48 protein-coding genes (1 of these 48 running past the window's edge) are annotated in these 52,624 nt (G+C 48.0%); 32 read left to right on the top strand and 16 right to left on the bottom strand.

Features of this window, described 5'->3' with window-relative positions; translation table 11 throughout:
* The 3 genes from proA to MAQ5080_RS12735 all read left to right on the top strand — a co-directional run.
* Nucleotides 1-1,241: the 3' portion of an anti-phage protein ProA gene (gene proA / locus MAQ5080_RS12725; protein ID WP_067211291.1), read on the top strand. 4,564 nt of this gene lie to the left of the window's left edge; 1,241 of the gene's 5,805 nt are visible here — the last part of the coding sequence; the start codon falls outside the window, past its left edge; the stop codon is at nt 1,239-1,241.
* Between the two features lie 11 nt (nt 1,242-1,252).
* Nucleotides 1,253-1,894 carry a hypothetical protein gene (locus MAQ5080_RS12730; RefSeq protein ID WP_067211288.1) on the top strand — a complete coding sequence of 214 codons (642 nt, stop codon included), beginning with the start codon at nt 1,253-1,255 and terminating at the stop codon, nt 1,892-1,894.
* Nucleotides 1,895-2,045: 151 nt separating this feature from the next.
* Nucleotides 2,046-2,915, top strand: coding sequence for an aldo/keto reductase (locus MAQ5080_RS12735; protein ID WP_067211285.1), 870 nt, complete (start codon nt 2,046-2,048; stop codon nt 2,913-2,915).
* Nucleotides 2,916-2,992: 77 nt separating this feature from the next.
* Here MAQ5080_RS12735 and MAQ5080_RS12740 read toward each other — a convergent pair whose 3' ends face one another.
* Complete coding sequence (locus tag MAQ5080_RS12740; RefSeq protein WP_067211283.1) at nt 2,993-3,385, bottom strand: hypothetical protein; 393 nt, start codon at nt 3,383-3,385, stop codon at nt 2,993-2,995.
* Nucleotides 3,386-3,586: 201 nt separating this feature from the next.
* Here MAQ5080_RS12740 and MAQ5080_RS12745 point away from each other — a divergent pair, with 201 nt between their 5' ends.
* From MAQ5080_RS12745 to MAQ5080_RS12755, 3 genes are all read left to right on the top strand, one after another.
* Entirely contained in the window at nt 3,587-4,522 is a 936-nt protein-coding gene (locus MAQ5080_RS12745; RefSeq protein ID WP_067211280.1) for an ADP-ribosylglycohydrolase family protein, read from the top strand.
* Nucleotides 4,523-4,611: 89 nt separating this feature from the next.
* A complete protein-coding gene (locus MAQ5080_RS12750; RefSeq protein WP_067211277.1) occupies nt 4,612-5,583 on the top strand; it encodes an acyltransferase family protein in 972 nt (323 codons plus the stop codon).
* Nucleotides 5,584-5,766: 183 nt separating this feature from the next.
* Nucleotides 5,767-6,726: an AraC family transcriptional regulator gene (locus MAQ5080_RS12755; RefSeq protein WP_067211273.1), complete on the top strand. Its 960-nt coding sequence runs from the start codon at nt 5,767-5,769 to the stop codon at nt 6,724-6,726.
* A gap of 89 nt (nt 6,727-6,815) precedes the next feature.
* Here the strand turns inward: MAQ5080_RS12755 and MAQ5080_RS12760 are convergent, their stop codons facing one another.
* Complete coding sequence (locus MAQ5080_RS12760) at nt 6,816-7,892, bottom strand: hypothetical protein (protein WP_067211270.1); 1,077 nt, start codon at nt 7,890-7,892, stop codon at nt 6,816-6,818.
* A gap of 349 nt (nt 7,893-8,241) precedes the next feature.
* Here MAQ5080_RS12760 and MAQ5080_RS12765 point away from each other — a divergent pair, with 349 nt between their 5' ends.
* On the top strand, nt 8,242-8,490 hold the full coding sequence (locus MAQ5080_RS12765; protein ID WP_067211267.1) for a hypothetical protein: 249 nt from the start codon (nt 8,242-8,244) through the stop codon (nt 8,488-8,490).
* Between the two features lie 30 nt (nt 8,491-8,520).
* On the opposite strand, the gene MAQ5080_RS12770 is transcribed toward MAQ5080_RS12765, so the two are convergent.
* Complete coding sequence (locus MAQ5080_RS12770) at nt 8,521-9,717, bottom strand: MFS transporter (RefSeq protein ID WP_067211264.1); 1,197 nt, start codon at nt 9,715-9,717, stop codon at nt 8,521-8,523.
* Nucleotides 9,718-9,977: 260 nt separating this feature from the next.
* On the opposite strand from MAQ5080_RS12770, the gene MAQ5080_RS12775 reads away from it, so the two are divergent.
* The 7 genes from MAQ5080_RS12775 (at nt 9,978) to MAQ5080_RS12805 (ending at nt 19,128) form a co-directional block, all read left to right on the top strand.
* A complete protein-coding gene (locus MAQ5080_RS12775) occupies nt 9,978-10,370 on the top strand; it encodes a hypothetical protein (protein WP_156496584.1) in 393 nt (130 codons plus the stop codon).
* A 77-nt stretch (nt 10,371-10,447) separates the two neighbouring features.
* Nucleotides 10,448-11,764, top strand: coding sequence for a TolC family protein (locus MAQ5080_RS12780; RefSeq protein WP_082861108.1), 1,317 nt, complete (start codon nt 10,448-10,450; stop codon nt 11,762-11,764).
* Nucleotides 11,761-13,266, top strand: coding sequence for an efflux RND transporter periplasmic adaptor subunit (locus MAQ5080_RS12785; RefSeq protein WP_067211255.1), 1,506 nt, complete (start codon nt 11,761-11,763; stop codon nt 13,264-13,266). Before MAQ5080_RS12780 ends, MAQ5080_RS12785 begins: the two co-directional genes overlap by 4 nt.
* A gap of 9 nt (nt 13,267-13,275) precedes the next feature.
* Complete coding sequence (locus MAQ5080_RS12790; RefSeq protein ID WP_067211253.1) at nt 13,276-16,401, top strand: efflux RND transporter permease subunit; 3,126 nt, start codon at nt 13,276-13,278, stop codon at nt 16,399-16,401.
* Nucleotides 16,402-16,472: 71 nt separating this feature from the next.
* Complete coding sequence (locus MAQ5080_RS17605) at nt 16,473-16,973, top strand: copper resistance CopC family protein (RefSeq protein ID WP_231870841.1); 501 nt, start codon at nt 16,473-16,475, stop codon at nt 16,971-16,973.
* Nucleotides 16,974-17,150: 177 nt separating this feature from the next.
* On the top strand, nt 17,151-17,777 hold the full coding sequence (gene upp / locus MAQ5080_RS12800; protein WP_067211249.1) for a uracil phosphoribosyltransferase: 627 nt from the start codon (nt 17,151-17,153) through the stop codon (nt 17,775-17,777).
* A gap of 37 nt (nt 17,778-17,814) precedes the next feature.
* A complete protein-coding gene (locus tag MAQ5080_RS12805) occupies nt 17,815-19,128 on the top strand; it encodes a uracil-xanthine permease family protein (protein WP_067211245.1) in 1,314 nt (437 codons plus the stop codon).
* Nucleotides 19,129-19,221: 93 nt separating this feature from the next.
* Here MAQ5080_RS12805 and yiaY read toward each other — a convergent pair whose 3' ends face one another.
* The 4 genes from yiaY to MAQ5080_RS12825 all read right to left on the bottom strand — a co-directional run bounded on the left by yiaY (nt 19,222) and on the right by MAQ5080_RS12825 (nt 22,235).
* The gene (yiaY, locus tag MAQ5080_RS12810; RefSeq protein ID WP_067211242.1) at nt 19,222-20,370 is read right to left on the bottom strand and encodes an L-threonine dehydrogenase; all 1,149 of its coding nucleotides are present in this window, start codon (nt 20,368-20,370) and stop codon (nt 19,222-19,224) included.
* A gap of 234 nt (nt 20,371-20,604) precedes the next feature.
* Nucleotides 20,605-21,267, bottom strand: coding sequence for an OmpA family protein (locus MAQ5080_RS12815; RefSeq protein WP_067211238.1), 663 nt, complete (start codon nt 21,265-21,267; stop codon nt 20,605-20,607).
* Nucleotides 21,268-21,403: 136 nt separating this feature from the next.
* Nucleotides 21,404-21,826, bottom strand: coding sequence for a VOC family protein (locus MAQ5080_RS12820; RefSeq protein ID WP_067211235.1), 423 nt, complete (start codon nt 21,824-21,826; stop codon nt 21,404-21,406).
* Between the two features lie 88 nt (nt 21,827-21,914).
* Nucleotides 21,915-22,235 (bottom strand): hypothetical protein, encoded by a 321-nt coding sequence (locus MAQ5080_RS12825; protein WP_067211232.1) that lies wholly within the window; start codon nt 22,233-22,235, stop codon nt 21,915-21,917.
* A 77-nt stretch (nt 22,236-22,312) separates the two neighbouring features.
* On the opposite strand from MAQ5080_RS12825, the gene MAQ5080_RS12830 reads away from it, so the two are divergent.
* Entirely contained in the window at nt 22,313-23,344 is a 1,032-nt protein-coding gene (locus MAQ5080_RS12830) for a nucleoid-associated protein (protein ID WP_067211228.1), read from the top strand.
* Here MAQ5080_RS12830 and MAQ5080_RS12835 read toward each other — a convergent pair.
* Together MAQ5080_RS12835 and MAQ5080_RS12840 are read right to left on the bottom strand one after the other, a co-directional pair.
* A complete protein-coding gene (locus MAQ5080_RS12835; RefSeq protein ID WP_067211225.1) occupies nt 23,327-23,974 on the bottom strand; it encodes an HAD family hydrolase in 648 nt (215 codons plus the stop codon). The two genes, MAQ5080_RS12830 and MAQ5080_RS12835, sit on opposite strands and share 18 nt — an antisense overlap.
* A 127-nt stretch (nt 23,975-24,101) precedes the next feature.
* Nucleotides 24,102-24,377, bottom strand: coding sequence for a hypothetical protein (locus tag MAQ5080_RS12840; protein WP_067211222.1), 276 nt, complete (start codon nt 24,375-24,377; stop codon nt 24,102-24,104).
* Between the two features lie 132 nt (nt 24,378-24,509).
* On the opposite strand from MAQ5080_RS12840, the gene MAQ5080_RS12845 reads away from it, so the two are divergent.
* Nucleotides 24,510-24,983, top strand: a complete 474-nt coding sequence (locus tag MAQ5080_RS12845; RefSeq protein ID WP_067211219.1) for a DUF2947 family protein — start codon at nt 24,510-24,512, stop codon at nt 24,981-24,983.
* A 23-nt stretch (nt 24,984-25,006) separates the two neighbouring features.
* Here the strand turns inward: MAQ5080_RS12845 and MAQ5080_RS12850 are convergent, their stop codons facing one another.
* Together MAQ5080_RS12850 and MAQ5080_RS12855 are read right to left on the bottom strand one after the other, a co-directional pair.
* Nucleotides 25,007-25,327, bottom strand: coding sequence for a hypothetical protein (locus MAQ5080_RS12850; RefSeq protein ID WP_067211216.1), 321 nt, complete (start codon nt 25,325-25,327; stop codon nt 25,007-25,009).
* 75 nt (nt 25,328-25,402) lie between these two features.
* Nucleotides 25,403-26,107: a tRNA-uridine aminocarboxypropyltransferase gene (locus MAQ5080_RS12855; RefSeq protein ID WP_067211212.1), complete on the bottom strand. Its 705-nt coding sequence runs from the start codon at nt 26,105-26,107 to the stop codon at nt 25,403-25,405.
* Nucleotides 26,108-26,317: 210 nt separating this feature from the next.
* Between MAQ5080_RS12855 and MAQ5080_RS12860 the strand changes: the two genes are divergently transcribed.
* Together MAQ5080_RS12860 and MAQ5080_RS12865 are read left to right on the top strand one after the other, a co-directional pair.
* Nucleotides 26,318-27,076 carry a DUF1499 domain-containing protein gene (locus tag MAQ5080_RS12860; RefSeq protein WP_067211209.1) on the top strand — a complete coding sequence of 253 codons (759 nt, stop codon included), beginning with the start codon at nt 26,318-26,320 and terminating at the stop codon, nt 27,074-27,076.
* 69 nt (nt 27,077-27,145) lie between these two features.
* A complete protein-coding gene (locus tag MAQ5080_RS12865; protein ID WP_067211207.1) occupies nt 27,146-27,730 on the top strand; it encodes a TetR/AcrR family transcriptional regulator in 585 nt (194 codons plus the stop codon).
* 14 nt (nt 27,731-27,744) lie between these two features.
* Here the strand turns inward: MAQ5080_RS12865 and radD are convergent, their stop codons facing one another.
* A complete protein-coding gene (gene radD, locus MAQ5080_RS12870; protein ID WP_082861114.1) occupies nt 27,745-29,490 on the bottom strand; it encodes a DNA repair helicase RadD in 1,746 nt (581 codons plus the stop codon).
* 88 nt (nt 29,491-29,578) lie between these two features.
* Here radD and MAQ5080_RS12875 point away from each other — a divergent pair, with 88 nt between their 5' ends.
* The 10 genes from MAQ5080_RS12875 (at nt 29,579) to MAQ5080_RS12920 (ending at nt 39,261) form a co-directional block, all read left to right on the top strand.
* Entirely contained in the window at nt 29,579-30,232 is a 654-nt protein-coding gene (locus MAQ5080_RS12875; RefSeq protein ID WP_067211200.1) for a 2OG-Fe(II) oxygenase, read from the top strand.
* Nucleotides 30,233-30,323: 91 nt separating this feature from the next.
* Nucleotides 30,324-31,316: an oxygen-dependent tRNA uridine(34) hydroxylase TrhO gene (gene trhO, locus MAQ5080_RS12880; protein WP_067211197.1), complete on the top strand. Its 993-nt coding sequence runs from the start codon at nt 30,324-30,326 to the stop codon at nt 31,314-31,316.
* 191 nt (nt 31,317-31,507) lie between these two features.
* The gene (gene dnaX / locus MAQ5080_RS12885) at nt 31,508-33,643 is read left to right on the top strand and encodes a DNA polymerase III subunit gamma/tau (RefSeq protein WP_067211193.1); all 2,136 of its coding nucleotides are present in this window, start codon (nt 31,508-31,510) and stop codon (nt 33,641-33,643) included.
* 19 nt (nt 33,644-33,662) lie between these two features.
* Nucleotides 33,663-33,989: a YbaB/EbfC family nucleoid-associated protein gene (locus MAQ5080_RS12890; RefSeq protein ID WP_067211190.1), complete on the top strand. Its 327-nt coding sequence runs from the start codon at nt 33,663-33,665 to the stop codon at nt 33,987-33,989.
* A 15-nt stretch (nt 33,990-34,004) separates the two neighbouring features.
* The gene (gene recR / locus MAQ5080_RS12895) at nt 34,005-34,598 is read left to right on the top strand and encodes a recombination mediator RecR (RefSeq protein WP_067211186.1); all 594 of its coding nucleotides are present in this window, start codon (nt 34,005-34,007) and stop codon (nt 34,596-34,598) included.
* A gap of 1 nt (nt 34,599) precedes the next feature.
* Nucleotides 34,600-35,739, top strand: coding sequence for a ribonuclease D (rnd, locus tag MAQ5080_RS12900; protein WP_067211183.1), 1,140 nt, complete (start codon nt 34,600-34,602; stop codon nt 35,737-35,739).
* A gap of 23 nt (nt 35,740-35,762) precedes the next feature.
* On the top strand, nt 35,763-36,053 hold the full coding sequence (locus tag MAQ5080_RS12905; protein ID WP_067211180.1) for a YcgL domain-containing protein: 291 nt from the start codon (nt 35,763-35,765) through the stop codon (nt 36,051-36,053).
* On the top strand, nt 36,053-36,538 hold the full coding sequence (locus MAQ5080_RS12910) for a YcgN family cysteine cluster protein (RefSeq protein WP_067211176.1): 486 nt from the start codon (nt 36,053-36,055) through the stop codon (nt 36,536-36,538). Before MAQ5080_RS12905 ends, MAQ5080_RS12910 begins: the two co-directional genes overlap by 1 nt.
* Nucleotides 36,539-36,581: 43 nt before the next feature.
* On the top strand, nt 36,582-38,471 hold the full coding sequence (locus MAQ5080_RS12915) for a VWA domain-containing protein (protein WP_067211173.1): 1,890 nt from the start codon (nt 36,582-36,584) through the stop codon (nt 38,469-38,471).
* On the top strand, nt 38,464-39,261 hold the full coding sequence (locus tag MAQ5080_RS12920) for a class II glutamine amidotransferase (RefSeq protein WP_067211170.1): 798 nt from the start codon (nt 38,464-38,466) through the stop codon (nt 39,259-39,261). The genes MAQ5080_RS12915 and MAQ5080_RS12920 overlap by 8 nt, the downstream gene beginning before the upstream one ends.
* A gap of 89 nt (nt 39,262-39,350) precedes the next feature.
* Here the strand turns inward: MAQ5080_RS12920 and cysK are convergent, their stop codons facing one another.
* Nucleotides 39,351-40,316 (bottom strand): cysteine synthase A, encoded by a 966-nt coding sequence (gene cysK / locus MAQ5080_RS12925; RefSeq protein ID WP_067211167.1) that lies wholly within the window; start codon nt 40,314-40,316, stop codon nt 39,351-39,353.
* 295 nt (nt 40,317-40,611) lie between these two features.
* Here cysK and hrpA point away from each other — a divergent pair, with 295 nt between their 5' ends.
* From hrpA to MAQ5080_RS12945, 4 genes are read left to right on the top strand one after another with little or no spacing between them, the layout of a single operon-like run.
* Entirely contained in the window at nt 40,612-44,469 is a 3,858-nt protein-coding gene (gene hrpA / locus MAQ5080_RS12930; RefSeq protein ID WP_438501671.1) for an ATP-dependent RNA helicase HrpA, read from the top strand.
* A gap of 18 nt (nt 44,470-44,487) precedes the next feature.
* Entirely contained in the window at nt 44,488-45,324 is an 837-nt protein-coding gene (locus tag MAQ5080_RS12935) for an MlaA family lipoprotein (RefSeq protein ID WP_067211161.1), read from the top strand.
* 38 nt (nt 45,325-45,362) lie between these two features.
* Nucleotides 45,363-46,409: a polyamine ABC transporter substrate-binding protein gene (locus tag MAQ5080_RS12940; RefSeq protein WP_067211158.1), complete on the top strand. Its 1,047-nt coding sequence runs from the start codon at nt 45,363-45,365 to the stop codon at nt 46,407-46,409.
* Nucleotides 46,396-48,720, top strand: coding sequence for a putative bifunctional diguanylate cyclase/phosphodiesterase (locus tag MAQ5080_RS12945; protein WP_067211154.1), 2,325 nt, complete (start codon nt 46,396-46,398; stop codon nt 48,718-48,720). Before MAQ5080_RS12940 ends, MAQ5080_RS12945 begins: the two co-directional genes overlap by 14 nt.
* A gap of 52 nt (nt 48,721-48,772) precedes the next feature.
* On the opposite strand, the gene MAQ5080_RS12950 is transcribed toward MAQ5080_RS12945, so the two are convergent.
* From MAQ5080_RS12950 to dusA, 3 genes are all read right to left on the bottom strand, one after another.
* Nucleotides 48,773-49,882 carry a PQQ-dependent sugar dehydrogenase gene (locus MAQ5080_RS12950; protein ID WP_082861113.1) on the bottom strand — a complete coding sequence of 370 codons (1,110 nt, stop codon included), beginning with the start codon at nt 49,880-49,882 and terminating at the stop codon, nt 48,773-48,775.
* A 182-nt stretch (nt 49,883-50,064) separates the two neighbouring features.
* On the bottom strand, nt 50,065-51,015 hold the full coding sequence (tal, locus tag MAQ5080_RS12955; protein WP_067211151.1) for a transaldolase: 951 nt from the start codon (nt 51,013-51,015) through the stop codon (nt 50,065-50,067).
* Between the two features lie 5 nt (nt 51,016-51,020).
* Nucleotides 51,021-52,067, bottom strand: coding sequence for a tRNA dihydrouridine(20/20a) synthase DusA (gene dusA, locus MAQ5080_RS12960; RefSeq protein WP_067211148.1), 1,047 nt, complete (start codon nt 52,065-52,067; stop codon nt 51,021-51,023).
* Nucleotides 52,068-52,624: the final 557 nt, after the last annotated feature.

Genomic DNA, 52,624 nt, shown 5'->3' on the forward strand with positions numbered 1-52,624 from the left:
TTGAAACTGTTCAAGGTGATGAACGGGATGTAATTCTATTTAGTATTACCTATGGCCCCGATGAGTCTGGGCATGTAGCTATGAACTTTGGTCCTCTTAATAGAACAGGTGGTGAGCGCCGGTTAAATGTTGCAATGACTCGTGCTCGCTCTGAAATGGTAGTCTTTTCAATTCTAAGTCCTGATCGTATTGATCTATCCAGAACTCAATCACGGGCTGTGGCTGATTTGAAACATTTTCTTGAGTATGCGGAACGCGGTCCTGTAGAACTGGGTTCACAAAGTAAAGGTTCTCAAGGTGACTTTGAATCACCATTTGAAATGGCTGTAGCAAAAGAATTAGAGGCTAAAGGATGGCAACTACATCCTCAAGTTGGTGTTTCGGCTTACCGTATTGATATGGGGATCGTTCATCCTGACTTGCCAGGACGTTACTTAGCTGGCATTGAATGTGATGGTGCTATGTATCATAGCTCAGCTTATGCGAGGGAGCGCGATAAGATTCGTCAATCCGTTCTTGAAAGTTTGGGATGGACAATTGTCCGAGTTTGGTCAACAGATTGGTGGGTTAATAAAACAGCATCATTAGATCAGTTACACCAACGGCTAGAGGAATTATTAGAGAATAGTCGTGCGGAGATAGAATTAGAGAAAGCAAAGGCTGAAGAAAAGGCGCGGGATAAGAAGGCTGTTGAAGCACTTGAAGAAAGAGAATCCACAGAAATAGACGAATCTAAGCAGCTTTATGCCCGCAAGCAAATGATTTCTTCGGATAATGAAAAACTTGAGGAGTATGTGGTTACTGATTTAAGAGATCTGGAAGCATCATCAGATCGCTTCTATGATGATGACTATCTGCCTACAGTAGAAAAAATGGTTAGTCGAGTGATTGAAGTTGAATCTCCGATACATCAAGACATTTTATGTAAGCGTATTGCAAGGCATCATGGTTTTAAGCGTACAGGTAATCAAATCAAAGAAAGAATATGCTCAGTAGCAGATAGATTCTTCACAACAGAAGAAGATGTCGGTGTTTTCTATTGGAAAGAGAATAATATGAAAATTCCTGTTCGAGCTTTCCATCGAGATACAGATATGAGCAAAGTGGAAAACATCTCTAGAGAAGAAATAATCGCCATTATGGAAGCCACTGGAGATTCAGGAGACTTTTCAGAGTTTGCTAGAGTTGTAGGGATTAGGCGAATTACACAACAGATTCGCGAAAGATTGATACTAATATAAGAGGAAATACTATGGACAGCTTGAATCCAAACTTCATTGATGCTCTTGAAGAAGATTTTGATTCTTTAATTGTAAGTGCGCTAATTTCGGCAATTAAAGTTAAATGCATAAATGAAGCAGTTGTATTGATTGAACAAGGCTTTGAAATTGATGAGTCAGATTGGTTCGGAAGCTCTGAGGTTGGGGATGTTGAGAATTCAAGAGAATTGTTCATTAGGGAGCTTTTTTTACTAAGTCATAATGAAAGTGTATTGATTGGGACTTTGGCGTCTAAATTTCCTGATGCTGCACTTAGATATTTTTATGAAAAGAGTTTTGATGAGTATGAAAATGGTTTTTACCGAATAAATTCAACGGTGGATCTTCTTCAAACTCTTTTGGGATTACTTAAAGGAAGTGAGGAAGACTATTTTATATTACTGCATCTGTCTAGTGTGATTACAGAAGTTTTAAATAAAAAAACTAAAGAAATATATGGGATGTATTGCTTCCTTGGATTTGATAGGTTTGAAAATGTCTCAATTGAAATTGCAGATGTTATTATTGAGTTATCTAAGAGGAAAGTTTCTTCAGGCTTAAGTGAAATTATTTGGGATATATACAAGTTAGCACTATCTGGTTTTATTTCTGTTATGTTTGAAGATGATAACTAAACTACGCGAATTCAACTCCGAAGTTCACACTACAATCCCATGGCTCCACTGATTCATGAATCTGCTGCACATACCTATTCTGTTTAGCCCTCTCAATAGCTGCTAGGCTTTGCTTTACAATGAAGTTCTTTACCGTGATGGAGGAATAGACGTGGAATATGCAGTACTAAGCAACAATCTTGAGATGCCGATGGCGGGTTTTGGGGTATTTCAGGTGACGGACAAGGAGGAGTGCAAGCACTCTGTCTTGAATGCGATTCGTGCGGGCTACCGTCTGATTGATACCGCTGCGGTGTATGGTAATGAAGATGCTGTGGGTGAGGCGGTTCGTGACGCCATCGCCGAGGGGCTGTGTACGCGCGAAGAGTTGTTTATCACCTCGAAGCTTTGGGTGCAGGATATGGAAAATTTTGCGACGGCTGAGGCGGGTATCGACGCATCCCTAGAAAAATCGGGTCTTGAATACTTCGATCTATACCTGTTGCACCAAGCGATGAAAGACTATTTTAGTGCTTGGCGTGCTATGGAAGCCGCTTATGAGGCGGGCAAGTTAAAAGCCATTGGTGTGTCGAACTTCTACGCCCACGTGCTGACAAATTTCTGCGAGACGGTGCGTATTAAGCCAATGGTCAACCAAATTGAGCTGCACCCTTACCACGCACAAACCGAAGCGTTGGCGACGATGAAACATTACAATGTTCAGCCAGAGGCTTGGGCGCCTCTAGGTGGTGGTCGTCATAAGCCTTTTACTGAAGCAACGCTGCGCCAGATTGCTGAGGCCCATGGGAAGTCGATTGCTCAGGTGGCACTGCGCTGGAATGTACAGCGTGGCGTGACTGTGATCCCGAAATCGGTGCACCCTGAACGTATTGCGGAAAACTATGCTATTTGGGATTTTGCTTTGACGGAGCAAGAAATGGAACAAATCAGCGCGCTGGACTTGGGTTATGTTGGCGATACCATCAAGCATTTCAATCCAGATTTCGTGCGCGGCTGCTTAGGCGTTAAAATTCACGACTAGCGCTGGGCAAAATGGGCTTTTTATTTCACTGTGAATTGGGAGCCCATCCTCTTCAATAGAGTCTTCGTTATCTGCTGCTAGCGTTTGACTTGCAAATGTATCACCGCCTCTTTGTTGATGGTTTCTGAGTCAATAAACTGACCATTTGAGGCGGTGATGCCACCGTTTAAAATACACTGTTGATATTCCCCAAGGCTCACGAAAAAGGGCTGTTGGTCCTCGTCTAACAGCTCAAAGCTGGTTTCAAATACGTTATAGGGTGGCATGGAAAGTCTTAATACTGCGACCAAGGCTGCAAAGCCTTTCTTATCAATCTGTTCTTCAATCTCGCATAGCGTGTAATAGTCAATATTGGGGTTTGATTTGACCAAAATGGCGATTTGCGTCCAAGTACTACCCTGTGGGTATAGGGTGTCGTCGATGAGCTGAGCGAGCCGTTTTTGTGTGAGTTTAATCTGAGTACTGTCCATAGTCTGAAATCCGTTGTTTATCATTAAAAATATAGTCCAGATAGTCAGGTTTTTAAGTATGTGTTCCGTTTAAAGCGTTACGTTACTGTTAAAAGTAGTCGATGTAAGGTGCTCATGGGGTGTTAAATGTAATGTTTTAATAACGCTCGGCAGGCCTTGTTTGCCTTCTATAAATTAAATTTATCGTTAAGAGGGAAGCTTATGCAGCAAGTATTTATGGAAGACCGTGTGGTCGGCGCTTTGGTGGGACTCGCCTGCGGTGATGCCTTGGGCACGACACTGGAGTTTAAAGTACCGGGTAGTTTCTCCCCTATCACTGATATGACCGGCGGTGGGCCATTTCGCTTGGCAAAAGGGGAGTGGACCGACGATACCTCGATGGCCTTGTGTTTGGGTTTTAGTTTGTTGGAGCGAAACGGCTTCGACGCTCAAGATCAGATGTCGCGCTATTTGCGTTGGCAGCAGGAAGGCTATTTAAGCAGTAATGGCAGCTGTTTTGATATCGGCATGACCGTATCCAACGCCTTGATGAATTACGAAGAAACCCTTGATCCATTTAGTGGTCAGGAAGATGAGAGTTACTCTGGTAATGGATCCATTATGCGTTTGGCTCCGGTGGCGATGTATTATGCCCACGATTTACCCAGCTGTATTAAGTTAGCAGGCGAGAGTTCCCGCACCACTCATGGCTCACCTTTGTGCATTGATGCCTGTAAGCTGTTGGCTGAGTTGCTGGTGCGTGCCTTTCAGGCTGAATCGAAATCCGAAATCTTTGCGGATTTAAGCAAACGGCCCTATCGAGAAGAGTTTGCACCGCTGCTGGATAAGTCCTTTAGCGCATTGGCATACGATCAGATTAAGGGGTCGGGGTTTGTGGTCGAGTCCTTGATCGCGGCCTTGTGGTGTTTCTATCAAGGCAAAAACTATCGTGAGGCCGTGTTATTAGCCGCCAACTTGGGGGACGATGCTGACACCACGGCGGCTATTTGTGGTCAGATCGCCGGTGCATTTTATGGCTTGGCGGGTATTCCAGAAGACTGGCATCGTGCGATTGCAATGGACTTTGAAATTAAGCATCTGGCGCGTCAATTGTACCGTCAAGGCGTACAGCGTATGACTGTCTCTGCAACGCCTTAATACTCATATTTCTGCAACGCCTTAATACTCATATTTCTGCAACCATAAACTGTTACAACCACTGATTAAATACATCAAGTGGAGGGTTTATGGCGCGCTCAGTATTGCTCGATTTACTTCGTATTATGGCCATCAGTCTGGTGTTTGTCGCGCACTTCGGACAAGTGCTCGACCACTGGACAGGCGAGTTCTTTGGTATCAAAAACTTCTACTATGTGAGTTTAGGGGGCGTTGGCGTCAGCATGTTTTTGGTGCTATCCGGTGTCTTAGCCGGTTTAACGGATTTGCCGAAAAACACTCCGTTTTTTCGCTATCTGGGCAAAAAAATCCTGCGTATCTACCCTCTGTATTGGCTGTCAATCCCAGTGGTCATAGTGGCTTATCTGCTGGAAGGCTTGATGATGGAAGGAGAGTGGCGCCAGGTTTTTCCTAATGGATTTGTGACCGATGTGCTTGGCAGTTTGACCGGTTTCTATGCTTGGTTTGGCCTATGGGGCGGGCCTTACAATCCGCCCAGTTGGTTTATTGCTTTAATTATTACGCTCTATGCTGTGTTTCCTCTGCTGGCCTTTAGTATGCGTCGCTGGCCCAATCCAACCTTAGTGGTCTTGTTGCTGATAAGTGTGCTCAGCCGTTGGTATGTGGGTCAATATGGTGTGCCCTTTGTTCCTAGCAACTGGCTAGACGATGTCGAAAGTTGGGCTTATCGCCTGTACGGCTTTATGCCTGGTCGACCTGGGGATTGGTTTATTTTGTGCCGAATTTTTGAGTTTGGCCTAGGTATTTGGCTAGCGCTTAAGCTTAGGACGACCTCATGGGCGGTGCTAAATGGCTTACCGAACTGGCTGAAACAGCCGATTGCCTTCCTGAGTGACTTGTCTTTTGCGCTGTTTTTAATTCACGTGCCATTTTTATTTTTGCTGACATGGTTGATGGAACTAGGGGTAAATGTGATGGTCGCCATTACCTTGGTGTTCGCGATCACGCTGGCTTTAGCATACCAACTGCAGCGATTGGATAGCAAAATGCCACGTAAACGTTGGTTTTATAAAGGCTCCTAGTCGCTTCAGTAGGGGCTAATATAGAGTGCCTATGCTAATAATTTATAGTTGTTTCACAAATTTGGATGACCTACTTTGGAAAACAAGCATTAGACTCTGATTGTTTAGTCTATAAACAAAGTGTCTAAGGGAATCACTCTCTATCCTTGGTTACATAACAATAATTATATGTTGGGGGTTGATATGACAATTTGTCTAACTGCTTGTGATCATGAGGCCAGTGGCATTTCTGCTCAGTCCGTGTCCAGTTTTCTGATGAGTAAGTGCTTTGGAGAGCACGAGCTGATCCAGAAATCATCCTACTGTTCATCGGCTGGAATTAAATTTAAAAGCTTTGGTGATCTGTCCATCTCAGAACACAGCTTTGGCTGTGAAGTGCAGATGCAAACGCCAATGATGTCAGATATATACCATCTACAGGTCATTCTTAGCGGCGAAAGCTTGGTGCAATGTCATGGTAAGACGCGCCATTTAAAAACCGGGGATGCGCTAATCGTGTCACCAAACTCTCCTTTGGTAAGCGATTACAGCGCTGATTGCCGTAAGTTAATTATCCGTATCCCGGTGCATTTTTTGATGCAAACGGCGCGTGAATTTGGTTATCGAACAACGAATGAGTCGATTGTGTTTGAGTTCGAGCAGCAACCACTGCCGACGTCTGGCTCCTTTATCAGTTTGTTGAATGATATTTTGCAGCAGCCACAGGGGAGTTTGTGTGATCGTGGTTTGATGTATTACAGCAAACTCTTAGCCAATGCGATCTTTGGTACCTTTGCTTGTAATCTTAGTCAGGGCAATGGCGTGCAAGTAAGCCAGAACCGCTTGATTGAACGCATTCGCGAACATGTTCTTAGCCATATTACACAGGATATTAGCATCGATGAGTTGGCGGAAATCTGTCACATCAGCCGCAAGTCGCTTTACAATCTGTGTGATCGTGAGTTGGGAATGACGCCCTCTGCATATGTGCGTTGCTTAAAACTTGAAAGTGTTCATTCGGAGTTGAGTCAAAACGACAGTATTCGTAATGTGACTGAGGTTGCCATGAAATATGGTTTCACTAACTTGGGGCGCTTTTCGGCTCAATATCGTGATCATATTGGCGAGTTGCCATCGCAGACGTTACGTAGTATTGCTTGTTAAATTTTTTTTGTTCTTTAAACGCAAAGAACCCAGGCAAAGGGGAGCCTGGGTTCTTTGTAGTCGCTTACAGCAATAAGTGAATCAGAACGTTAGAACTTGTACATTGCCATCAGTTCAACCTGCTGACCTGCAGGACGTTTTGATGTGCCTGCTGAGGATGGTGGACGGTTACCAGCGTTTTGATCACGTAGCTCAATACCTAGCTCAACGTTAGGCATGTAAGTGTAGATCATGTTTACCGCTGTCTGTTTCAATGTGTCTTCAGATAGGCTAGTTTCGTCTGCTTTAACTTGGCCGTAGCGCAGGTTTGCACGAACCTTGTCTGAGAACTTATGACCGATACCGGCACTGAAACCAGTGGTGGTGATCATGTCGCCGTTGGCATCTACTTCCATTTGCGCGTCAAGACCGCGAGCACCGTTGTAACCCCAACCAGCGTAGATGGCCGCACCTTCACCCGTGAAACCACTTAGGCTGAAGGTGGTGTCGCCGAACTTAAGTTTGGTCGCGAGCGAGACAGCAACACCGTAATCAGATTCATCATCTGAAGTCACGCCTGGTGTGGTATCCACTTCACGGCCCGTCACTGCAACGTTGAATGCATGGCCATTGGTACGGTAAGAGTATTGAGCAACCGCATCTGGTGTATCAGCATTGCTGTACAATGGATCTTGCAAGGTTAGACGCAAACCATCTTTCACGTAATGGATCACTAGGTCTGGGCGAATTGGCGCGCCGTTACCCGCGATGGTACCGATGCCTAGACCCCAGAAATTCATGATTTCAGTATCGAATGGAGCGTTAGCAAAGAATTGCCCGTTCCATGTCTGACCAACGGTTAGGTTGTCAATATTGATGTAGGCATGACGTAGACGCCAAGCGTAGCTACTGTCTGTAGCCGTGTTGTTGTCCCAGAAGTCGCCTTCAATGAAGCCGCGAACTTTGTGACCATCTACCATGCTAGATGTGCTTAGGTTAAAACGAGATTGACGTACGCTACCTTCTACAGTGTTTTCACCTGCATCAGGTTGGTCAAATACTGTCTCTGCCTTTAAGTAGCCTCCAACACTAAACTTAGTGCCGTTGAACTCGCCTAAGTCCACGGCAAACATTTGCGTAGAAAGACCTGCTGCTAATACAGCTAACGCTACCTTAGTTTTCATCATACTTTACAGCCTTCATTATTATCATTGTTAATAAGGTGTAATAACTATGGCAAAGCGGCGTAAATCCGAATATTCAAATAGTGTAATCTTTGTACATTGTGCAAATAAAAAGGCTCTCACTGAAAGCAAGAGCCTTTTGCAGGCTGAACATATACAGAAAGGAAAACGAAGTTTGGCCGCTAAAACTTAAGGTGAGCTTAAAGGTGTAAGTAGTTTTTATGCCAAGTTCTGGTACATGAACCAAAGCCTTAAGATAGGTCAAATAATAGACAGCTGTAACATAATGGCATAATCACTGCGTTATAACTGCTCCTGCCAACTAATTGAGGTTTTGCACAGGAGGTTAATCATGTCTATTCATTTAGAAGTGTTTGCAGGAAGCGATATTCGAGTAGCAGAGTTACAAGAAGGACGCTACTTCAATAAAGCGGATTTGTTGCGTGTGTCTGGACAGACAGCAAAGCATGAATCAGAGACTCAGTACCTAGACATTTTAGAAGCGTCTAAACTGCTAGGTTATGGCAAAGAGAGCATGCTCGAAGCGATGCAGTTATGGGCACCACATTTGTGTAGAAAGCACATGGTGGAAGTGCATTAAGCAAGGCTTCGAACTTCGCTCAAAAGCGCATTATTCAATGCGCTTTTTTTGTAATGAGGCAAGGGTCAGGACAAGCGTGACCATCATCACTGCGCCAGTTAATGGCATATTGCTGCTGACACCGAACTGATCAATAAAGGTACCGCTTAAAGCTGCGCCAATAATCGCCGCCACTTGCAGTGCGGCGGAATACAAACCACCTGCTGCTTCGGCGGCATCGGGCAAGGCTTTGGTAATCCAAGTAGACCAGATAATGGGCAATACCGCGCCAAAGAAGCCCCAGCAAGCGATCAAGAAGTAGGCCAGCGGATGTATGCTTTGCCCTAACAGCAGGGCAAAAGCCACGATGACCATGGTGAAAGGCATCCCCAGTAAAATTTGCTTCAGTGCTTTTTGTGCTAGAAAGCCCGCGAAGGTTGCACCAACAAAACTCGCCACCCCAAACAAGACCCACGACATGGAGATCTGCTCGATGTTAAAGCCCAGATAGAGTTCCATATAAGGACGCATATAGATGTACAGCATCTGGTTGCCGGTAAAGCTTAATAGCATGGCAATGAAGGCTAAGGCGACGCCTGGGCGTTTTAGGATTTTAGCGATGCCGTCATGGTGCGCTTCACGCTGACTTTTGACCGAAGGCACGGTCAGCAGCTGGAGTGCAAAAATAGCAATTGAGATCACGCCTACGGCCACAAACACCACGCGCCAGCCTACTTGTTCACCAAAGTAGCTACCAAGTGGCGCTGCCGCGACCAATGCCAAGGACACACCAGAGAAAATAAAGGAAAACGCCGGACCGACGCGCTCAGCAGGCACCAACTTCATGGTAACGGCCGCAAGAATGGCCCAGAAGCCACCGACGGCAATGCCTAATAACACTCGGGCGCACAACAGTGTCCAAAAAGTCTGCGCCTGGGCGGTGACGAAGCAAGAGATGATCAGTAGCAGGCTAAAGCTGAGAATGAGATGACGTCGATCCACCTTGATCAATAGGGACGGCAGGATCAAACCCGATAGCATGGCCACAGCGGCGGTGGTTGAGATCATCTGACCTGCAATGCCCATGGAAATATTCAATTCTTGGGCCATTTGGGTGAGTAAGCTGACAGGTAATAGCTCAGCGGAAATCAGTGCCGCAACACCGAGCATCATGGCTAAAATAGCCCACCAGTTAGAAGAAGCAGGGCTGGATTCAGCTTGCTCAAAAGCCGCTTGGGAAGTACTCATAAATAATTAACTCTTAGACATCCATTATAGGAAGGGAAGGGAGGCAGCCTGCCCAATTGGCGTTAGTATAAGTTTTGAGCAGAGTGATCAGTTTGCCCAATCCTTTTCAATGTTTGTCCTATTGTATAAAAGTGAACTATGGCTAAGAGAGAAGCGATAAATAATTAGCATGGAGTATAAAAGTGTTTGATTTCACTACACATCTTTATTAACGTTGACTGAAATTTACAGTGAACGTGATCTTCAAGCCGATGCGACAAATGCAGCCATCTAATCAAGTGAGTACCAAGCAGGGCTATCTGTGCCTGCTGCTATTGCTTGTGGCGTTGGTATTTTCCAGTCTTGCATCGTTAAAAATGACACTTTCTATGTTGCCTGATGGTTCTACTATGGACGCCATGCCAATGGTGCATGTCGATACTCAAGAGCATCAGCATTGTCACTCCGATACGGCTGCTTCGAACTGCAAAGTCAGCGATGACGGTGGTCATGACCATCAGGGCTGTACTCAGGCGCACTGCAGTACCTTGCCTGTTTTAGCCACGCCTTTCGATTTTATCTCCGTTGCTCATCATGTTGAGCAAAGTGAATTTAGCTCACCAATGACATTAAGTGGTGAGCCAAACATGCCGTATATCCCACCGATTGCCTAAAAGTTTATTCCCTATGTAACGCATTAAAGCGCGAGCTTTAGTGGTTTCTGTTTGAATAGATTTTATGAGCAAACAATATGTTCCACATTCGTATTCCTATGCTTCGTGCCTGTGGGGCACTAGGTCTTTTAGCGTTGGCTAGCTCTGCTTACGCTGAATCATTGACGCTTTCCCAAACTGTGACACAAGCACTTAAGCAAGACGCTTGGCTTGCTGCTAATAGTAAACAACAACAGTCTGCCATCGCTCTAAGTCAAGGTGCATTGGCGTTACCGGATCCCAAAATCTCTGTTGGCGTATTGAATATGCCGACGGACACTTTTGATTTCGAGCAAGAAGCCATGACACAGCTGAGTGTGCAGGTGACGCAGATGTTTCCGGTGGGCGATAGCTTACAAATCGGCAGCGATCAGCAGTTGGTCAAAGTAGAGCAAGCCAAGTGGCAGCGTGCCAACCGCGTTGCTTTGCTTGAAAAAGATGTCACACGTCTTTGGTTGAGCGCTTATTACTATCAACAAGCGCTGCAAATTGTGTCCCAAAGCAAACCCTTGTTCGAACAGTTAAATGATGCCGTGGCCAGTAATTACCGCGCCTCCTATGGATCGGCAAGGCAGCAAGACTTGCTGCGAGCTGAGCTTGAGCTAAGCAAGTTGGACCAGAGACTGATCGAACTGACTCAGGCCCGCGATAACGCTTTGAACCAGCTTAAGCAATATTTGCCACAGCAACTGGGCGAGCAACTGAGTGTAGCTCGCCGTGACCAAGCACTGGCAAAGCTAAGCATCAATGACAGCTTGAGCCATGAACAGATTGCTGTCTCACTGAGTCATCACCCGTTAGTCAAACTGATCGATATGCGCACCGATGGTGCGCACTTGGATCAATCTCTTGCTGAGCAAAAATACAAGCCGCAATGGGGAGTGACCTTGGGATATGGCTATCGTGGTGACACGCCAAACGGTAGTGATCGTGCGGATTTAGCGTCGTTAGCCGTCAGTGTCAGCATGCCGATTTTCTCGACTAGCCGTCAGGATGCGGAAGTGTCCGCCGCGCGTTTGCAGGCTGAAGCCTTAGCTTCAGATCGAGAGCTTTTGTTGAATGAATTGCTGTCACGCTATCAAGCGGTGATGGGTAACTGGACGCAGTTGAAAAAGCGTGAAGCCCTCTACCAGACCGAGCTATTACCCAAATACCACGCCAGTAGCGAAGCGGCGTTGAATGCCTATACCCGCGATGATGGTCGCTTTGTTGATATCGTCCAAGCACGTATCGCAGAGCTCAATGCACAAGTTGAACTGCTTGGTATTCAAGTCGAGCAAAGTAAACAAGCCGCCGAGCTGAACTACCTCATTACACGACATCAAGCACCCAGCAGTAAAGGAGAGCAATTATGAAAGCATTAGGCTATGTCGGCACATTAGTGCTGGGTGGGGTATTAACCTACGGGGCTTTGGAGCTTGGCTTGCTGCCAAATTCCGGTGCCAGCCAAGACAATGGTGTCGCCGCATCAGGTGAAAAAGAGCCGCTTTACTGGGTGGCACCGATGGATCCCAATTATCGTCGCGATGGGCCAGGAAAATCGCCCATGGGCATGGATTTGATCCCCTTTTACGGTGATGAAGGAGGTGAGCAAATGGGGGCTGGCACCATCAGCATTGCCCCCGAAGTGGTCAACAATTTAGGGGTACGCACCGGGCTTGCTGAACAAGGTCAGTTAAGCACCCACATCCGTACCGTGGGTTACTTAGGCTATAACGAAGAGCAAGTCGTGCATGTGCATCCGCGTGTGGATGGCTGGATCGAAAAGAGCTTTATTAAGACCAATGGTGACCAAGTGGAGCAAGGTGCGCCCTTGTTTGATTTGTATTCCCCCACCTTGGTCAATGCGCAAGAAGAATTCGTCTTTGCCCTAGGGCGCAAAGATTCACGCATGATCAAAGCTGCTGAAGAGCGTCTGCAGGCCCTGCAGGTGCCGCAAAGCTTTATTGATCGACTCAAGAAAACCCGCCAAGTATCCCAAACCGTGCGTTTTTACGCGCCACGTAGCGGCGTAGTCGATAACCTGTCGATTCAGGATGGCTTTTATGTGACGCCGGCGAAAACGCTGATGTCGATTGCGGATCTATCCGAGCTTTGGCTAGAGGCCGAAGTATTTGAACGTCAAGCAAGCTGGGTCAAAGTGGGTCAATCGGTGACTGCGGAGTTGGACTTTCTTCCAGGGCAGCGCTTTCAAAGCACGGTGGATTTTATCTACCCAACGTTGGATGCCAACACTCGAACTTTAAAAGTGCGAGTACGTTTGGCGAACCCAGATGGGCGTCTAAAACCTAAGATGTTTGCCCACATTGATATCAATGCAAGTCGCGACACACAAACGTTATTGGTGCCAAAAGAGGCCGTCATTCGTGGGGCCAAACAAAACCGAGTAGTGTTGGCACTGGGCGAAGGGCGCTTTAAATCGGTGGAGGTGCAAGTAGGCGCCTTTTCCGATGAGCAAGCGGAAATTCTAGCAGGCCTGCAGGCCGGTGATCGTGTCGTTACGTCGGCGCAATTCCTATTGGACTCTGAATCGAGCAAAACCTCAGACTTTAAACGCATGGCGGCACAAGAGAATATGCCCGAGATGGACATGAGTTCTGCCGAACAACAAACGCCACCAGAAAATGTTTGGGTCAATGCCAGCGTGAATAGCATTGATCTATCCAATGGCAAATTAAATGTGAATCACGCCGCGATTCCAGAGTGGAATTGGCCTGAGATGACCATGGATTTCCATGCTGCTGAGTGGCTTGACTTAGAGGCGTTACCACTGAATACACCGCTACAGCTTGAAGTTATCCGTGAAAGCAGTACGCGATATGTAGTGAGTGACTTCCTAAGCTCAGATGGCCAATAAGGAGGGCTTATGATTAATGCCATTATTCATTGGTCGATCCATAACCGCTTTATGGTGTTGTTGGCCAGTTTGATGCTCGTAGGGCTAGGTTTGTACTCGGTGAAAAATACACCGGTGGATGCTATCCCTGATTTATCTGATGTGCAGGTGATTGTTAAAACCAGTTACTCTGGGCAAGCACCGCAAGTAGTCGAAGATCAGGTGACTTACCCGCTGACTACGGCCATGTTGTCGGTGCCGGGGGCGCAAACCGTACGTGGTTTTTCATTCTTTGGTGACTCTTATGTATATGTGATTTTCGACGAAGATACCGATATGTATTGGGCGCGTAGCCGTGTACTGGAGTATTTAAGTCAGGTAGCGCCGTCCTTGCCGAGCAATGCGCGCCCACAATTAGGTCCTGATGCGACGGGTGTGGGTTGGGTGTATTTGTATGCCCTAGTGGACCGTACTGGTCAGCATGACTTGAGTGAATTGCGTTCGTTGCAGGACTGGTTCCTTAAATATGAGCTTCAGACCGTGCCTGGCGTGTCCGAAGTGGCACCGATTGGCGGTATGGTGAAGCAGTATCAAGTGCAGGTAAACCCTGAGAAGCTGCGCGCCTTTAATATGCCGTTGAGCCTGATCAAAATCGCGATTGAGCGTGGTAACCAAGAGGTGGGAGCCTCGGTGATTGAGATGGCCGAAGCCGAGTATATGGTGCGCACGACTGGCTATATCCAAGGTGTCGAGGATCTCGAGACCATTCCATTAGGTGCCAATGATCGTGGTGTGCCGATCTTACTTAAAGACGTTGCAGACGTGGTGGTGGGGCCACAAATGCGTCGTGGTGTTGCCGAGTTAAATGGTGAGGGTGAAGCGGTTGGTGGAGTCGTGGTGATGCGTTTCGGTGAGAATGCGCAGCAAACCATCAATGGTGTCAAAGCCAAGCTGGAAACCTTGAAAAAGAGCCTACCGGAAGGCGTCGAAGTGGTCACTGTCTACGATCGTTCGGGCTTGATTGACCGTGCGGTAGAGAATCTTTGGTCGAAGTTGATCGAAGAATTTATCGTTGTCGCACTAGTGTGTGTGGTGTTCCTGTTCCATGTGCGCTCATCCTTGGTAGCGATTATCAGTTTGCCCGTGGGGATTCTGGCGGCTTTTGTTGTTATGCACTGGCAAGGTATCAACGCCAACATCATGTCGTTGGGCGGTATTGCGATTGCCATCGGTGCCATGATTGATGGTGCGATCGTGATGATCGAGAACCTGCATAAACATATGGAGAAAACGCCGCTCACGCCGGAAAACCGTTGGCAGGTTGTCGCGAAAGCGGCCTCGGAAGTGGGTCCTGCGTTGTTCTTCAGTTTGCTGATCATTACCGTCAGCTTTGTGCCCGTGTTTACCTTGGAATCCCAAGAAGGGCGCATGTTCGGTCCTTTGGCGTACACTAAAACCTACGCCATGGCTGCCTCGGCGGCTCTGGCGATTACCCTGGTGCCGGTGCTAATGGGCTACTTTGTGCGTGGCAAAGTGTTACCTGAGCATAAAAACCCCATTAACCGTGCCCTGACGGCCATGTATTTACCTGTGCTGAAAAAAGCGCTGTTGTATCCCAAGGCTACCATTGTGCTGGCGGTTGTAGTGTTTGCCATCGGCATGTGGCCAGTGGATAAGCTAGGCAGTGAGTTTATTCCCAACTTGGATGAAGGGGATTTGATGTACATGCCAACGGCCTATCCAGGGATCTCCATTGGACAGGCGCGACAAACCCTGCAACAGACCAATAAGTTGATCGCGACGGTACCCGAGGTTGCAACCGTGTTTGGTAAAGTGGGGCGCGCGGAAACCGCCACCGACCCAGCGCCGCTGACCATGATCGAAACCTTTATTCAGCTTAAACCACGTTCTGAATGGCGTGAGGGCATGACCACAGAATCTTTGAAGCAAGAGCTGGATAAGTTAGTGCATATTCCGGGGATTACCAATGCCTGGGTGATGCCAATCAAAACCCGTATCGACATGCTGGCAACCGGGATTAAAACCCCTGTGGGCATCAAGGTGGCGGGGCCGGATTTAGCTGTGATTCAAGACATTGGTCAACAGCTGGAGCAGGTGTTGAGTCAGGTGGAAGGTACCGCCTCGGTGTACTCTGAGCGTGTGGCCGGAGGCCGTTATATCAAGGTTGATATCCAGAGGGCTAAGGCGGCGCGTTATGGCCTGAATATCCAAGACGTTCAGCTTTTGGTGGCCTCGGTGGTCGGTGGTATGAATGTTTCCACCACGGTAGAAGGTTTAGAGCGTTACCCGATTAATATCCGTTACCCGCAGTCCTATCGTGATTCACCTGAGCAATTGTCTTTGTTGCCAATCGTCACGCCAAGCGGGCAACGTATCGCATTGGGGGATGTGGCCAAGGTCTATCTGGAAGACGGCCCACCAGGGATTAAGAGTGAAAACGCCCGCCTCAACGGTTGGACCTTTGTTGACATCGACGGCATGGACTTGGGGCGTTATGTGGCGCACGCCAAACAAGTGGTAGCGGATGAAGTGGATTTGCCGGCGGGCTATTCCTTGAATTGGTCAGGTCAATACGAGTATATGGAGCGCGCTAAAGAGAAGCTGACCTATGTGGTGCCACTCACTATCGCCATCATCTTGGTACTGCTGTACCTAAACTTTCGCTCCGCCATGGAGGTCGCCATCATCATGGGCACCTTGCCATTTGCCATGGTTGGTAGTGTTTGGCTGATGTATTTGTTGGACTTTAATTTCTCTGTTGCGGTGGGGGTTGGCTTTATTGCCTTGGCCGGTGTGGCGGTGGAAATAGGTGTCATTATGTTGGTCTATCTCAACCAAGAGTGGCAAACCTTAAAGCAAGATGCCGCGAATCTAAGTCAAGAGCTACGCCAGCAGCGATTGCAGCAAGCAGTCTTACATGGTGCGGGATTGCGGGTGCGTCCGGTGATGATGACCTCTGCCTCCATCATTATCGGCTTGCTGCCGATCTTGTTTGCTACGGGCACAGGCTCTGAAGTGATGAGTCGTATTGCCGCGCCTATGGTGGGCGGCATGATCAGTGCGGTGGTGCTTACCCTCGTGGTGCTGCCGGCGGTGTACTATTTATGGAAACGCTTTGAGCTTGCCAAAGTGTGATCAGACAACCGGACGTGGCGGTTGTCTGCGTCCACTTTGAATTTAAGTGAACTTCAATAGGAGAAGTCATTATGAAAGCAATGAAACTTACCTTAGCGGCGGTGGCCATTGCCGTATCAGCCGGTACCATGGCAGACAATTCAAATGGTATGAATCACTCGCAAATGGGTGGTGGCGATAAGCAGCAGACTGGTATGAACCATGCCGAAATGGGCAGTGGTGGTATGGGCAATAGCGATATGGATCACAGCAATATGCCTGATCCAGCCATGAATGGTGGGGCCATGCATGAAATGATGCATTCCACTTACCCAGCTGATGGTGCCATGATGATGGAACCCGTTGAGCATTTAAAAATGCACTTCACTGAGCCAATGCGTGTAATGAATGTGAAGCTAATTGGCTCAGATGGAAAGCCGGTGGCGATTAAATACAAACGTGGGGGCGATGCCATGCATGAGTTTATGGTGACTCTGCCAAAGCTTAAACCAGACACTTATCAAGTGCACTGGAAAGCGAAGGGGACAGATGGTCATATGATGGATGGTAACTTTGGCTTTATGCAGCACTAGTTCTCGGTGAGATGGAAAAGGCGCTTGTAACCCAAGCGCCTTTTTTATTTGGCATAGTTCTTTCATAGGTTCTTTCATTGCTTTTACGCAAAATCTGGGCCAATCCATATCGCCTCTGGCGGGCGAATGTGCGAAAATGACCATTTAGTCAGGATCACAGCGAAAAAGAGGTTTTCCATGAGCGTTTATGAAATTCGCCACCCCCTAGTCCAACATAAAATTGGCTTAATGCGTAATCAAACCATGAGTACGCGTGGTTTTCGTTTGTTAGCGTCAGAAGTGGGCAACCTACTGACTTATGAAGCAACCAAAGATCTTGAGTTAGAAGATTACGAGCAAGACGGTTGGTGCGGACCAACCACATGTCAGCGTATTAGCGGTAAAAAGATCACCGTGGTACCGATTTTGCGTGCTGGTTTGGGCATGCTAGATGGCGTATTAGAGCTGATCCCAAGTGCGCGTATTAGTGTAGTAGGTATCTACCGTGACGAAGAAACCCTAGAGCCTGTGTCTTACTTTGATAAGCTGGCGAGCGATATTGATCAGCGTATGTCGTTGGTTGTCGATCCGATGCTGGCAACGGGCGGATCTTTGATTGCAACCATTGACCTGCTAAAGAAAAATGGCTGTGACAGTATTCGTGCATTGGTGCTGGTGGCTGCACCAGAAGGCATCAAAAAAGTGCAGGAAGCGCATCCTGATGTGGACATTTACACAGCATCTATCGACAGTCACTTAAACGAACATGGCTACATTGTGCCGGGTCTTGGTGATGCCGGCGATAAGATTTTTGGCACTAAATAACCTTTAGCATCCTATAACTAAGATTGGTTCCCTTCACATGACAACACCAACTTCGACTCAACAGGACAACATGCTTGCGGGCTGGCGTCTGATCTTGGCTGGGGCGCAAATGCTGTTTGTAGCATTTGGTGCTCTGGTTTTGGTTCCTCTGATTACTGGCTTAAACCCGAGTGTGGCTTTGTTCACCGCAGGCTTAGGTACGTTAATTTTCCAACTGTGCACTAAACGCACCATGCCTGTGTTCTTAGGCTCATCGTTTGCCTTCATCGCCCCGATTATTTTTGCGGTCGAAACCTGGGGACAAGCAGCGACCATGGGCGCTCTGTTCTGTGCGGGTATGGTGTATGTCTTACTGTCGATTCTAGTCGCCATTCGTGGACCAGGCTTTTTGCACCGTCTGTTACCCCCAGTGGTCACAGGCCCTATCATTATGGTGATTGGTCTGGGGCTTGCACCGGTTGCAGTGAATATGGCGTTGGGTAAAACCGGAGACGGTTCGGCGCAATTGTTCTCTTATGCTGATGCCATTATGGTCTCCATGCCTGCCTTATTGACCACATTGTTGGTTGCGACCTATGCCAAAGGCGTATTTCGTTTGGTGCCTATCATTGCGGGTGTGGTGGTAGGCTACCTAGTGTCTCTGTTTATGGGCATTGTTGACTTCACCAGTGTCCAGCAAACCGGTTGGTTGCAAGTGCCTGGCTTTATCATGCCGGAATTCCATCTCGCGGCGATTTTGTTTATGTTGCCAGTGGCGATTGCTCCGGCGATTGAACACGTTGGTGACGTGCTAGCGATTGGCTCGATTACGGGCAAAGATTACGTACAAAAACCTGGTCTGCACCGTACTTTATTAGGTGATGGCTTGGCGACCTCCGCCGCGTCTCTGTTTGGTGGTCCACCAAACACCACGTATTCCGAGGTAACCGGTGCGGTGATGCTGACCAAAGCCTTTAACCCAGTAGTCATGACTTGGGCGGCGGTGTTTGCTATCGCGTTGGCATTTATCGGCAAATTTGGCTCTATGCTGCAAACCATCCCAACGCCTGTGATGGGCGGTATTATGATTCTGCTGTTTGGCTCGATTGCCGGTGTGGGCATGAATATCCTCATCAAATCTCGTGTTGACCTAGGGGCACAACGTAATCTTGTGATTGTGGCGGTCACCCTCGTCTTTGGTATTGGCGGTATGACTCTTGGCTCGTCTGATTGGCATCTTCAAGGTGTGAGCTTGTGTGGCTTGGTTGCCATCTTCTTAAATCTAATCTTGCCACAGGCGGATCAAATCAATGATCTGCATGAAGAGCAGGAAGTGGTGGAAGATATGGTCCATCATGGTGAAAACAAATAGTTGTAGCGTCAAAGTGCACAATAGGTAAGCAATGAAAAGGGGTAAGCACTGAGTGCTTACCCCTTTTTTGTCTCTCACAATGGGTGGCTATTATTAGAACGCTGCTTTAAAGATGGCGACAACGTCTTCATGAGTCGGCTGAATTGGGTTGGTTAAACCACAGGCGTCTTTCATTGCATTGGTCGCCAAGGTATCAAAATCGCTTTCTTTAACACCCAGCTCATTCAAGCCAGTCGGAATATCAACGCTCTGAGACAGCTCCATAATGGCACTGATGGCCGCTTGGGCGCCCTGCTGATCAGAGAGGCCTTGTACTTCCACGCCCAGTGCTTTAGCAACGTCTTTTAAGCGTGGTGCGGCCACTTGAGCGTTATAGCTTTGTACGTGAGGGAGCAATAAAGCATTGCAGACACCGTGTGGCAGGTCGTAAAGGCCGCCCAGTTGGTGCGCCATCGCGTGAACGTAACCTAGGGATGCATTGTTAAACGCCATACCTGCAAGGAATTGCGCATAGGCCATTTGCTCGCGGGCTTCCATGTTGGCACCATTGTGTGTGGCTTCGTAAAGGGTGTCGCGAATCAGTTCAATCGCTTTGATGGCGCAGGCATCTGTGATGGGGGTTGCTGCTGTGGACACGTAAGCTTCCACGGCGTGAGTCAGAGCATCCATGCCTGTTGCTGCGGTCAGGGCCGGCGGCATGCCCGCCATGAGTTTAGGGTCATTGACTGATAGAATAGGCGTTGTGTTCTGATCGACAATGGCCATTTTAATATGACGGTCTTGGTCAGTAATGATACAGAAGCGTGTCATTTCTGAGGCGGTGCCCGCTGTGGTATTAATGGCAATCAACGGCAATTGTGCCTTTTTAGACACATCAACCCCTTCATAATCGCTGATATGGCCACCATTTGTCGCCACCAAGGCGATGCCTTTTGCGCAATCGTGGGCCGAGCCGCCGCCAAGCGAAACCACACAATCACATTGGTGTGTGTGCAGTACGTCTAGGCCGGCGTTAACATTATCAACAGTCGGGTTTGGTTTTACGCCATCGTACACCAAGCTGCTTACGCCGTATTCTTGAAGCTGAGCTTTGATATCTGCCGTCATGCCTAGCTCGGTCATACCAGCATCAGTCACAATCAAAGCTTGCTTGAAACCAAGGCTTTGAATTTGTTGCATGGCATCCGATAGGGCGTTTTCTCCCATAATGTTAACGGCTGGGATGTAAAAAGTGCTGCTCATAGTGTTTACCTCATCCTTTATTGGTAAAGAGAAACATCATTATGCGCTGATTTGAAATAAAGTGTTATACTGTAACAATTAAGAAATGTGCAGAAAATTTGCTCGAACTCTTTTACTTGATGTGGATCAATTTTAGCTTTGCGCTAATAGGTGGCTTTGGACTGATAAAAAAGACCCCCAGTGCCGTCGGGGCAAAGGGGGCCATTGTGGGGAGGTTTTATGCTTGCTTTATGACTAGAAGCCGTTGCTGTATGACGAGGCGTTTGGCGCTAATGCAGGCTCTAGATCCATGTTATCCACGCTGTAGATGTTCCATCGTTTGATCTGTGTTGTCTGCTCACCATAGATTTCAGCCATCACACGACGGTTTTGCTGTCTGCCCATTGCACTCTCATTCGAGGCAATGGGGCGAGATTCACCGTAACCCACACCACTAACGCGCTCTTGATCAATGCCATACTCATCGATCAGCATTGCAACCACGGCATTTGCGCGGTTTCTTGAGAGCACTTCGTTGTATTCATCGCTGCCAACGCTGTCAGTGTGGCCCTCGATGACTACAGTAGAATCTGGGTGTTCATTCATAAAGTCCACTAGCTCTTGTATTTCAGAGTTGTAGTAGGACTTAATGATGTACTTATCGGTATCAAATAAAACTTCCAAATTCATAGACTGGCGCAAAACGGTTTTGTCTGGGCAGCCGTCGTTATCAACTTTAAGACCGAAAGCGGTGCCATCGCAAAAATCACGAATGTTCACGACACCATCTTTATCTTCGTCAGCGATGTTTGGTGGAAGCTGCTGGGCATCGTATAGGGGCTCACTTGCAAAGCCGAACGGTGTCACAGCAACACTAAGAATTACAAGGCAATTTTGGGTAATCGTTTTTAGAGTCATTGTGGGTGTTCCGTATTCCGCTGGTGTCTTAATAAATATAGCTGTAGAAACGTCCTTGTCTCCAGATAAATAACTTTAGTGGAAACGAATAAAAGCCAAAACTTTGTTACTGAATTTAAAGTTATGTTAACAATTGTTACCAAGAGCCGGTGTTCGGCATAGAAGCCCAAGGCTCTTGAGGCGCCAAAGAACCATCTTTTTGCAGTAGTTCGATGGAAATGCCATTGGGATCTTTGATAAATGCCATATGACCATCACGGGGTGGTCGTAGTACGGTAACGCCCATGTCCTGTAGGTTTTGGCAAACTTCATAAATATTTTCAACTTCAAATGCTAGGTGACCAAATTGATCGCCACCAGAATAGGTGCGGTCGTCCCAGTTATGGGTGAGTTCTACTTCAGGTGCACCTTCTTCGGTGGCATAGTAGATAAGAGAAAATTGACCTTGTTCACTGTCGTAGCGGCGCGTTTGTGTTAGACCAAGGCCCTTGGTGTAGAACTCATGACTCGCTTCTGGGTCTGCAGTACGGATCATTGCATGAAGATATTTGATCGACATTTTACTCTCTCCTGTGAGTGATTTTTCCTTATGGTAGTGGAACTTAGGAATGTGAGCAAAAGTCTACTTGGGCTTACAAGGACTTTCCTTAATCTTCCCAAACGTAGCGAATTGGGTCGCCAAAGTCGTCATAAATAACCTTCTTCTTAGGTTGTTTAGGCTTGGCTAAAGGAAGAGGAGGCTTTTTATCAGATTTGCGCTGCTGGATCGCGGCCACCACATGATTTAGTGGTGTACGGTCTTTTTTAGGCTCGATAAAACCCATATGGCTCGTGTTATACTTGCCATCTTGTAAACCGGAGGCGCCCATTTCGACTTGCTCTATTTCACCTTGCTGGCGAATAAAGCTTTCGATCTGAGACTCGATTTCCTTTCGAGTTTGAGCCTTTGTCTTCGTTGGTTTCGTCATATCGATGATTATAAAGTTGTGCCCGTTACCACATAAAAGAGTCGCAAACCAATCATATTAATAGTAAGAGGTCGCCAGTGTCTATTGTCAATTTAATTGTCCACGAAGTTCAAAAAGCGGAAGGGGAGTCAAAAGCGCTTCTGGTAGCGCGTCCCAATGAAAACCCGATCGACGCTGAAGCGGAACAATTGGCAGCCAAAGTCACACACCTTTTTAATCGCTCCGGCATGAATACGGGTCAATTCTCGAATCCAGAGGGAAGCGAAGAAGGCAGTAAGTTACCCGCTTTGCTGCACAAGCACTTCAATGGCGAAGGGTTTGATGACTTTGCCGCGTTTAGCAAAGCCTGTGCTGCGGAGTACGTACGCTATTTGGAGCCTGTCAGTGATGCGGAAGGCGGTTTGCTTTGGTTTAATCACTACGAATTAGGCGGCTCACATTTTCTATTTATTGTGCTGCTGAAGCGTAAAGCGGGTATTACCTTGGGCGAGGATTTGAGTTTTGCCCAGGTGCATCAGTTGGAAACGGATAAGTTGCACATGGCCTTGCGTGTCAACTTATCGGCCTACCATGACCGTGATGACACGCGCTATATTGCGTTCCGTTTTGGTAAGGCCCCGAAATGGGAGAGCGAATATTTTACCCAGTTTATCGGCTGTGATGAGCCAAAGGTGGCCGCTAAAGAGACCCGTAAACTGGTTGAGGCAGCCTCTGCATTCTGTCAATCCGCTGCCTTGCCGTCGAAAGCTGCGAATGAATTCAAGCGCGCAGTGGCTGAACAGTGCTTGGAAAAGGCGGAAGAGCGTGAGCCATTAGAGTTGAACGATATTGCTCGCCAAATTGAAACACGTTTCTCGCCAGAACAGGCGAGTAAGTTCTTAGAGCTGGCTGAATCCGATGCATTCCAGGTCGAAAAAGAGATCTTTGTTGAAAAAGCAGCGCTTAAAAAGCTTACCCGAGCATCTGGATCAAACCGTTCTCTAACGCTGAGTTTTGATACCGATTTGTTGGGCGAAAGTATTCAGTTCAATGCCGACACAGGCGAGTTAACCATCAAGGAACTACCGCGCAGCCTGCTCAAGCAACTGATGTCACTTGAGTCCAAGTAATAACATCAATTCCGACATGCTTTTAAAGGTCGCCGTGGCGCCTGCTTCAAGCTGAGCTTGGGCAGGTAATACGGCACTGAAAGCCAGTACGGTTGCCCCTGCTGCGACCCCTGCTTTGATTCCCGCCAGTGAGTCTTCAATCACTATACAGTGCTCTGGTGCCACCTTCAGTGCGTCAGCGGCTTTCAAATAGAGATCCGGTGCCGGTTTTCCCTGTGCAACGTCATTGACGGCAAAGCGAGTCGCGAATGTCTCCGTCAGATTAATAAGTTCGAGTTTGAGTTCGAGTTCTTCTCTTTGAGCATTGGTGGCCATGGCAATCGGGCAGCTAATTGCGGCCAGTAGCTCAGGTACACCAGCAATTGGTTCGAGGGAAGACTTAATGGCTTGTTGGAAGGTGGCGTGAAACTGGGCAGAGAAATCATCAGGTAAAGGGCGTCCCAGCATGGACTCTGCACGGGCCAGGTTTTCCTTGTTGGTGAAACCGGTAAAGTGTCGGTGCAGTGTTGACTCATCTAGGTATAAACCTTGTTCGGCCAGCATGCGCATGAGAATCTCAGAAGAAAGTGTCTCAGTGTCTACAATGACGCCATCGCAATCGAATAAAATAGCTTGATATTGGAACCGCATAACATCACCTGTTGTGTATGAGTGTGTTGGTGCGCAAAGATTGTATCGAGGGATGTAGAGGAAAGGGAGGGGGTGTTATTTTTTTTCTCCCCAAATACTCAGTTAAGGTGAATTGTGCAGCCTGGCTTTAGTGGCTAGCAATGTGGCTATTGGCGCTGTGCTGCTTTGAAAGCAGGCTCGATGCTGTCATCATATTGAAACTGGCTTTCACTGCACGCAGAGCAGCTTGAGCGAATTTTGTAAGTTTTTTACTAAATGAAGTGTTTGCGGATGGCTTAGTGCTGAATCCCCAGCGGCTCAATAGAGCTTCGTATTGTTCTTGAGAGTCTGGTGTTTTCTTCGCTGAACCAGTGTAGTGCAGGTTATAAAGGGCTGCAGAGTTAACATCTTCTGATGTGTACATAGTAAGTCTCCTTGAGTGATTTATTTAAAATGTAGTTTTATTACTACATTGATAGGTTAGTCGTTTGAGTTTTAGTCATCAAACGATGCTTTTTCATGAATTAGGTTATTTTTTTTCAACAATAGAGGTTGTATGTCTCAATATCGATCATTAGCGGATAGTGGCAAAGAGTGGGTGTTTCGTCGTGAGGAGCCTTTCGTATCAGCCGAAGATCGTGCCGCTATTTTATTAATGACCGAGCCGGCCGGCGCTAATATTTGGCGTGATTACGTGTCCGACGCCTTTTTGTATCCAGATTTATTCAGCAGTGATATGTGGGTAAAAACAGGCAAAACAGGTGAGGGCGATTGGGAGTCAGCTTGGGAGTCTGATGAGCCCAACTTGCCCGCTGAAGTGTCGGCGCACTGTGAGCAATGGGGGAGCGATACCAAAGTATATTTTTGCTGCCATGCGGACTTTGTTATTGAAACCACTTGGGGAGTGTTTAGCCGCAACTGGAAGGCTTTCCTATTTCTGGACAGTGACGCGGTCTTGGTTGGACGCAAGAAGAAGCAAGCCCTGCAATTTTGTGAAAACGGCAAAGTAGCGCTGCTAATGCGTGGCTAAATCAGATTACTGTTTGTTTTTTCTTATTCCGTTTCGTCAAGTATGGCAAACGATAAGCAAGTACTGAACAGTAAGCCGCCCACCAAGATAGGTGGGCTTGGGAAGATCAGCATTAGAAACCCTGTTCCCGTCCAGATTGTTCTTACTAAGCGGCGCTTGGCGCGGTAGCGTTTGCCAAAGCGTCTATAGTGGGCGTGTTTTGAAGGGGCTTTGTCATCAAAAAAGTCCCTTTGATACCAGCTTGGCATAAGCATTGCTAAGGCCAGTTTAAGGTGAAAAGAGATAAACGCACTAAGCATAGTCTTACCTAATATCCCCAAGTCCACGGAGTAGACCAGATACATGAGTCCTCTTAGTTTAGGTGATTCTAACGCTTTTGCTGCTTTATTCTGGCGTATGTTAAGTGGCTAAATCTGTCCTTATGTCGGCTTTGGTGAGTGTTGCCGACGTCGACTCCACATACTGTGATCGTTAAATGTTTGATAATACTGCGCCAGTGCTTGGCTTTGCTCTGTGGCATCGGCTTGGGCGAGCAGCATGGCTGCGACCTCTGCTGTGGCAAATTGGTTGTCATGTTTAGCGTGTCTGACCTTAAACGAGCGTATGGCTTCATCATGAATAGCAAATGTCGGAATACTGTCTAGCCAGCGACTTTGGTGCAACATTTTACTGGCTAAGCGCCACGTGGCATCCAGCACGATGATGTTCAGGGGCGAGTCTTGAGGCGGAAGCTCTGTTAGATGTGTGCCTGCGGCTTCGCGTTTGTCTGTGCCCGGAAACAAGATCACATTCCTGCCTTGATGGGCCTTAAGGCGCTCGAGTAGTAATGGCTCAGGTTCAGTGCGTGACCAAATATAGGCTTCGGTTTGTTTTGGGAAGAGATCGGCAATCAGGCGGCCACTGTTGGTGGGTTTGTGGATTTCTGTGTAGTGATAGAGCAAGGTGAAGTGCACGGGAGAGGTCTGTGCTTGGCGTTGATCGCAGAAGCAAGCAAAGCTTGCCATGAGGCAAGATGGGCAGCGCTGCGCGTTTGCGCCTCGGGCAACAAATTCTCTGCGGCTGTCTTGTTTGGCTTGCGTCCTTAGCCGATCGACGCAATGTGGCGGGTGTTTCAAAGTGGTCATGGGTTGTCTGCTGATATAACGGTTTAAAGTCGGTGGCGCGATAGGTAAGGGATTCTGACGATTTTTGATAGGTTTTTCTATTAAAAAACAGGACTCTTTACGCAAAATATGCAAATTTGGTGGAATCACTGCAGAACGTTTTGCAGCGCTCTATCTAGTCTTTCCTGCTCACGTTAAGGTTAGCGATGTGATGTTTTTTATGAGTGAATTATGAGTCGTTACATTTCGCCCGTGTTGTACATTTTAATGATGCTAATTGGGTGTGTGGCGTTTATTTCCATTGCAGGGGTTCGCGTCGGTTTTATTGAGCCGATTACTGCATTTGATATGTTGCGCAAAACAGTCCTTGCTGCTATCGCCTTGACCATTTTGACCTTGGTGTCTCTGTTCGTGTGCCGTAAAGAGTGCAGTGCAGGTGGCCGTCGTTTCTTCTGGCTAGTGTGTGTCGTCTCGTTTATTTACAGTGTCATGTGGTTAGGGCTTTATATGCAAAAGTCAAAATTACCTGATTTGTATGACATCACGACTGACCTTAATAACCCTCCAGTGTTCATCAATATGGCTTATTTGCGTAAAGCCTCAGAGCACGACTTGAACTATGATTTTTCTTGGGTGCCGATCCAGAAAAAATATTACCCTAAAATTAAGCCTTTAGAGGTCAGCAACTCCTTTCAAGAAACTTACATTGAAGCCGCAAGCTTAGTCAGTGAACGTGGCTGGGATATGGTGGCGCAATACCCAAGTGCGGGGGTGATTGAAGCCACGGCTCGTACCCCGATTTTTGGTTTGCGTAACGATATTGTGATCCGCATTACCAGCCAAAACGATAAAGTGATTGTGGACATGCGCTCATGCTCACGAGCAGGCGAATCAGATCATGGTAATAACGCGGAGCGTATTCAAGGCTTCCTCGGTCAGTTGAGCAAGCGACTCACGCCTGTGCCAGATGATTTAGTGCTGCGTAACTGATGTTTTTTTATTCACCCTTGACACGGTTTTGGTTAGACTCAAAGCATCAACGTCAAGGAGTGGATCAGCGTGAGTCGTCGAGTTCAGCAAAAAGCGAATACCCGAGCCAAAATTAAGCAAGTTGCCAAGCAAGCGTTTTTTCAGCAGGGAGTCGAAGTTACGACGACACGGGAAATTAGCCGCTTAGCGGGGGTGGCTGTCGGCACGTTTTTTGTGCACTTTCCTGATAAGCTGGACTTAGTCAAAGAAATTTACTTTGATGCCCTAGATGAAGTGCTCAGCGCTCGAGTAGGTCAGCACCAACCCGCCACTTCGCCTACCGAATACCTTGCCCAAATCGTGGAAACCTTGTTTCCATTTTACCACCAGTACGATGAATTCACCCGTGTGATCATGACGGACAGTGTGCTGAATGGTGGTTTTCATGATCAGCAGATTGCGTCGATTAAGCAGGGCATAGCAAAACGCTTTGAAGCCGTTGGTGTGGATGCCAAAACCGCGTCAATTTTTTCTGAAAATATGACCGCTAACTACTGGCTGGTGTTTATGGAATGCTTGCCGAGCAATTCCTTTACCTCACCGGCTGTGCTGCAGCGTTTAGAAACACTTAATTTGCCATTCAAGGTGTCGTTTGAAAATGCGGTTAAAGCTTAAAGGTGCCTGAAACCTTAGTTAAGGGCGTTGGCTTTGCGGTATGGGCCTTGATAATCAAACAGTAACTGCGTCACCTTCCAGCCGTGTTTCTCTTGCTCGGCAATCACAAAGTCTGGGTGGGGTAAGTATGGAATAAAGGCCGTCACTTGCTCTGCCCGATCGAACTCTACCGGTGTACTGCCTGCACCAAGGCGTCGGGCAAATTCTTGATTAAAGCGTTGCTGGTCTTTTTTGAAGTCAAAATTAAAGCGCTGCTTTAGCTCATCGCCGTCTTCATCGTGATAGATCACCTGGACCTTGTTGCCTGTGATGGTTGCGGAAATCGCTTGGCACCGAATGACCTTATGGCCTTTCAGGTTGAGGGCTTTCTTTAGAATATCGTCGGGGTCAATGAGACGCTCGTGACAGTGCTGGCAGTGTCGTGCGGCAATGTCATTTTCTTCATTGCAGTGGGGGCAGCGCTTAAACACAAAGCGATAGTCACATTGAAATTCACCATCGGGTGTTTCAACCAAGCTTTGGCAGCGGCGCCCATAGTGTTCGCGCAGAGTCCCGTCAGCCGCTTTAATGCCCCAGAAAAGGTTTTGATGTGCGCACTGCGGGCATTCTACCTGCACTAGCTGGCAGTTAGGGTTAGGTTTTTTGGTGCCAATTTCTGGCTGAAATATGTCATAGCCACTATTGGTGTAATCGAGAATGAGACAATCCTGCTTGTCCGCTGACAGTCTTAAGCCGCGTCCGACCATTTGCTGAAAGAGACTGACCGATTCGGTCGGGCGCAATAAGGCGATCACATCCACATGAGGGGCATCAAAGCCAGTGGTCAAGACTGATACATTGACTAAGTATTTTAGCTGTTGTGCCTTGAATGCGCTGATAATCTGGTCGCGCTCTTTGATGCTGGTGTCGCCTGTGACCACTTGCGCCTCATGTGAGGGTAGATAGTTGAGTATTTCTTTGGCGTGCTCAACCGTGCTGGCAAAAATCATCACCCCTTTGCGCGCACTTGAGAGCTCAATGATTTGTTCGCAAATGGCTTGAGTGACACGCGGGTGTTTGCTGACCAGCTCATTGAGTTGCTGCTCGATTGGTTGGTCATCATCGTCGTATTCGTTGCCCAGCAGTTGACTGAAGTCGTAATGCGCCACCGCCGCATCGTACACTTTGGGTTCGGTAAGATAGCTGGACTTTACCAGTCGGCGCAGAGGGAGCTCATAAATGCATTGGCTAAAAAACGGGTTTTCAGTGTCGCGAGCGAAGCCCCAATAGTGCTTTTGATAAATCCAACCACTGTCTAAGCGATAGGGGGTGGCCGTCAGTCCCAGTACTTTTAGCTTTGGGTTGAGCTTTTTGAAATGCTCGATGACCTGATGGTATTGGCCTTGTTGCTGTTTTGGGATGCGATGGCACTCATCGATCATTAACAAGGACAAAGCGTCGTTATGTTGCTCTAGGCTGCGTGCGATACTCTGGATGCTGGCAAAGGTGACTTTGCTGTGAGTGTCTTTGCGTCCCAAGCCAGCTGAATAAATGCCTGCTTCAACACCGAGCGCGGATAGCTTTTGATGGTTTTGCTCCACCAGCTCTTTGACGTGAGTTAAGCAAATGACTTTATGACGCGCTAAGCGGCACAGCTCTGCAATGACAAGGCTTTTGCCTGCCCCAGTAGGTAGCACAATAACAGCGGAGTCATCGCTTTTGCGAAAGTGTTTAAGAGTGGCGTCAACAGCTTCTTGCTGATAGTCACGTAGCTGATACATTTGCGGAAAAATCATCAAAAGTTAGTGTTTTCGCAGGGCACGCTACAGTATCATTCGCCGCATTACAACGTTCGAGTAGGTTTTCAGTATGAGTGCAATTGTTCCTTTTACCTCGCAAACACCGTTCGACAAGGTGGTGGCTGATATTCGCGAGAAGGGCTGGAGCATTATCGACGACTTTTTCTCTTCAGAAATGGTCGATGCGCTAATGGGGGATATCTCGGAGCTGGATAATGGCTACATGAAGCAGGCGGGGGTGGGGCGATCAAATGACCATCAGTTGGCGCTTAATCGTCGTCGAGATTACATCCGCTGGATCGATCCGATCACCCCAGCGCGAACAGCTTTTTTGGATGCAATGCGTGAATTGCGTTTGGAGTTTAATCGCCGCTTGTTCCTCGGGCTTTGGGACTATGAAGCACACTTTGCTCGCTACGAGGAAGGGGCTTTTTATGAAAAGCATGTGGATGCCTTTAAGGGTAAGAGTAACCGCGTGCTGTCGACCGTGTTGTACTTAAATGAAGCTTGGGTTGACGGTGATGGCGGTGAGTTTGTGTTGTTTGATGAACACGATGAAAACGTCGAACTAGGGCGTTTTTTTCCGCAGAAAGGTCGCTTGGCGGTGTTTCTAAGTGAAGAGTTTCCCCATGAGGTGTTAAAGGCGCAGCGTACTCGCCACAGTATTGCGGGTTGGTTCCGCGTGAATAACAATATCCAAAACAACCTTGACCCAGATCAATAAGATTCGCATTCTGAACGGCTTTTCTCTATAATTCGCGCCTTCAAATTAAGGCTCTGGTTTTACGTTCCAGATCGCATTAGGAGAGAAAGACGTGTCAAAAGTTGTTGTATGTGCCCTGTATAAATTTGTTCAGCTTGATAACTACGAAGCGCTGCGCGAACCCCTTCGTCAAACCCTAGAAGACAATGGCATTCGTGGTACCTTGTTGCTAGCAAGCGAGGGTATCAATGGTACGGTGGCGGGCAGCCGTGAAGGCATTGATGCCATGTTGGCTTGGTTGGATCAACAACCGGGTCTTGAAAACATCGTCTACAAAGAATCGTACGATGAAGATATGCCGTTTTACCGCACCAAGGTGAAACTGAAAAAAGAAATCGTGACCATGGGTGTCGAAGGCGTTGACCCACGTAAAGTAGTGGGTACCTACGTTAAGCCACAAGATTGGAATGCGCTGATTTCTGATCCAGATGTAGTACTAATCGATACGCGTAACGACTACGAGTTCCAGATCGGTACCTTCGAAAATGCAGTCAATCCGAAGACTGATACGTTCCGTGAATTCCCTGAATACGTTAAAGAAAACCTTGATCCAGAAAAGAACAAGAAAGTGGCGATGTTCTGTACTGGCGGTATTCGTTGTGAAAAGTCCACCGCGTACCTAAAAGAGCAAGGTTTCGAAGAAGTGTATCACCTAGAAGGCGGTATTCTTAAGTACTTGGAAGAAGTGCCAGAAGAAGACACTATGTGGAAAGGTGAGTGTTTCGTCTTTGATAACCGTGTATCAGTTAACCACAAGCTTGAAAAAGGTGAATACGACCAGTGCCACGCTTGCCGTATGCCAATCACTGAAGAAGAGAAGCAAGATGAGCGCTTTGAGCAAGGTGTAAGCTGCCCACACTGTTTCGACAAATACACTGATGAGCAGCGTCGCCGCTTTGTTGAGCGCGAGCGTCAAGTTCAGCTAGCGAAAGAGCGTGGCGAAGCGCATATCGGTGCAGAAGTGCTGGATGCAGTGGAAAAACACCGTCGTGAAAAAGAGCTTGAGCGCGAACGTCAGCGTCAAGCAGGCCAACAAGCCAACTAATGACTTGATCGAGAGTCCCAAAAGGGTCAGCCAATGCTGGCCCTTTTTGCATTTTGCCGGTTCCCGCATTCCTTTTCTTGCTGAAAAAGCTTAAAATTCAGCGCATTATCTGGCCGTCATGAAAGCATGATTAAAGGTCAAACAACTCAACGCTGTCTCGCACAGCCCCAATCATCACCAGATTAGATTGCATGAGCTATCAAGTACTCGCACGAAAATGGCGTCCGCAGACCTTCCTTGAAATGGCAGGGCAAGACCACGTATTACAAGCCTTAGTGAATGCATTACGCCAACAGCGTTTGCACCACGCTTACTTGTTTACGGGCACCCGTGGTGTGGGTAAAACCACCATCGCACGTATTTTTGCCAAGTGTCTGAACTGTGAAGTGAATGGTATTTCGCCTGAGCCTTGTGGTGAATGTGACAGCTGTCGCGAAATCGCCGAGGGCCGTTTCGTTGACTTGATTGAGGTCGATGCGGCGTCGCGTACCAAAGTTGAAGACACCCGCGAGCTTTTAGAAAACGTGCAATACGCACCGACTCGCGGCCGCTTTAAAGTGTACCTCATAGACGAGGTGCACATGCTCTCGACGCACTCTTTTAACGCCTTGTTGAAGACGCTTGAAGAGCCGCCGGAACACGTAAAATTCCTACTGGCGACCACGGATCCGCAGAAGCTGCCGGTGACGATCTTGTCGCGCTGTTTGCAATTTAACTTGAAGAACATGTCGGCTCAGCGCGTAGTGGACTACTTGCAAAAAGTCCTGACGACGGAACAGGTGAGCTTTGATCAACCGGCACTTTGGCAAATCGGCCAAGCAGCCAACGGCAGTATGCGTGATGCCCTAAGTCTGACAGATCAAGCCATTGCCTTTGGTGATGGGCAAATCACTGAGACGGGCGTGACCTCTATGTTGGGCTTAGTGAATCAGAGTCAAATTCTGTCGTTGCTCGAATCTGTCGCAGCGAAAGACGCCGCGCAGACGCTGGCAAAGATAGATGCCCTTGCGGATTACCAGCCGGACTTTATTTCCATCTGTGGTGCCTTGTTGGATTCTTTGCATCGTGTTGCGGTAGAGCAGCAAGTACCTGGCGTACTGCAAGATCAAATCGGTGATTTAGCACAAATTCAGCAGCTGGCACGGACGGTTTCACCAGAAGAAATTCAAGTCATGTACCAAAGCTTGCTGGTCGGACGTCGCGATTTACCGCTGTCCCACTCGATCAAGTCTGGCTTTGAAATGCTGATGCTGCGTTTAATTGCGTTCCGACCAGCGAATGCCATGGCTGTGCGTTACGATGCGCCACCAGTGGCAGCGCCCGTTGCACCGATGCCGGTAGCCAGTGCCCCGACGCCCGTTGAAGAAAAAAAAACACTAGCTGAACCGCCGCCGCCCGCCGAGAACCTTGAACCAGCTCAGTCTGTCTCTGAAACTGAGCAGTATTCTGAAGCGCCAAGCCAAGCACCGACGGCGGAAGTGGCTGTGCCTCCTGCACCACAAACGGCAGCGTCAGCACCTTCTTATGAGGAAACACCCCCTTGGGATGACTCACTGCCTGACTATGAGGCGTATCAGGCTGAAGCTGCTCCTGAGCCTGAGCCTGAGCCTGAGCCTGTGTCGCATAAATCCCCAGAACCTGTAGCCAAGCCTCGTCCGGAGCCAGTTGCTGAGGTGCCTGTTGCCAAAGCGCCAAGCGTTGATCCTGCTGAGCGCCTGTCGCGCATGTTGCACGAAGAGCCTGTGGCAGACGACGCAGAGGAAGAAAGCGATGAAGATGCCGATGAGCGTGCCATTGCTGAAACCGAAGATCCGTTTGCGACCTCAGCCAATCTGGTGGAAGCGGTCAGTGATAAGCCTGCGCTCATTGATAAGCAACCGGACACTGTAGCACAGCCAGCATTGGCCATGCCTTTGCCTGAGATTGCGCACTTTAAAGACATGACCATGAATTTATGGTGGCTGGTAGCGCCACGCTTGAAATTAACCGGTTTGGTCCAAAATATAGTAATGAACTCGTGCTTAATTAGCGCGTCAGAACAAGGTATCAAGCTGCAAGTGCCATTAGAATATGGCCATATGCTAAATCAGGCTCGCTATGAGCAAATACAGGGTGAGTTATCTGGTTTCTTTGATACACATGTGCCACTGATTATCGATACTTTGGCCGAAGTGGAAGGTGTTACCGCAGAAGAATTTGCGGCCAGTAAGCGTGCTGAAGCGCTGCAAGCGGCCATTGATCATTTAAACGCACACCCAGTGGTACAAGCGTTAGCTAGTAAGCTGGGTGGGCAAGTACTTTATGACACAGTTAAAGTGAAAGCTTAGTTAACGATTGGAGAGAAATATGTTTAAAGGTGGTATGGGCAACATGATGCGCCAAGCGCAGAAAATGCAGGAAAACATGCAGAAAGCCCAAGAAGAAGTGGCAAACATGGAAGTAGAAGGTCAAGCAGGTGCTGGCCTTGTGAAAATTTCTATGACAGGTCGTCACGATGTAAAACGCGTATCGATCGACGATTCTTTGTTTGAAGACGATAAAGAAATGCTAGAAGACCTGATTGCAGCAGCGATCAATGACGCGGTGCGTAACATCGAAGCAACGTCAAAAGAAAAGATGGCCGAAGCCACGGCTGGTATGCCAATCCCTCCTGGCTTCAAAATGCCATTCTAAGAAAGGAGTGGACGCTTGTTCAGCCCGTTAATTAAAGAGCTGATTGAGTCCTTGCGCTGCTTGCCTGGCGTAGGGCCCAAGTCAGCGCAAAAAATGGCGCTCTACTTGTTAGAGCGCGATTCCCAAGGGGCTGATCGCTTAGCGCAGTCCCTACGCTCGGCATTGGATAAAGTGGGTCGTTGCAGTCAGTGTCGTACCCTGACGGAAGATCACCTTTGTCCTATTTGTGCCGACGAAGAACGTAATCGCAGTCGATTGTGTATTGTCGAAACGCCTGCGGATGTGATCGCGATTGAAAGCACCAAGCAATTCGATGGTTTATATTTTGTCTTGTTAGGTCATTTGTCACCCATTGATGGCATTGGACCGGAAGAGCTTGGCTTAGATCGTTTAGAGACCATTACGCAACAGCAGGGCGTTGAAGAAGTGATAATCGCCACCAACAGTACCGTTGAGGGCGAAGCCACCAGCCATTACATTGCGCAACTGCTTAAACCTCAAGGCATCGAGGTGAGCCGTATTGCACAAGGTGTCCCTATGGGTGGTGAACTAGAATACGTTGACGGTAATACGTTGGCATTGGCACTAGAAGGCCGGAAAAAACTTTAACATGGAAACTCAAAACCAGAACCTAGACATCGTTTGGGTAGATACTGACGCAGCGTTAGCAAAATGGTGTGAGCATTGGGCGACCTTGCCGTTTGTGGCAGTCGATACCGAATTTGTTCGTCGTACCACATTTTACCCAGTCACGGGTCTGATTCAGATTTCGGAAGGCGATCAGGCGGTACTGATTGACCCGCAAACCATCACGGATTGGTCGCCACTGCGTGATCTGTTGATCAATGAAAACGTGATGAAGGTGTTTCATGCCTGTTCAGAAGATCTGGATGTATTTGATGATCTTCTTGGGGTGTTACCAACGCCGTTTTACGACACGCAAATCGGTGAAGCCTTTGCCAATGGCGAATGGTCTTTGAGCTATGTAAAGCTGGTCAAAGCCTACTTAGACATTGAAGTGGCCAAAGACGAAACGCGTTCGGACTGGACCTTGCGACCACTGACCGACGCGCAAAAACGTTATGCGGCGCTGGATGTTATTTATCTAGCGCATGTGTATCCCATGCAAGTTGCCCGCCTCGAAGAGAAGGGCATGCTGGACTGGGTATTAGAAGATTGTGAAAGCCTGAAGTGGCAATATCAGCAAAACAATGATGCCGAGCAGAACTGGGATGGCATCAAAGCCTCTTGGCGCTTAAGCCCGAAGAGTCTGACATTGTTGCGATTGTTGTTCCTATGGCGTGATGAGCGTGCCCGTGCGGACAATATTCCCCGCGGACAAGTGCTGAAAGATCGCACCTTGTGGGCGCTGGCGAAATTTATGCCAGACAATGCCCGTGACATAGGTAAGGCAGAAGACATTTCGCCGAAGCAGGTGCGATTGTATTCTCAAGTCATTATTGAGAAAGTGGCACTGGTGAACGAGTTGAGCCAAGATGAATACCAACACCCATTGCCAGCACCGCTGCCATCGAATGCGGGTGATTTATCAAAGGCCATCCGTGCTTACTTAAAAGAGCAAGCACAGGAGCTTTCGATTGCACCAGAAGTCGTGTTAAAGCGTAAATTGCTGGACCCACTGCTGCGCCATATTTATGAAGGTTCACCGATGGATTGGTCGAATCCAGCGTTTAACGGTTGGCGTCAAGATAAAGTGGTGAAACCTTTGCTTGAAAAATTCGCCAACTAACCTGAGACCTTGTGAGACTCACTATGAGCCAAATGATTATTGAAATTTTCCGCTCTTCAAAGCGTGATGAAATGTACCTTTATGTCGAAAAGCAAAAAGGTCTGAAAGACGTCCCAGAAATGTTAATGGAGCGTTTTGGCAAGCCGGTTAGTGCCATGACCATGCTGCTTAAACCAGAAAAGAAATTGGCCCGTGCCAACGCCGAAGACGTGATGAATGCGATCCGTGAGCAAGGTTTCTACTTGCAAATGCCGCCGGTACGCGATGAATACCTATTAGATCTTTACAAAGCGCCTACGGAAGCTCGTTACTAATGATCGCGAAACGATATGAGCCGTTTTGGAAAACCACGCCGTTAGCGCAAATGACGCAGACGGAGTGGGAGTCTATCTGTGATGGCTGCGCCAAATGTTGCCTACAGAAGTTGGTCGATGATGAAACGGAAGAGGTGTATTACACCAACCTTGCTTGTCATCAACTAGACATTAAGGCTTGTCGTTGTAAAGTATACGATCAACGCCTTGAAAAAGTAGAAGGCTGCTTGTCTCTTGCACCACAAGATGTGGAAGCGTTTGATTGGTTGCCTGATACTTGTAGCTATCGCGTATTGCACGAAACCGGTGATTTGCCTAATTGGCATCCGTTGGTGGTGGGCAGCAACCGCGAAATGTTGAGTCAGGGTCTCAATGTTAGCCACTATGCGGTTAACGAAAACACCGTTGACGAAGAGCGTTGGCAGGAACATATAATAAAATGGGTTCATGGAATGCCCGAGTCTTATGATCCATCATTAGACTAAACCTTCGATTTACCAAGTTAAGTAGTCGCTCAGGAGTAAGAAGATGGTTATACGAAAACACGTTCAAACCGGTTTAGTTGCAATACTTCTTCTGTTGTCCTCTTGGGCGTCCGCTGATACCCAATTCCGGCTGATTATCGACGCCTCAGGCAGTATGTTAATCAGCGATCCAGATAAATTAACCGCCGAATCCCTTAAACTCATCTCTGATCTGGCCCCTGAAGAACAGGCCACCTTAGGGGTGTGGTTGTTTGGTGAGCAAGCGCGTGTCCTCTTGCCTGAAGCGAGGGTCAATAGCGCGACCAAAGCGCGTCTGAGCCAAGCGGTCAGCAGTTATACCCCCGGAGACCTTAAGACCGACCTTGAGTCGATCGTGCGCATGTTGCTGGATACGCCTGATGAAGGGGACTTAGAGCCAGGCTTTGAGCGTCATTGGGTTCTAGTCACGGATGGCATGGTTGATGTGAGTTTAGATAAGTCGGTGAATGATGCTTCCCGCTCGCGTATCTTAAACGAGCTGGCGACGCAGCTTGCTGAGCGAGGCATACACCTGCATACGGTGTCCATGACCAGCTATGCTGATAAAGAGCTGTTGCAATCGGTGTCGACGTTAACCGACGCCATCTACACGGAAGTTGCAACGCCTGATGAAATGCTCGACACCTTCGATCGTATTTTCTCACAAGCGGCCCCGTCCGAAGAAGTGCCCTTTGAAGGCAATACCTTTTTTATCGACGACGCTATTGAAGAAGCCACTTTGTTAATTTTTAACGAAGAGGGCGAAACGCCAGTGATTTATCGTCCTAATGGTGAGCGCTTGAATTTGTCGGCGGTCAATGTATCTGCGGTGACGGCGTCCCATTATTTTCTGGCCACTATCGCCAAACCGGATGTCGGAACTTGGCGCGTGGAGAATGTCGACCTGGCGCGCAGTAACATTCGTGTGATCACCAAACTCAGCGCGCAAACTACTCAAGTGGCACCAGTGGTGTTCATCAATGAGCCGATTTACTCAACACTGGGGTTGTTTCAAGACAATCAACAGATCGAAGACCCTGAGTTGTTAAACTTGGTGGAAGTTAGGCAACGCCTGAACCTATTAAGTGGTGAAAGCACCAAACAGCTGCTGCAGACGCCTTTAGCACTGGCGAATAATCAATTTAAAAACAAAATTGAGCAGATTAGCGAAGAAGGCAATTACGAGCTGATTTCTGAAGTGGATGGTAAAACGTTTGTGCGCAAGGTGAGTCAGTTTTTCTCAGTGGCGAAACCCATTACTTTGCAGGCCGAACAACAAAATGAAAACCTAGTGCTGTTTTCGGCGAAGCCGACCAACTTACGCTTGAATATGCTGCGCAGCAATGCGCGACTGATCATTACCAGCAGTGGTGGCGCAGAGCAAACGTTAGACATGCCCCTCATTGGCGAAGGCTTCTGGCAAAAGGTTTATCCAGTATCCCCCAACAGTAGCGTCACGGCCCATGTGCACGTGATTGGCATTACACAAACCGGGATGCGCTTTGAATACGATACGCCGCCTTGGTATCTGACCCGTGATGGTGCTGGGGAAGTGACTGTCAGTCGTACCCAAGCAAGTGCAGATAGCAGTGTAATCGCTGCGTTGGCAACGGCAAATCGTGAGTTAACACCTGTGGTGGTGACGCCACAAGTAGCCATTGTATCCGAAGCTGAGTTATCAGAAGAGGAAAGTGCTGCGAACGCTGCCACAACGGAGCAAGCAGAAGCGGATGCCGCCGAGGCGGACGAACCCGAAGCGACTGACGCTGAGCCGTCAGAGCTAACGACAGCAGACTGGGTGTTATACGGCACGCTAAATGGTATTGCCATCGTGGTACTGGCTGCCGGGTATTTGATTTTCCGCCAGATTCGTAGAAAACGTAAACAAAAAGTAGAAGATGAACTAGATGTGTGAGTTGCTTGGAATGAGCGCAAATGTCCCGACGGACATTTGCTTCAGTTTCTCTGGCCTTCGTGCTCGAGGTGGTCGTACCGGTCCCCACAAAGATGGTTGGGGAATGGCCATGTACCGTGATAATCAGGTTTGGGCGATTCATGATCCGCGCCCAAGTGCCGACTCCGATATGGCTGATGTCATGAGTCGCACTTCGCTAAAATGCGACATTGTGATCAGTCATATTCGCCAAGCGAACGTGGGCCATGTGTGTCTGCCCAATACTCACCCATTCAGTCGCTTATTGTGGGACACAACCTGGAGTTACGCGCACAATGGTCAACTGGACACGCCACAAAGCCTCAGCTTGTTGAGCCATTTCCCGCTCGGCACCACTGATTCTGAGCGTGCGTTTTGCTGGATCATTGAGCAGCTGATCGCGCAATTTGGCGATACCATGCCGACGGTGCAAGAGCTGACTAAGACGTTATCCGAATTGTGTGATCGCCTACGTGCTAAAGGGGTCTTCAATATGATGCTGTCTAATGGCCAGTATCTATTTTGTTACTGCACCACCAAACTGCATTGGATTACCCGTCGCGCGCCGTTCAAACCTGCGACCTTGTCGGATGAAGACATGACCGTCGACTTCAAAGAGGTGACGACTGATAAAGATGTGGTCACTGTCATTGCCACGCAACCGCTGACAGACAATGAGTCTTGGCAACAGATGGAAGCCGGTGAAATGTGTGTGTTTGAAGCAGGGGAGTTAGTGGCGCATGTGAAGCCCGAAACGGCTCCAGAAGCATAATGCGTAGGTGTGTTAACCTTGCAGTAATAAAAAAGCCGACTCGCTTGGGTAAAGCGCAGTCGGCTTTTATGTCTTAATGACGTAATAGCTTACTGAACGGTTTCGTTCTCGCTGAATTCGCCTTCGAACAGAGCAGTCGATAAGTAGCGCTCACCAGAGTCAGGTAGCACGACAACGATTTTCTTATCTGCGAATTCTGGCTCTTGGCTCATGCGCTCTGCGGCAACGACTGCTGCACCACATGAAATACCACATAGAATGCCTTCTTCACGCATTAGGCGTTTCGCCATGTCGATTGCGTCTTCGTTTGAGACCTGCTCAACACGGTCAATCACAGACAAATCTAGGTTCTTCGGAACAAAGCCTGCGCCGATGCCTTGGATTTTATGTGGCGCTGGCGTTGGTGTTTCACCGTTAATAGTTTGTGTAATCACAGGCGACGTGGTTGGTTCCACTGCGACACTGACGATCGCCTTGCCTTGAGTGTTCTTGATGTAACGGCTCACACCTGTGATGGTACCGCCCGTACCGACACCCGCCACGAAGACATCGATGTCACCATTGGTGTCGTTCCAGATTTCTGGACCAGTGGTTTTTTCGTGAATTTCAGGGTTGGCTGGGTTTTCGAATTGTTGCAGTAGCACAAAGTTTGGATCTTGAGCGATTTCTTGTGCTTTCTCGATCGCACCTTTCATGCCTTTAGCCGGCTCGGTTAGCACGATGTTGGCGCCCAGCGCTTTCATAACTTGGCGACGTTCAAGACTCATGCTAGATGGCATGGTGATGGTGATCGGATAACCGCGTGCTGCCGCTACAAAACATAGTGCAATCCCTGTGTTGCCACTTGATGGCTCAACGATAGATTTGCCTTCCGTTAATACACCACGTTTTTCGGCATCCCAGACCATGTTAGCGCCAATACGACACTTAACAGAGAACGCAGGGTTACGCGCTTCGACTTTTGCCCAGATATTACCGTTACCAATTCGGTTCAGACGAACAAGCGGTGTGTTACCGATGGTTAAGGAATTATCGTTAAAAACTTTATCTGACATGGGCCATCCTTATTGTTGGGTTGAAAGTTGTCACGTCGCTACATTGTAGAGCCCAACTATAAACCGTTCCAAGCAAAGGATGTAAGAATTTAGAACTATAAGGTTAGATATGTGATCCTTTTCTACTGTGGTTGATAGAGTCAACGCTAAGTTCTGCATTTAGTGATAGAATCCCATTTATATTAAATAGTTATCACCCATCGGCGAGTTGCCGCTGGTGTTTATGTAAGGTCCGTTGTACTTCATGCGAGATAAACAGGAAACAGTTTTGCACGACATTCAGCAAACTGCACTCATGGCGAAAGACCGTCATGCCATCACTCGAAAATTGGACACGCTGGAAAAGCGTCGCAGTGAGGGGTTACCCACCTCAAAACTGGAAGCCGAATTAGCACAGTTGATAGAGGCGTCCAAAGCGCTGTATGAAGCGCGTTTAGAACGTATTCCACAGATCAAATACGATGATTCTTTGCCGGTATCGGCGCGTCGTGATGAGATTGTCAAAGCCATTCAAGATAACCAAGTGGTGATCATCGCCGGTGAAACTGGCTCGGGTAAAACCACTCAGCTGCCAAAAATGTGTTTGCAAGCAGGGCGCGGTATCAATGGCCAGATTGGTCATACTCAGCCACGTCGAATCGCTGCGCGCAGTGTCGCCGAACGTATCAGTGATGAACTTGAGGTGAAACTCGGTGAAGCGGTGGGTTTCCAAGTCCGTTTTACCGACGAAAGCCAAGAAGATACGCTGATTAAGCTGATGACCGATGGTATCTTGCTGGCAGAAATCCAGCAGGACAAACTCCTGCAAAAGTACGACACCATCATCATTGACGAAGCCCACGAACGCAGTCTGAACATCGACTTTTTGCTGGGTTACTTAAAGCGTGTCATGGTGCAACGTCCAGATCTGAAGGTGATCGTGACGTCAGCCACCATCGATGTGGAGCGTTTTTCCCGTCATTTTAATGATGCACCGATTATCGAAGTCTCGGGTCGTACTTATCCGGTAGAAATTCGTTATCAGCCACTGTTGAGTAAATCGGACGTTGAGGAGCTCGACGAAGATCAGTCGATGGAGCAGGGCATTGTCGATGCTGTGACGCAACTGATCGCCGAAGAGCGTGGTTCGGGTTATCGCGGTGCCGGTGACATCTTGGTGTTCTTGCCTGGGGAACGTGAAATCCGTGAAACCGCGGAGTTATTGCGTAGGGAAGAACTGCGTGGTGTGGAAGTCTTGCCATTGTACGCACGCCTAAGCAGTGCAGAGCAATTGCGTATCTTTAAGCCCCATGGCGGACGTCGCATTGTATTATCGACCAACGTGGCCGAGACCTCCCTGACGGTGCCTGGTATTCGCTATGTTATCGACCCAGGTTTGGCGCGTATCAGTCGCTACAGTGTGCGTTCCAAAGTACAGCAACTACCGATTGAGAAAATCAGCCAAGCGAGCGCCAACCAGCGTGCAGGTCGATGTGGTCGTGTCGCTGAAGGTGTCTGTATTCGTCTGTACGACGAAGAGGATTTCCAAGGCCGTCTAGAGTTTACCGATCCAGAGATTTTCCGTACCAACCTTGCGTCGGTTATCTTGCAAATGGCGAACCTGCGCCTTGGCGCCGTCGAGAAATTCCCGTTTGTGGAAATGCCTGAAAAACGCATGATCAATGACGGCTACCGTGCTTTGACGGAACTGGGTGCGCTAAAAGGTGATCGTTTAACCACCATTGGCCGTCAGTTGGCGAAACTGCCAATCGACCCGAAATTGGGCCGTATGTTGATCGCCGCCAATGCTCACCACGTTTTGAAAGAAGTAGCGATCATTGTCAGTGCTTTGTCAGTGCAAGATCCACGTGAGCGCCCGCAGGATAAGAAAACCCACTCTGACCAGTGTCACGCCGTCGACAAGGACGAAAACTCGGACTTTATGGTGCTGTTGAATCTATGGCAACGCTTTGAAGAGCAGCGCCAAGAACTATCACAGAACCAGTTGCGCCAATACTGCCGTAAGCAGTTCCTAAACTTTATGCGCATGCGTGAATGGCGTGATATTCACCGCCAGATTCTCATTGCCTGTAAGCAGCTGGGCTTTAAAGAAGTGGAGCACGAAGAGCGTCAGTACGACGCCATTCACCGTGCTTTGTTGGCTGGTTTGTTTACCCAAGTGGCCAACAAAATGGACGACAGCAAAGAGATGCTGGGTTGTCGTTCACGTAAACTCGCAATTTTCCCAGGCTCCATGTTGTTTAAACGCCCACCGCAGTGGGTGATGGCAGCGGAGCTGGTAGAAACCAGTAAGTTGTATGCGCGTATTGTGGCGAAAATCGATCCGCAATGGGTGGAAGAATACGCTGCGCCATTTGTTAAACGACAGTATTTTGATCCGCACTTTGAACGCAACCAAGGTCGAGTGGTGGCCTTTGAACAGGTGTCTTTGTACGGTTTGATCTTGGTGGCGAAGCGCCGCGTCGATTATGGCCATGTGAATCCTGAAGACGCTCGCGACGTGTTTATTCGTCAGGCGTTGGTGGAAAACGGGTTAAAATCCAAAGCCAAGTTCTTCATTCATAACCAAGACTTAATCAAAAACGTTGAAACCCAAGAAGCGAAACTGCGTACCCGAGATATTTTGGTCGATGATGAAGCGGTATTCGGTTTCTATAACACACGTTTACCGGAAGATGTGCGCAACCAAAAGAGCGTTGAGTATTTTGCTAAGCAAAACCCTGACACGCTATTGATGACCCGTGAGGACTTGATCAATCAGGATGTGAAAGTAGATGAATACGCTTTCCCTGATAACTATTCCTTAAACGGCGTGGCGCTGCCGATCGATTATGAATTTGCTCCTGGCCAGCAAAAAGACGGTGCGACGCTAAAAGTACCGGTAGGCTTACTGCGCCAGCTGACCTTAGACGAACTCGGTTGGGCTGTCCCTGGCTACGTGAAAGAGCGTTGTGAGTCTCTGATTCGTGCTTTACCGAAAGCGTTACGCCGACGTTTCGTACCGATCCCACAGTTTGTAGAGCGCATTTACCCGAACTTGTCGAAAGACAAAGGTGACTTGCTGGAGCAGTTATCGCTGCAGATTAAGCGTGAAACCTTGATCGACATCCCGCTGACCGAATGGAACGCCGAGCGCTTAGACGGTCACTTGACGCTAAATATTGATGTCATTGATGAACGTGGCAAAGTGCTGGGCAGCGGTAAAGACTTGTCTGAGTTGCAAAGTCGCTTTGCGGAAATGGTGGAAAAGAGCTTCGCCAAGTTTGGCACTAAGAAACATGAGCAGGCCGAGCTGACCGAGTGGCCGGATCAAGATGTTCCGGAACGTCAGGAGCTGAAACAAGCTGGTATCAAGGTCACGGCCTTCCCAGCCTTAGTGGCCAACCAAGCTAGTGTGTCGTTGAAAATGTTCGACGACCCAAGCACCGCGTTGGAAGAGCACCGTAAAGGGGTCATTGCGCTGTTAAGGCTGGCTCTGCACAAGGACATGAAATACCTTGAGAAGAACTTGCCGAAGTTGCGTGAGTCGATGCTGTTATTTGCACCGATTGGCAAAAAAGAGGTGCTGCTTGATGACTTGCTCGATGCCATCATTGAGAAAGTGTTTCTAGAAGAGCGTCCATTGCCACGCACCAAAGCCCAGTTTGAGCAATGTTTAGCGGACCATCGCAATAAGCTAGTCTCCATTGCGAATGATATGGCGCTACAATTACATTCAGTGCTGTCTGCCTACCAAAAGGTGGCAAAACGCATGAAAGGCTCGATTCCATTGCCTTGGACCCGTGTCTACGGGGACATTAAAAAGCAATTGGAGAACTTGGTGTATCCAGGCTTTATCGGCGCAACACCACTGTTTTGGTTGGGGCAATTACCGCGTTATTTCAAAGGGGTTGAAGTTCGCCTTGAGCGCTTCCAAAACCATTTGAATAAAGAAAATGCCGCCGTTGGTGAATTGGAAAACCTTTGGGAACAGTATCTACGCCAGAAAAAAGCCCATGACGATAAAGGCATTTATGATCCCAATCTAACCCGTTATCGTTGGTTGTTAGAAGAGTATCGAATTTCCTTGTTTGCGCAGACAGTTGGCACATTGGAGCCAATTTCTGACAAACGTCTCGTAAAACAATGGCAAGAAGTTAAAAAGCTTGTTTGATCTATAGGGAGATAATTCATGAAACATTTAATTGCGAGCTTTACCTTGCTGATCCTATCCGTCTTTGCCGTGGCCGACACCACCACGCCAGAAGACCCATGGGAGGGCTTCAATCGCTCGATTTTTAGCTTCAATGAAACCGTAGATGAGTATGGCTTAAAGCCGTTGGCGCAAGGCTACGACGCGGTGACGCCTAACTTTATGCAAAAAGGGGTGAGTAACTTCTTCTCAAACCTAGGGGAAATTCCCAATACCTTTAATAATCTGCTGCAGGGCAAGTGGGATGAAACCGCGTCCTCTACCTCACGTTTTCTGATTAATACCACGATTGGTATTTTTGGCTTGTTTGATGTGGCGGGGGCCATGGGGATTGAGCAGTTTAATGAAGACTTTGGCCAAACGCTGGGGTATTGGGGAGTGGACAGCGGACCTTACCTAGTGTTGCCATTTTTTGGCCCATCAACCGCACGAGATGCCAGCGGTATGGTGGTTGATTACTCGTTATATGATGGCTTGGATTTATACGATCTAAATGCCGATGAGGAGTGGATTGCTCGAGGCCTGAATATCGTACAAACTCGCGCTAAGTACTTATCCGCTGAACGAATGGTATTTGGCGATCGTTACTCTTTTTTACGAGATGTCTACATTCAAACGCGTGAAGGTGAGGTAAAAGATATCTCCAGAACACAAAATGCCTCTGGTGCGTCTGCTCAAGACCCTGCGGCTAATGAAAGCCTAGAAGATTCTTGGGGCAATGAAGGCGATTCTTGGGGTGACGAAAGTGATTCTTGGGGGGAAGAGAGCAGCAGCGACTCATGGGGCGAAACAGACTCTTGGGGTGAAGAGCTGTAACTCTTTTAGGTGACAATATAAGGCGTTGGGGAGTATCAATGTTTAGCAAAACGATTGCCTACGGCGCTTTATTATTCGCGACCTTCATGGCGGCGAGTACAGCCCAAGCACGGGCTGTCACGCTGACACTGTATACGTGGGAAGATTACACCGATCCGTCTTTGCTTGATGAATGGCAGGCAGAGACGGGGATTGCCGTCAAACAAGTGTATTTCGACGATGAAGCGCAGCGAAATCTAGTGCTATCGGGCCACGCCAGTGAGCAGATTGATGTGGCCGTGGTCGACAGCTCTACGATCCGTGTTCTAAGTGGTGCGGGCTACTTATATCCAGTGACCAAACAACCTAAACGTGAAACCTTTTTGCCCTCTAGTTGTGGGGCGTTTGGGCGACCGTATTTGTGGGGCTCTTATGGTTTAGTTTATCGAGAAGATAAGCTGACCGAGCCACTCACAAGCTGGCAGTCACTGCTAACGCCCTCTTCTGAACTCAGTGGCCATATTGGTATGTTAGGGCTAGCAGATGAATTGATTATGCCGGCCTTATCTGCTTTAGGATACTCGGTGAACAGTACCGATGAGCGTCAGATTCAAGAAACGTTTAAGCTACTCAAAGTCCAATCGCCCCATGTGGCGACCTATGACTATATTTATACTTATGTATTGGCAAACCCTGAGCAGCAAGAAGTGTGGGCGGCGCCAGCCTATTCCGGTGATCAAGTTGGTTTAAATGAATTACAGGGCGCTGACGTGTGGCAATATGTTATTCCTGATGAAGGCGCGATAATATGGCTAGATTGCTTGGCAATTACAGCGAACTCTCGATATAAAGAAGAAGCCCAAGCCCTTATTGATTTTCTAACGCAAAAAGAGAACAGTGCACAAAGCACTGAGACCCTGTGGGTTGCTAGTCCTTACAAGGACGCATTAGACCTTATCGATGAACAAGTTTTGCAAGACCCAACTGTCTACTTGGACTCTGATACGCTCGAAAAAGCAGTGCTCTTTCAGCCACTTAGAGGTTCTGATATTTTAAAAAGGACGCGTATCAAGGACGCTTTAATTCGTTATCATGACTTTAACTAAGCGCTTAGTACTTCTCGTTTTACCCATTCTTCTAATCGGAGTATTGGTAGCAACGGTCGGTGTTTACCGAATTCAAACCGATACTCTTACTGAGGTGGAGCAGAACCGCCTCGACCTTAAATTGTTGCAAGCCAAAGTGGAATTCGAGCGGGAGGCCAATATCAGCTCTGATATTATCTCTTTGCTGATGGAAGGTGAGACCCTGGTCAACTTTACACGTTATGTTGGTCAAGACATTCGTGAATATTTGGTTACGCAACGTTTAGATTTCTTGATCAATGATGTGTTGGGTGATCAGCGAATTCGAGTCTCGTTAACGGTTTTTGATGGTAAGGGTAAGCCTATCTATCACTATGAGCGCAGTGATAACCCGTTTTCCGATGTCCCCAGCTTCCTACCTAACTTCGCCCGCGCGTTAATTTTCAAAGAGGCGACGGAAGCTCAAAAGATCATGTTTATGAAAGATGGTCGACATGCGTACATGTATGGTAAAGCCATTAATAGCAGTACCTTTATCTCACCTGTCCGACCTTCCATGGACGACAGCTTGGCCATCGTTGCCACGGTGTATTTAGAGTCCTTCGATCAGAAGCTTAATGAGTTAAAAGCAGAATATGGCAATGCGCCCATGATCGTTAACCGCACTGCTAACCTCGTCGAAGAGCCCGACTCATCATTCCGCAAGGTGACGCTATATCCTAGCTTTGAATTAGAAGTGGAGCTGACCGAACAGTATTTGCGTCAAGCACGCACCTACTTAGTCGATTGGATGATTGCTGTCGCGTTTGTATTAGGGGTGGGGATAACGGGATTACTACTGTTCTTGATCCGACGCTTTATTATCTTGCCGATTGAGACACTGGATCAGCAGCTGACCCTAGTGATGGATGAGCGACAGTCCAATATTCAAAAGCCTATTGGCGAGGACGAGGTGAGTCGACTGGGCAGTAAGTTCTACGACCTATACGATCAACTGCATGAGAACTTGCGCGAGTCACGTACCCTTGCGGTAACGGATGCTCTGACCAAGCTGCCCAACCGTACCCGTTTCCAAGAATTTGCCAAGCGTGCTTTGATTCGTGCTTGGAATCGTCACAGCCATGTTTCCTTGATCTATATTGATTTGGATAACTTCAAGTTTGTGAATGACCGCCTAGGCCATGAAGCAGGGGATGAGCTATTACAACACGCGGCGCGCTCTTTCCAAGAGTTGCTGCAAAGCGATACGCACCGTAATCAGAGCTCATTGGTGTCGCGTCTTGCGGGCGACGAATTTGCCATTGTGTTGGCTCATGAAAGCCTAGATGAACGTCTTACTCTAGCGTCGAACTTAGTCGCCTTGTTTGAAGGGGGCTTTAAAACCGAGCGCTACATTACGCCAGTGTCGGCCAGCGTTGGTATTGCCAGCTACCCGAACGATGGTGAAGACCTGCGCGAGCTGATTGCCAACGCCGATATGGCCATGTACCACGCCAAGCGTACCGGCAAGAACCGTTTTGCCGCCTACTCACATACCATTGCCCGCGAAGCGCGTCGTGTGAAGTTGATCGAGGATGCCTTGAAATTCGTCAACTGTGACGAAGAGTTCTCGTTAATGTTTATGCCGTTTGTCGATGCCGATCGTCATATTAAAGGCTTGGAGGTACTACTACGCTGGTATTCTCCTGAGCTTGGACAGATTACCCCAGATGAGTTTGTGCCGATTGCCGAGCAAACCGGCTCCTATACAAAAATTGATGATTGGGTCTTCCGCAATGCCTTTTCACAATTGACCACGTTACAAGAGTTTCTCGGTGAACAGGTGGTGATTGCCATCAACATCTCCGCAGGGGAGTTGGGGCAGGCGTCCTTTGCTGACCGTATTATCAATCTAAAACGTGAATTTAACGTGCCGGATGGCTCGGTAGAGTTAGAGATCACAGAAACCTTTGGCTACTTTGCCGTTGAGCAGGTGCTCTCTGTATTGCGCGACTTGCGTGATGCAGGCTTTAGAATTTCCATTGATGACTTTGGTATCGGTTATACGCCGCTGTTGCAGATGATCGATTATCCGGTGGATAAGGTGAAATTTGATAAGGAGCTGGTGGATCGTTTGACCGACCAAAGCTATCACTTGTTAATGGAGCCCACAGTAGAGCTGTGTCACATCCAACACATTAAAGTAACGGCGGAAGGTATTGAGAACAAGGAGAAGTTTGAGCTGTTAAAAGAAGCCGGTTGTGACTACTTCCAAGGCTATTCGATCGCTCAACCTATGGCACTCACTGAGCTACGTCAGTGGTATCAAGAGTATAACCGTTCTGGCGCATAGCCATTTTCCAGCAGCAAAAGAAAGAGGCTTGATCGCCTCTTTCTTGGTTTACTTAATAATCGTTACTTGGACGAACTTGCAGCAGCTTGCCTGAATCGGTACTGATAATAATGGAGCCGTCATGGGTTTCAATCACATCTCGCATGCGCTCGTTTAGGCCTTCTAAGAAGCGTGTTTCAAACACTTCCCCTGACTTCAAGCGAACGTTATTCAAATGGCGCAATGCTAAGGCGGTCGACAAGAAGTCTCCGTGCCAATCGTCAAACAATTCACCGCGATAAATCAGCAAGGAGCTAGGGGCAATGGAAGGAATAAAGACTTTCTTAGGGTCTTCCATGCCTTCTTTACTGGTGGCTTCACCCACTTTAATCGGTGCCCAGTATTCTTTGCCAAACGACACGATCGGCCAGCCATAGTTGGCGCCGACACGAATCAAATTGATCTCATCACCGCCACGTGGGCCATGCTCATTGGACCAAAGCAATTGCGTTTTTTGGTCAAAGAATAATCCTTGTGGATTACGGTGACCAAAGCTCCAAATTTCAGGACGAATGTTGCCGTGGCGTACATAGGGGTTATCCGCAGGCACTGAGCCGTCTAGGTTGAGGCGTAAGATGCTACCGGCGTGATTGGATAGATCCTGTGCATTCGCACGTTCGCCACGATCACCGATGGAGAAAAATACGTGGCCGTTACCATCGAACGCAATACGACTGCCAAAGTGCTGGCCTTTCGACGAGGAAGCATCAGCGACCAATAAGTCTTGCCAATCAGTTAGGGTGTTACCGTTCAGTTTGGCACGTGCCAAGGCGGTCGTCGCGCCTTCTTTGGTCGGATGCGCGTAGGTTAAATAAATCCAAGAGCTGGTCTCAAAATCAGGTGCCAAGGCGATGTCTAACAAGCCCCCTTGACCAAGACGAGCGATCTTGGGCAGCCCAGAAACCTCTGAGTACTGACCGGTTTGCATATCAATGCGTAGCAGCTGACCGTCTAAAATGGTCGCCAGCAGGGTATTACTATTTACTTGCGTCATGCCCCAAGGAATGCCATCTAATTGGGCCACTTGGTCGACTTTAAATTGTGGTTCTGCTTCTGCTGCATAGCCCAGCGCACTGACAGACATCAGCAGGCCAACACTAAATTGTTTTATACGTTGAAGCATATGTATACCTAGTTTCATTCAAGAATCCTGAGTATAGATAGGAAAAGCATAAGAAATAGGATTACAGCGCGGATTTCATAATCATTGCGGAAAGCTTGCCCACTGGCTATAAATCCAGCAAGCAGAAATACAAAACGCGACATAAAGTCGCGTTTTGTTGTGGAAAATGTCTGGAGGAGGGCTTATAGCTTCTCTTCGATCATTTTCTCAAGTTTACGCTGGTCTACTGCGAAGTTACGGATCCCTTCCGCTAGTTTCTCAGTGGCCATCGCATCTTCATTTAGTGCCCAACGGAAAGACTGTTCTGTAACCGCTTCGCCAGCTGGCGTGATTTCAGTTGCAGGCACCAGTTTACGCTCTAGAGTGCCTTCGTCTTTCTTCAGCTCTTCCAGTAGGTTAGGGCTGATGGTTAGACGGTCACAACCTGCAAGTTGCTCGATCTCACCGATGTTACGGAAGCTTGCGCCCATCACGATCGTCTTGTAGCCGTGCTGCTTGTAGTAGTTGTAAATTTCCGTCACAGACACCACACCTGGATCGGTTTCTGCTGTGTACTCTTCGCCAGTCGACTTCTTGTACCAGTCTAGGATACGGCCAACGAATGGCGAGATTAGGAATACGCCTGCTTCGGCACACGCTTGCGCCTGAGCAAATGAGAACAATAGCGTCAAGTTACAGTTGATGCCTTCTTTCTCTAGCTCTTCTGCGGCCTTGATGCCTTCCCAAGTAGAAGCGGCTTTGATCAGTACGCGATCTTTAGAAATGCCAGCGTCTTCGTAAAGTTTGATTAAACGACGTGCTTTTTCGATCGTTGCTTCTTTGTCGTAAGAAAGGCGCGCATCCACTTCTGTTGAGATACGACCTGGAACGTATTTAAGGATTTCAGTACCCACGATGACTGCAAGCTTATCGTTTGCATCGATGATTTGTTGTGCTTTGTCGTCGCTTTGCTCTTTCGCCCAAGCAATCGCTTGATCGATAAATGGCGCATACTCTGGGATTTGGGCAGCTTTGAGCATCAAAGACGGGTTAGTCGTCGCGTCTTCTGGTAGGAAATCTTTGATTGCAGTGATATCACCTGTGTCAGCAACAATCGTTGTGAACTCTTTTAGTTGAGATAACTTATTGCTCATTGCTCTTATCCTTTGCTTTTGTCTAGCTGTTGTTTAACCAATTCGATGGCGTCCAGTAACACATTGATTGTAGCGTCACTTCGATGACCATTTTCTGAAAGGTAGCGTCTAAATTGTTTACCACCAGGTAAACCTTGGAAAATACCAAGCAAATGACGCGTTAAATGCATCAAGCGCTCACCATTCGCCAGTTGACGTTCAGCGTACGGAATAAAGCGTTCTAGTGCTTCAAAGCGGTCGCTGACCAGCGATGGTTGGCCAAATACGGCCTGATCGACTTGGCTTAAAACCCAAGGGTTATGGTAGGCCTCACGGCCCATCATCACGCCATCTACATGACGTAGATGTTCTTGTGTCTCATCAATAGTTTTAATGCCACCATTGATCAAGATTTCAAGATGCGGGAAGTCTTTCTTTAACTGATACACGAAATCGTACTTAAGCGGCGGAATCTCACGGTTCTCTTTAGGACTTAAGCCTTGCAAGATCGCATTGCGGGCGTGCACGATAAAGGTTTCCGTCGCAGACTTTTCGGCCACGGTGCCGATAAAGTCACGTACTACACTGTATTCTTGCTGATCGTCCAAACCGATACGGTGTTTTAATGTCACCGGCAATGAGGTGGCATCCTGCATCGCATTCATAGCATCGATGACCTTGTCTGGGTAAGCCATCAAGATGGCACCGATCAAACTGTTTTGCACGCGATCACTTGGACAGCCGGCGTTTAAGTTGACCTCATCATAGCCAAACTCTTCCGCCATCTTAGCGCACTTGGCCAATGCCGCCGCATCGGAACCGCCCAATTGCAGCGCAATCGGATGCTCACAGTCATCGTACTTTAAAAAGCGTTCAGGGTTGTTTCCCTGCAGCAGTGCGCCAGTCGTCACCATCTCTGTGTACAGCAGCGTATGCTTGGTAATGCAACGTGCAAACACACGGTAATCGCTCGTGGTCCACTCCATCATTGGCGCGATGGAAAAGCGGCGATCAAGCTTAGCCCTTGATTTCTCTGGGCTAGCGGCGTTTTTAGTTTCTAATGCTTGAGTCATGTATCGTGTAATTTTTACTGTGTATAGTGATGTTTGCGCCGTGACAGGCTAAGGCATTTTGAAAATTTGCTACAAAATACCGCCAACTGATCGCAAAACACCCGATTTGTTCTCTGAATGGCTGCCATTATGTCATAAAGTTACAAGGTTGCTAACTGTGTTGGGGGATTAAAAGGATAGAAGATTGTACGAATGTTCAATAGTTCTGCTGCTGAAGTGCTTGGGAGGGGCAAAGCGCTATATCTACATATCAAAATGGCCTTTCAACGTGATATTATTTTTGCCCACCAAGAACCAATTGTATCAGCAGATCGGCCTGAGATTTTGTCATGAGAAGGAACTTAGTAGAGTTGTTTTTTACTTTCTCCGCATGTTGCTCGAATCCCCCTAGATCTGTGATTTCACCACTATCCAAACTCCATAAATAATGCAGGGCGCGAGCATACTTTGAAGAACTAGCTTCAAACCTGCCAAAACCTGTATTGTAGCGCTTATTAGTTCATCAAACAGGCTTCATTCCGTGACTCTTATCGAACATCTATCTGTCATCAAAGAAA

Origin of the sequence: Marinomonas aquimarina, from assembly GCF_900089755.1 — a bacterium.
In the GTDB taxonomy this organism is placed as follows: domain Bacteria; phylum Pseudomonadota; class Gammaproteobacteria; order Pseudomonadales; family Marinomonadaceae; genus Marinomonas; species Marinomonas aquimarina.

Bases quoted from the DNA above. Each gene is read 5' to 3' on its own strand.
- MAQ5080_RS12730 (WP_067211288.1), top strand. From the start codon at position 1,253: ATGGACAGCTTGAATCCAAACTTCATTGATGCTCTTGAAGAAGATTTT.
- MAQ5080_RS12740 (WP_067211283.1), bottom strand. From the start codon at position 3,385: ATGGACAGTACTCAGATTAAACTCACACAAAAACGGCTCGCTCAGCTC.
- MAQ5080_RS12745 (WP_067211280.1), top strand. From the start codon at position 3,587: ATGCAGCAAGTATTTATGGAAGACCGTGTGGTCGGCGCTTTGGTGGGA.
- MAQ5080_RS12750 (WP_067211277.1), top strand. From the start codon at position 4,612: ATGGCGCGCTCAGTATTGCTCGATTTACTTCGTATTATGGCCATCAGT.
- MAQ5080_RS12755 (WP_067211273.1), top strand. From the start codon at position 5,767: ATGACAATTTGTCTAACTGCTTGTGATCATGAGGCCAGTGGCATTTCT.
- MAQ5080_RS12760 (WP_067211270.1), bottom strand. From the start codon at position 7,892: ATGATGAAAACTAAGGTAGCGTTAGCTGTATTAGCAGCAGGTCTTTCT.
- MAQ5080_RS12765 (WP_067211267.1), top strand. From the start codon at position 8,242: ATGTCTATTCATTTAGAAGTGTTTGCAGGAAGCGATATTCGAGTAGCA.
- MAQ5080_RS12770 (WP_067211264.1), bottom strand. From the start codon at position 9,717: ATGAGTACTTCCCAAGCGGCTTTTGAGCAAGCTGAATCCAGCCCTGCT.
- MAQ5080_RS12775 (WP_156496584.1), top strand. From the start codon at position 9,978: ATGCAGCCATCTAATCAAGTGAGTACCAAGCAGGGCTATCTGTGCCTG.
- MAQ5080_RS12780 (WP_082861108.1), top strand. From the start codon at position 10,448: ATGTTCCACATTCGTATTCCTATGCTTCGTGCCTGTGGGGCACTAGGT.
- MAQ5080_RS12785 (WP_067211255.1), top strand. From the start codon at position 11,761: ATGAAAGCATTAGGCTATGTCGGCACATTAGTGCTGGGTGGGGTATTA.
- MAQ5080_RS12790 (WP_067211253.1), top strand. From the start codon at position 13,276: ATGATTAATGCCATTATTCATTGGTCGATCCATAACCGCTTTATGGTG.
- MAQ5080_RS17605 (WP_231870841.1), top strand. From the start codon at position 16,473: ATGAAAGCAATGAAACTTACCTTAGCGGCGGTGGCCATTGCCGTATCA.
- upp (WP_067211249.1), top strand. From the start codon at position 17,151: ATGAGCGTTTATGAAATTCGCCACCCCCTAGTCCAACATAAAATTGGC.
- MAQ5080_RS12805 (WP_067211245.1), top strand. From the start codon at position 17,815: ATGACAACACCAACTTCGACTCAACAGGACAACATGCTTGCGGGCTGG.
- yiaY (WP_067211242.1), bottom strand. From the start codon at position 20,370: ATGAGCAGCACTTTTTACATCCCAGCCGTTAACATTATGGGAGAAAAC.
- MAQ5080_RS12815 (WP_067211238.1), bottom strand. From the start codon at position 21,267: ATGACTCTAAAAACGATTACCCAAAATTGCCTTGTAATTCTTAGTGTT.
- MAQ5080_RS12820 (WP_067211235.1), bottom strand. From the start codon at position 21,826: ATGTCGATCAAATATCTTCATGCAATGATCCGTACTGCAGACCCAGAA.
- MAQ5080_RS12825 (WP_067211232.1), bottom strand. From the start codon at position 22,235: ATGACGAAACCAACGAAGACAAAGGCTCAAACTCGAAAGGAAATCGAG.
- MAQ5080_RS12835 (WP_067211225.1), bottom strand. From the start codon at position 23,974: ATGCGGTTCCAATATCAAGCTATTTTATTCGATTGCGATGGCGTCATT.
- MAQ5080_RS12840 (WP_067211222.1), bottom strand. From the start codon at position 24,377: ATGTACACATCAGAAGATGTTAACTCTGCAGCCCTTTATAACCTGCAC.
- MAQ5080_RS12845 (WP_067211219.1), top strand. From the start codon at position 24,510: ATGTCTCAATATCGATCATTAGCGGATAGTGGCAAAGAGTGGGTGTTT.
- MAQ5080_RS12850 (WP_067211216.1), bottom strand. From the start codon at position 25,327: ATGTATCTGGTCTACTCCGTGGACTTGGGGATATTAGGTAAGACTATG.
- MAQ5080_RS12855 (WP_067211212.1), bottom strand. From the start codon at position 26,107: ATGACCACTTTGAAACACCCGCCACATTGCGTCGATCGGCTAAGGACG.
- MAQ5080_RS12860 (WP_067211209.1), top strand. From the start codon at position 26,318: ATGAGTCGTTACATTTCGCCCGTGTTGTACATTTTAATGATGCTAATT.
- radD (WP_082861114.1), bottom strand. From the start codon at position 29,490: ATGTATCAGCTACGTGACTATCAGCAAGAAGCTGTTGACGCCACTCTT.
- MAQ5080_RS12875 (WP_067211200.1), top strand. From the start codon at position 29,579: ATGAGTGCAATTGTTCCTTTTACCTCGCAAACACCGTTCGACAAGGTG.
- dnaX (WP_067211193.1), top strand. From the start codon at position 31,508: ATGAGCTATCAAGTACTCGCACGAAAATGGCGTCCGCAGACCTTCCTT.
- MAQ5080_RS12890 (WP_067211190.1), top strand. From the start codon at position 33,663: ATGTTTAAAGGTGGTATGGGCAACATGATGCGCCAAGCGCAGAAAATG.
- rnd (WP_067211183.1), top strand. From the start codon at position 34,600: ATGGAAACTCAAAACCAGAACCTAGACATCGTTTGGGTAGATACTGAC.
- MAQ5080_RS12905 (WP_067211180.1), top strand. From the start codon at position 35,763: ATGAGCCAAATGATTATTGAAATTTTCCGCTCTTCAAAGCGTGATGAA.
- MAQ5080_RS12910 (WP_067211176.1), top strand. From the start codon at position 36,053: ATGATCGCGAAACGATATGAGCCGTTTTGGAAAACCACGCCGTTAGCG.
- MAQ5080_RS12915 (WP_067211173.1), top strand. From the start codon at position 36,582: ATGGTTATACGAAAACACGTTCAAACCGGTTTAGTTGCAATACTTCTT.
- MAQ5080_RS12920 (WP_067211170.1), top strand. From the start codon at position 38,464: ATGTGTGAGTTGCTTGGAATGAGCGCAAATGTCCCGACGGACATTTGC.
- cysK (WP_067211167.1), bottom strand. From the start codon at position 40,316: ATGTCAGATAAAGTTTTTAACGATAATTCCTTAACCATCGGTAACACA.
- hrpA (WP_438501671.1), top strand. From the start codon at position 40,612: ATGGCGAAAGACCGTCATGCCATCACTCGAAAATTGGACACGCTGGAA.
- MAQ5080_RS12935 (WP_067211161.1), top strand. From the start codon at position 44,488: ATGAAACATTTAATTGCGAGCTTTACCTTGCTGATCCTATCCGTCTTT.
- MAQ5080_RS12940 (WP_067211158.1), top strand. From the start codon at position 45,363: ATGTTTAGCAAAACGATTGCCTACGGCGCTTTATTATTCGCGACCTTC.
- MAQ5080_RS12945 (WP_067211154.1), top strand. From the start codon at position 46,396: ATGACTTTAACTAAGCGCTTAGTACTTCTCGTTTTACCCATTCTTCTA.
- MAQ5080_RS12950 (WP_082861113.1), bottom strand. From the start codon at position 49,882: ATGCTTCAACGTATAAAACAATTTAGTGTTGGCCTGCTGATGTCTGTC.
- tal (WP_067211151.1), bottom strand. From the start codon at position 51,015: ATGAGCAATAAGTTATCTCAACTAAAAGAGTTCACAACGATTGTTGCT.
- dusA (WP_067211148.1), bottom strand. From the start codon at position 52,067: ATGACTCAAGCATTAGAAACTAAAAACGCCGCTAGCCCAGAGAAATCA.